This is a genomic window from Acinetobacter sp. 25-47-130, assembly GCF_056779705.1.
Window position 1 is genome coordinate 57,672 of sequence record NZ_JBWYII010000008.1, and the last position, 57,671, is coordinate 115,342.

At 39.0% G+C, this 57,671-nt stretch carries 48 protein-coding genes (2 of these 48 cut by a window edge); 22 read left to right on the forward strand and 26 right to left on the reverse strand.

The window, feature by feature from the left end:
* Window positions 1-1,153: the 3' portion of a polyphosphate kinase 1 gene (gene ppk1 / locus AC1M83_RS10365; RefSeq protein ID WP_035266707.1), read on the forward strand. It extends 926 nt beyond the left edge of the window; only the last 1,153 of its 2,079 coding nucleotides appear in the window; its start codon lies beyond the left edge, outside the window; it ends in the stop codon at window positions 1,151-1,153.
* 50 nt (window positions 1,154-1,203) lie between these two features.
* On the opposite strand, the gene oxyR is transcribed toward ppk1, so the two are convergent.
* The 4 genes from oxyR to rubA form a co-directional block, all read right to left on the reverse strand.
* Window positions 1,204-2,109, reverse strand: coding sequence for a LysR family transcriptional regulator OxyR (gene oxyR / locus AC1M83_RS10370; protein WP_179997701.1), 906 nt, complete (start codon window positions 2,107-2,109; stop codon window positions 1,204-1,206).
* Between the two features lie 16 nt (window positions 2,110-2,125).
* Complete coding sequence (locus tag AC1M83_RS10375; protein ID WP_092766881.1) at window positions 2,126-3,061, reverse strand: alpha/beta fold hydrolase; 936 nt, start codon at window positions 3,059-3,061, stop codon at window positions 2,126-2,128.
* A gap of 61 nt (window positions 3,062-3,122) precedes the next feature.
* Window positions 3,123-4,301 (reverse strand): NAD(P)/FAD-dependent oxidoreductase, encoded by a 1,179-nt coding sequence (locus AC1M83_RS10380; protein WP_481590612.1) that lies wholly within the window; start codon window positions 4,299-4,301, stop codon window positions 3,123-3,125.
* Between the two features lie 79 nt (window positions 4,302-4,380).
* Window positions 4,381-4,545, reverse strand: coding sequence for a rubredoxin RubA (gene rubA / locus AC1M83_RS10385; protein ID WP_000760495.1), 165 nt, complete (start codon window positions 4,543-4,545; stop codon window positions 4,381-4,383).
* Between the two features lie 490 nt (window positions 4,546-5,035).
* Here rubA and AC1M83_RS10390 point away from each other — a divergent pair, with 490 nt between their 5' ends.
* On the forward strand, window positions 5,036-5,572 hold the full coding sequence (locus AC1M83_RS10390) for an adenine phosphoribosyltransferase (RefSeq protein WP_035266671.1): 537 nt from the start codon (window positions 5,036-5,038) through the stop codon (window positions 5,570-5,572).
* 31 nt (window positions 5,573-5,603) lie between these two features.
* Here the strand turns inward: AC1M83_RS10390 and AC1M83_RS10395 are convergent, their stop codons facing one another.
* Entirely contained in the window at window positions 5,604-6,116 is a 513-nt protein-coding gene (locus AC1M83_RS10395; protein ID WP_179997703.1) for a YqiA/YcfP family alpha/beta fold hydrolase, read from the reverse strand.
* 248 nt (window positions 6,117-6,364) lie between these two features.
* Here AC1M83_RS10395 and lysS point away from each other — a divergent pair, with 248 nt between their 5' ends.
* The gene (lysS, locus tag AC1M83_RS10400) at window positions 6,365-7,894 is read left to right on the forward strand and encodes a lysine--tRNA ligase (protein WP_092766879.1); all 1,530 of its coding nucleotides are present in this window, start codon (window positions 6,365-6,367) and stop codon (window positions 7,892-7,894) included.
* A gap of 301 nt (window positions 7,895-8,195) precedes the next feature.
* A complete protein-coding gene (locus AC1M83_RS10405) occupies window positions 8,196-9,659 on the forward strand; it encodes a capsule assembly Wzi family protein (RefSeq protein WP_481590613.1) in 1,464 nt (487 codons plus the stop codon).
* Window positions 9,660-9,707: 48 nt separating this feature from the next.
* On the opposite strand, the gene AC1M83_RS10410 is transcribed toward AC1M83_RS10405, so the two are convergent.
* Both AC1M83_RS10410 and AC1M83_RS10415 read right to left on the reverse strand, forming a co-directional pair.
* Window positions 9,708-10,235, reverse strand: a complete 528-nt coding sequence (locus tag AC1M83_RS10410; protein ID WP_092766877.1) for a hypothetical protein — start codon at window positions 10,233-10,235, stop codon at window positions 9,708-9,710.
* A 108-nt stretch (window positions 10,236-10,343) separates the two neighbouring features.
* Complete coding sequence (locus AC1M83_RS10415; protein WP_481590614.1) at window positions 10,344-10,607, reverse strand: GNAT family N-acetyltransferase; 264 nt, start codon at window positions 10,605-10,607, stop codon at window positions 10,344-10,346.
* A gap of 228 nt (window positions 10,608-10,835) precedes the next feature.
* On the opposite strand from AC1M83_RS10415, the gene cysD reads away from it, so the two are divergent.
* The 4 genes from cysD to AC1M83_RS10435 all read left to right on the forward strand — a co-directional run bounded on the left by cysD (window position 10,836) and on the right by AC1M83_RS10435 (window position 15,328).
* Window positions 10,836-11,750, forward strand: coding sequence for a sulfate adenylyltransferase subunit CysD (cysD, locus tag AC1M83_RS10420; RefSeq protein WP_035266686.1), 915 nt, complete (start codon window positions 10,836-10,838; stop codon window positions 11,748-11,750).
* A 125-nt stretch (window positions 11,751-11,875) separates the two neighbouring features.
* Window positions 11,876-13,492: a sulfate adenylyltransferase subunit CysN gene (gene cysN, locus AC1M83_RS10425; RefSeq protein WP_481590615.1), complete on the forward strand. Its 1,617-nt coding sequence runs from the start codon at window positions 11,876-11,878 to the stop codon at window positions 13,490-13,492.
* A gap of 590 nt (window positions 13,493-14,082) precedes the next feature.
* Complete coding sequence (locus AC1M83_RS10430) at window positions 14,083-14,331, forward strand: DUF2798 domain-containing protein (RefSeq protein WP_481590616.1); 249 nt, start codon at window positions 14,083-14,085, stop codon at window positions 14,329-14,331.
* A gap of 121 nt (window positions 14,332-14,452) precedes the next feature.
* Window positions 14,453-15,328, forward strand: a complete 876-nt coding sequence (locus tag AC1M83_RS10435) for an SDR family oxidoreductase (protein ID WP_481590617.1) — start codon at window positions 14,453-14,455, stop codon at window positions 15,326-15,328.
* A 56-nt stretch (window positions 15,329-15,384) separates the two neighbouring features.
* Here the strand turns inward: AC1M83_RS10435 and AC1M83_RS10440 are convergent, their stop codons facing one another.
* The 3 genes from AC1M83_RS10440 to AC1M83_RS10450 form a co-directional block, all read right to left on the reverse strand.
* On the reverse strand, window positions 15,385-17,805 hold the full coding sequence (locus AC1M83_RS10440) for a glycerophosphodiester phosphodiesterase family protein (protein WP_481590618.1): 2,421 nt from the start codon (window positions 17,803-17,805) through the stop codon (window positions 15,385-15,387).
* A 264-nt stretch (window positions 17,806-18,069) separates the two neighbouring features.
* A complete protein-coding gene (locus tag AC1M83_RS10445; RefSeq protein ID WP_481590619.1) occupies window positions 18,070-20,529 on the reverse strand; it encodes a glycerophosphodiester phosphodiesterase family protein in 2,460 nt (819 codons plus the stop codon).
* A gap of 138 nt (window positions 20,530-20,667) precedes the next feature.
* Window positions 20,668-20,958 carry a hypothetical protein gene (locus tag AC1M83_RS10450; RefSeq protein ID WP_155756968.1) on the reverse strand — a complete coding sequence of 97 codons (291 nt, stop codon included), beginning with the start codon at window positions 20,956-20,958 and terminating at the stop codon, window positions 20,668-20,670.
* A gap of 131 nt (window positions 20,959-21,089) precedes the next feature.
* Here AC1M83_RS10450 and AC1M83_RS10455 point away from each other — a divergent pair, with 131 nt between their 5' ends.
* Window positions 21,090-22,082 carry an NAD(P)H-quinone oxidoreductase gene (locus AC1M83_RS10455; protein WP_481590620.1) on the forward strand — a complete coding sequence of 331 codons (993 nt, stop codon included), beginning with the start codon at window positions 21,090-21,092 and terminating at the stop codon, window positions 22,080-22,082.
* An 82-nt stretch (window positions 22,083-22,164) separates the two neighbouring features.
* Here the strand turns inward: AC1M83_RS10455 and AC1M83_RS10460 are convergent, their stop codons facing one another.
* Complete coding sequence (locus tag AC1M83_RS10460; RefSeq protein ID WP_481590621.1) at window positions 22,165-22,842, reverse strand: YetF domain-containing protein; 678 nt, start codon at window positions 22,840-22,842, stop codon at window positions 22,165-22,167.
* A 309-nt stretch (window positions 22,843-23,151) separates the two neighbouring features.
* On the opposite strand from AC1M83_RS10460, the gene AC1M83_RS10465 reads away from it, so the two are divergent.
* A complete protein-coding gene (locus tag AC1M83_RS10465; protein WP_481590622.1) occupies window positions 23,152-24,813 on the forward strand; it encodes a sensor domain-containing diguanylate cyclase in 1,662 nt (553 codons plus the stop codon).
* 58 nt (window positions 24,814-24,871) lie between these two features.
* Window positions 24,872-25,909, forward strand: coding sequence for a molecular chaperone DnaJ (locus AC1M83_RS10470; protein ID WP_481590623.1), 1,038 nt, complete (start codon window positions 24,872-24,874; stop codon window positions 25,907-25,909).
* A gap of 130 nt (window positions 25,910-26,039) precedes the next feature.
* On the opposite strand, the gene AC1M83_RS10475 is transcribed toward AC1M83_RS10470, so the two are convergent.
* Complete coding sequence (locus AC1M83_RS10475; protein WP_481590624.1) at window positions 26,040-28,316, reverse strand: KAP family P-loop NTPase fold protein; 2,277 nt, start codon at window positions 28,314-28,316, stop codon at window positions 26,040-26,042.
* Window positions 28,317-28,432: 116 nt separating this feature from the next.
* Window positions 28,433-31,327, reverse strand: coding sequence for a valine--tRNA ligase (locus tag AC1M83_RS10480; protein WP_481590625.1), 2,895 nt, complete (start codon window positions 31,325-31,327; stop codon window positions 28,433-28,435).
* 187 nt (window positions 31,328-31,514) lie between these two features.
* Here AC1M83_RS10480 and AC1M83_RS10485 point away from each other — a divergent pair, with 187 nt between their 5' ends.
* Both AC1M83_RS10485 and AC1M83_RS10490 read left to right on the forward strand, forming a co-directional pair.
* Window positions 31,515-32,195, forward strand: a complete 681-nt coding sequence (locus AC1M83_RS10485; RefSeq protein WP_481590626.1) for a hypothetical protein — start codon at window positions 31,515-31,517, stop codon at window positions 32,193-32,195.
* Window positions 32,196-32,213: 18 nt separating this feature from the next.
* Window positions 32,214-33,020 (forward strand): SDR family NAD(P)-dependent oxidoreductase, encoded by an 807-nt coding sequence (locus AC1M83_RS10490; RefSeq protein WP_035266703.1) that lies wholly within the window; start codon window positions 32,214-32,216, stop codon window positions 33,018-33,020.
* A 162-nt stretch (window positions 33,021-33,182) separates the two neighbouring features.
* Here AC1M83_RS10490 and AC1M83_RS10495 read toward each other — a convergent pair whose 3' ends face one another.
* The 8 genes from AC1M83_RS10495 to sdsA all read right to left on the reverse strand — a co-directional run bounded on the left by AC1M83_RS10495 (window position 33,183) and on the right by sdsA (window position 43,814).
* Window positions 33,183-33,623 (reverse strand): YbjQ family protein, encoded by a 441-nt coding sequence (locus AC1M83_RS10495; protein ID WP_481590627.1) that lies wholly within the window; start codon window positions 33,621-33,623, stop codon window positions 33,183-33,185.
* A gap of 9 nt (window positions 33,624-33,632) precedes the next feature.
* Complete coding sequence (locus AC1M83_RS10500; RefSeq protein ID WP_092766864.1) at window positions 33,633-33,983, reverse strand: YbjQ family protein; 351 nt, start codon at window positions 33,981-33,983, stop codon at window positions 33,633-33,635.
* A 98-nt stretch (window positions 33,984-34,081) separates the two neighbouring features.
* On the reverse strand, window positions 34,082-35,533 hold the full coding sequence (adeK, locus tag AC1M83_RS10505; RefSeq protein ID WP_180028035.1) for a multidrug efflux RND transporter AdeIJK outer membrane channel subunit AdeK: 1,452 nt from the start codon (window positions 35,531-35,533) through the stop codon (window positions 34,082-34,084).
* Window positions 35,533-38,709, reverse strand: coding sequence for an efflux RND transporter permease subunit (locus tag AC1M83_RS10510; protein ID WP_481590628.1), 3,177 nt, complete (start codon window positions 38,707-38,709; stop codon window positions 35,533-35,535). Before AC1M83_RS10510 ends, adeK begins: the two co-directional genes overlap by 1 nt.
* Window positions 38,710-38,721: 12 nt before the next feature.
* The gene (locus AC1M83_RS10515) at window positions 38,722-39,963 is read right to left on the reverse strand and encodes an efflux RND transporter periplasmic adaptor subunit (RefSeq protein WP_481590629.1); all 1,242 of its coding nucleotides are present in this window, start codon (window positions 39,961-39,963) and stop codon (window positions 38,722-38,724) included.
* A complete protein-coding gene (locus AC1M83_RS10520; RefSeq protein ID WP_035267854.1) occupies window positions 39,963-40,598 on the reverse strand; it encodes a phosphatase PAP2 family protein in 636 nt (211 codons plus the stop codon). Before AC1M83_RS10520 ends, AC1M83_RS10515 begins: the two co-directional genes overlap by 1 nt.
* Window positions 40,599-40,761: 163 nt before the next feature.
* Entirely contained in the window at window positions 40,762-42,813 is a 2,052-nt protein-coding gene (locus tag AC1M83_RS10525; RefSeq protein ID WP_180027964.1) for a site-specific recombinase, read from the reverse strand.
* Window positions 42,814-42,836: 23 nt separating this feature from the next.
* Window positions 42,837-43,814, reverse strand: a complete 978-nt coding sequence (sdsA, locus tag AC1M83_RS10530) for an All-trans-nonaprenyl-diphosphate synthase (protein WP_035267858.1) — start codon at window positions 43,812-43,814, stop codon at window positions 42,837-42,839.
* Window positions 43,815-44,221: 407 nt separating this feature from the next.
* Here sdsA and rplU point away from each other — a divergent pair, with 407 nt between their 5' ends.
* The 5 genes from rplU to serS all read left to right on the forward strand — a co-directional run bounded on the left by rplU (window position 44,222) and on the right by serS (window position 48,006).
* Complete coding sequence (rplU, locus tag AC1M83_RS10535; protein WP_035267860.1) at window positions 44,222-44,533, forward strand: 50S ribosomal protein L21; 312 nt, start codon at window positions 44,222-44,224, stop codon at window positions 44,531-44,533.
* Window positions 44,534-44,552: 19 nt separating this feature from the next.
* Window positions 44,553-44,810, forward strand: a complete 258-nt coding sequence (rpmA, locus tag AC1M83_RS10540; RefSeq protein WP_035267862.1) for a 50S ribosomal protein L27 — start codon at window positions 44,553-44,555, stop codon at window positions 44,808-44,810.
* Between the two features lie 217 nt (window positions 44,811-45,027).
* Window positions 45,028-45,726 carry an outer membrane lipoprotein periplasmic chaperone LolA gene (lolA, locus tag AC1M83_RS10545; RefSeq protein ID WP_035267863.1) on the forward strand — a complete coding sequence of 233 codons (699 nt, stop codon included), beginning with the start codon at window positions 45,028-45,030 and terminating at the stop codon, window positions 45,724-45,726.
* 110 nt (window positions 45,727-45,836) lie between these two features.
* Window positions 45,837-46,622, forward strand: coding sequence for an RsiV family protein (locus AC1M83_RS10550; RefSeq protein ID WP_481590630.1), 786 nt, complete (start codon window positions 45,837-45,839; stop codon window positions 46,620-46,622).
* 112 nt (window positions 46,623-46,734) lie between these two features.
* Window positions 46,735-48,006: a serine--tRNA ligase gene (gene serS, locus AC1M83_RS10555; RefSeq protein ID WP_035267865.1), complete on the forward strand. Its 1,272-nt coding sequence runs from the start codon at window positions 46,735-46,737 to the stop codon at window positions 48,004-48,006.
* A gap of 52 nt (window positions 48,007-48,058) precedes the next feature.
* Here serS and AC1M83_RS10560 read toward each other — a convergent pair whose 3' ends face one another.
* From AC1M83_RS10560 to AC1M83_RS10580, 5 genes are all read right to left on the reverse strand, one after another.
* Window positions 48,059-49,078 (reverse strand): AraC family transcriptional regulator, encoded by a 1,020-nt coding sequence (locus AC1M83_RS10560; RefSeq protein WP_481590631.1) that lies wholly within the window; start codon window positions 49,076-49,078, stop codon window positions 48,059-48,061.
* Between the two features lie 156 nt (window positions 49,079-49,234).
* Window positions 49,235-50,077, reverse strand: a complete 843-nt coding sequence (locus tag AC1M83_RS10565) for a hypothetical protein (protein WP_257219853.1) — start codon at window positions 50,075-50,077, stop codon at window positions 49,235-49,237.
* Window positions 50,078-50,137: 60 nt separating this feature from the next.
* Entirely contained in the window at window positions 50,138-51,223 is a 1,086-nt protein-coding gene (locus AC1M83_RS10570; RefSeq protein WP_481590632.1) for an LLM class flavin-dependent oxidoreductase, read from the reverse strand.
* A gap of 30 nt (window positions 51,224-51,253) precedes the next feature.
* Window positions 51,254-51,775: a flavin reductase family protein gene (locus tag AC1M83_RS10575; RefSeq protein WP_179997732.1), complete on the reverse strand. Its 522-nt coding sequence runs from the start codon at window positions 51,773-51,775 to the stop codon at window positions 51,254-51,256.
* A gap of 45 nt (window positions 51,776-51,820) precedes the next feature.
* The gene (locus AC1M83_RS10580) at window positions 51,821-53,071 is read right to left on the reverse strand and encodes a dienelactone hydrolase family protein (protein ID WP_035267873.1); all 1,251 of its coding nucleotides are present in this window, start codon (window positions 53,069-53,071) and stop codon (window positions 51,821-51,823) included.
* A gap of 199 nt (window positions 53,072-53,270) precedes the next feature.
* Here AC1M83_RS10580 and cysG point away from each other — a divergent pair, with 199 nt between their 5' ends.
* The 4 genes from cysG to AC1M83_RS10600 form a co-directional block, all read left to right on the forward strand.
* On the forward strand, window positions 53,271-54,656 hold the full coding sequence (cysG, locus tag AC1M83_RS10585; protein ID WP_481590633.1) for a siroheme synthase CysG: 1,386 nt from the start codon (window positions 53,271-53,273) through the stop codon (window positions 54,654-54,656).
* Window positions 54,657-54,684: 28 nt separating this feature from the next.
* Window positions 54,685-55,164, forward strand: a complete 480-nt coding sequence (locus tag AC1M83_RS10590) for a tRNA (cytidine(34)-2'-O)-methyltransferase (protein ID WP_035267879.1) — start codon at window positions 54,685-54,687, stop codon at window positions 55,162-55,164.
* 450 nt (window positions 55,165-55,614) lie between these two features.
* Window positions 55,615-56,949, forward strand: coding sequence for a solute carrier family 23 protein (locus AC1M83_RS10595; RefSeq protein WP_481590641.1), 1,335 nt, complete (start codon window positions 55,615-55,617; stop codon window positions 56,947-56,949).
* Between the two features lie 108 nt (window positions 56,950-57,057).
* Window positions 57,058-57,671: the 5' portion of an isopenicillin N synthase family dioxygenase gene (locus AC1M83_RS10600; RefSeq protein WP_481590634.1), read on the forward strand. The gene runs 361 nt beyond the window's last position; only the first 614 of its 975 coding nucleotides appear in the window; its start codon is at window positions 57,058-57,060; its stop codon lies off the right edge, out of view.

Here is a 57,671-nt window from a genome sequence, read left to right on the forward strand (position 1 = left end):
ACGTTTAGTGTCTAATTTTAAACGTCCGCATTTGAGATATGACTCCCATACGCCGGTCATTCCTAAAGTATTAAAGAAGTCTGAAAATGTTTTTTCTGCAATGAAGAAACAAGACATCCTTTTACATCATCCATTCGAATCATTTGCCCCAGTTATTAATTTATTACGTGAGGCAGCACGAGATCCACAAGTTTTAGCGATTAAGCAAACATTATATCGAAGTGGGCCTGATTCTGAGATTGTTCAAGTTTTGGCTGAAGCTGCACGCAATGGTAAAGAAGTCACAGCTGTCATTGAGCTTCGAGCGCGATTCGATGAAGAGTCAAATATTGCGGTAGCAAATGTTTTGCAAGAGGCTGGTGCTGTGGTGGTTTATGGCATCGTAGGCTATAAAACACATGCAAAAATGATTCTCGTTGTGCGCCGTGAAAATAATAAATTGGTTCGTTATGTGCACTTAGGTACAGGGAATTATCATGCAACCAATGCCCGGATCTATACCGATTACGGATTGATGACAACGGACAAAGAGCTTTGTGAAGATGTGCATCGTATATTCCAAGAGTTGACTGGAATGGGCAAAATGGCAAAATTGAAGAAATTACTTCATGCGCCATTTACGTTGCATACACAGTTAATTAGTTATATTGATGAAGAGATTGCTCACGCCAAAGCGGGTAAGCCAGCTCAGATTATTGTGAAAGTGAATGCGCTGACTGAAGTGCAACTGATTAATAAACTTTATGAAGCATCACAAGCTGGTGTGCAGATTGATTTAATCATACGTTCAATTTGTTGCTTAAGACCGGGTTTACCAGGTCTTTCTGAGAATATCCGTGTGCGCTCTATTGTTGGACGATTCTTAGAGCACACACGTGTGTATTATTTTGGAAATGCAGGGCAACCACGACTGTATTGTTCAAGCGCAGACTGGATGGATCGTAATTTATTTAATCGTGTTGAAGTTTGTTTCCCTGTTGAGGATCCAACTTTGAGAAAGCATATTTATCAACACGGTTTATTAAACTATATGAAAGATAATCAACAAGCTTGGTTGTTAAATGGTGATGGAACTTGGTCACGTGCGCAATGCGATGAAGGTGAGACTCCTCATAATGCGCAACATAAATTGCTTGAACTTTTTAAATCTTAAATGATTTTTATAAAAAAGGAGCCAAATGGCTCCTTTTTTGTGATGGCTTATTAGCAAATATCAGCAGTAATGCGCTGTAGAATTTGTAAAAGGACATCAAATTCGCTTTGCAATGGCGTACTTTTACGCGTCACTAATGACAGAATGCGTGAAGGGGCATTCTCAATTGGTCGGATCACCAATTGATCATTATTTTTCAGCATATGTGTATTTACCGCAATCTGAGGTAGTAATGTAAAGCCCAGATTAGAACTCACCATTTCAACCAAGGTTGGTAATGAGCTCGCTTTAAGACGATGATCATTTTTGCGTTCACCGATAGGGCATACACTTAAAGTATGGTCTCTTAAGCAATGACCTTCTTCAAGTAACATGAGGTGTGTCAAATCAAGATCTTCTAGAGATTTAGCTTGCGACGTTTTGTGGTCAGCTTTATTTGCAACTAAGTACAAACTCTCTTTCGCAACTTCAGCGACTTTTAAGCCACGTGTGTCGAATGGGAGCGCTAACATGATCATGTCTAAATTGCCATGTTCTAGCTTTTCAACCAAATGCTCACTCTGTGCTTCATGAAGATGTAGTTGAATTTTAGGCAGCTCTTTATGAACTTCTTCTAACAATTGCGACAAAATAAATGGTGCAATCGTTGGAATAATTCCTAAATGAAGATCACCAGTAAGTGGTTCGCTCATCTCACGGCTCAGTCGCATGAGATCTTGAGCATCAGCAAGAAGGACACGTGCTCGTGCAACCACTTGCTCACCGAGAGGGGTTAAACGTACATTTTGGCGATCACGTTCAACGAGAACGCCACCCAATAAACGCTCGAGCTCCATAATCCCGCCAGAAAGCGTAGACTGAGTAACGAATGAGCGACGTGCTGCTTCTGTAAAATGCAACGTCTCAGACAGAGTCACGAGATATGACAGCTGTCTTAGGGATGGTAATGCAGCCATAGTGTCCTAGTGTTTATCATTTAAAATGTTTTGCAAACAAACCACTCAGTTGTGGGATGAAATGCGCAGGAATATCATGCCCCATTCCTTCGATTAATTCAAACTTTGCACCTGATATTGCTTTTGATACTGCCTTGCCGTGGCTAAAAGGGAGTAGACGATCCTTTGAGCCATGTACAACCAGTGTTGGCTTTTGAATTTGCTTATCGATAGAAACTAATGAGCCTGTACATAATATTGCTAAAAACTGTTGAAGTACACCCGCTGGATGATAACTACGCTTATATAATTTACGCGCGTTTTGAATAACTTCCAATTGATTGACGTAACCAGGTGAACCAATCGTCTGAATGACTTTAATACTATGATTCACAATGCCATCTTCATCATTCGATGCAGGGCGACCAATAAGACTAAATAATTGTTTTGGAAATGGTGGCGGAAGAAATGGCTGATTATTACTGGTAAATAATAATCCTAGTTTATCTACTTTTTCTGGATATTTTGCTGCCAATATCTGAGCGATCATTCCCCCCATTGATGCACCAATAATATGCGCTTTTTCAAGACCTAATCGTTCAATGAGTAACGCTACATCTTCAGCCATATCATATAAATTGTAAGGAGAGCCTTGATTTCCTAGACCAAAAGCAAATCGACCCATAAGTTTAAATGTATTGAGGCGAGGTCCCTTGTGCTTAATTTTTGTTGAGAGGCCAATATCTCGGTTATCGAAACGAATGACTCTGAAACCTTGGTCTATTAAAGATTTGCAAAAAAAATCTGGCCAAAAAAGCATCTGCGCACCCAGTCCCATGATGAGAATAATCGTAGGATGTTCAGCCTTGCCTCCAACTTCAATATGAAGGTCGATCCCATTGCCTAGACTCACTTTACTTTCTTGCATGAATGGAGCATAAGGTGAAACTTGATATTCTAGTGCGTTATTCATTTTTATTGTGTCCAAACTAAAAGGGTACTTTCATTTGAAAATACCCTAAATCTTTGAATAATTAAACGGCAGCTGGAATTAAATCTGGGACCAGTTTGGTCAATGTTAAACGTTGCTTCGCTGCTGTTGGTCCAAGTAGCACAAATCCACGAAGCGTGGATTCTTGGTCAAGTGCTTTAGCAATCATTCCGTCATCGAGTTCTTCAGTTTCCCAAGTTGCCTCTACACCTTGAGGTACAGGTAATACAGTCAGTGGTGCAGCAGGAGTTTTCACTGCAACTGGCATCGCTGGATAATGAACTTGTGTATTTTCACCAGACAATGTTTTGGCTAAAGCACGTGCTTGTTGCATAATTGGCATGACATACGGAAGCAGTAAACCATTTACTTCTGCACAATCACCTAATGCATAAATATCGGTTTTATTGGTTTCCATTAAAGTGTTAGTCACAATCCCACGGCTGGTATGGATTCCTGCTTCTTGTGCAACTGATGTATTGGGTTGCAGGCCAACAGCGGAAAGAACAACGTCAGCTGTAAAGCTCTGTCCATTTGTAAGCGTTACGGTATAGCTTTCGTCTGAGTTTTTACTTACACGATCTACGGTGGTGCTTAATGCAAACTGAATACCTGTTTCTTCAAGATTTTGCTGGAAAGCATGTGCGACGTGTTCTGGTAGAAGACGACCTAAAGGTTGTGGAGCAAGATCAATCACAGTCGCTTGATGACCTGTGTTCTGTAAATCGTTGGCAAATTCACACCCAATGAGGCCTGCACCTAAAATGACAACACGCTTGTCTTGTTTAAGGTCGAGCTTAGAGCGAAATTCACGATAATCAATCAGTGAGTTAACTACATGAATATCATCAGCGCCATCACCTGAAATGGCTAAACGAATAGGGTTCGCACCTACAGCTAATATTAACTTGCTGTATATAAGGTTTTCAGCTTGTCCATCTTTTGTGTAGGTCAATTGATGTTGATCTGCAGAAATTGAAGTTACAGTCGCATGATGAATAATTTGCATATTCAATTGCGCAGACATTTTCTCAGCATCACCTAAGGCAATTTGTTCTGGCGCTTTTTTACCAACAAGTGCATTAGATAAAGTTGGTTTTGCATAGTTCACCGCATCATCTGAGCAAATCATAACAAGTGCTTGTTCAGCATTCAGTTTGCGAAACTCTCGCGCTAATGTGTAACCTGCCATGCCAGAGCCAACAATGATGATCGGTTGCATAGTACTCTCCAATACTGATAATTTTTTTAGTAAATAAGAAAAAAGACCATATCAAAATGGTCTTTAAAGGAAATCTGAATTAGATTTCAATCATTTCAAAATCTGCTTTTGATACGCCGCAATCTGGGCAAGTCCAATCATCTGGAATATCTTCCCATTTAGTGCCTGCAGCAATGCCATCTTGTGGCCAGCCTTCTGCTTCGTCATAAATCCATCCACAAACGATGCATTGATATTTTTTCATTTGATTCTCCAAAAATACTGACAATTCCATTTATTGGTGTCAGCCAAAATCTTTCTCACACCTAGACTCAAGTGATATGAATTTTTATCGTTCATATTCAAGCAAATTTTTACGCAGTTCGAGGTGGAAAGTAAAGTAAATAACGGAGTTTAGCTGACTAAAAGAGAAGCTGAATGGCAGATTAGGACAAAACGCATGCTAATTATGCTAATGCATGATAAGACTGAGTATTAAATCTTTGAAATATTTGCCAAAATTATATGTATTATGATTTAAAAAAAATGTCAGACTTTTGTCGCGTATTGATTTACCAGCTATTCATATAAAATTTATACTGTTTGTGTTTTATACTTGTCATTTAATTAAAAAATGGTTTATTAAAAATCAATAAGTTATATTGGTTGGTATTTTTTCTTAGCTCATGTTTGCTATATTTTTTGTCAATAATTCGTTAAAATTCACGCATTCTTTTGTCTAATTTTTATCTCCTATGTCTACTTCTTTGTCTACATCATTGTGGTCACACATTCGTACGGTCCAAGATTTTCCAAAACCAGGAATTTGTTTCTTTGATTTAACTCCTTTGTTCATGCAGAGCATTGCACCTTTAACTGATGCTTTAATCGAAAGTATTCCTGCGGAACAATTGGCAGAGGTAGAGAGTTTCGTTGCGGTTGAAGCACGTGGGTTTGTTTTGGCGAGTTTGTTGGCGCAACGTACTGGCAAGGGGTTGTTGTTGGTTCGTAAAGCTGGAAAATTACCACCACCAGTAATTGGTGTGGGCTATAGCCTTGAGTATGGCATGGACCGTTTAGAAATGTCTGCGGATGTACAGGCTCAAAAAGTGATTATTGTTGATGATGTATTGGCCACAGGTGGTACATTAAAAGCAGTTAAGCAATTGATGGATAAATGTCAGCACACTGTTTTAGGGGCGAGTATTTTCCTTGATTTGCCAGACTTACACGCGGATTTAGGAATGAATATTTGGTCTGTTTTGGACGATAAATCAAAACCTCAAATTTAAGTCAAAAAGCCTTGTGATTCACAAGGCTTTTTTAATGTGATTGATGATTTGAGTGGCTGACTAATCCGATCAGGTAATTCAGGCGATCAGGGTTTTCCAGTTGATGACGGCCACCAATAATACTTTCAACGTACATGTATGGCTCTAATAAGTCAGAGGTACTATGCATATCAATCAGTTCATCACCAAGTTCGATATAAGCGATTTGAGATGAGGTTTTGGATTGAAGTTCCTCAATTGTAATCGCTGGATAATCAGGATCAAAAGATGGCATTAGGCTCGGATTTGCAATCACAGCAGGAAGCTGAAATCGATTTGACATCTTTAATGCCCAGTAACCACCTAGACTATGTCCTACTAAAATGTCTGGTTTAATTTTCTCGATCATATCGATATAAAAACGTTCAACAGCAGCGTATTTTAAATTTCGATAATCAACATTAATGCAATATTTATTTTTAGAAAGAATTGCCTGAAACTTGGTAGATTCTCTTGAAGAATCTAATCCATGCATAAACAATACTTTAGGCTCTTGAGTGTTCATAAGTCATCATTAAATCCATTCTATTTTTTATGATTGTTGAAAGTATACTTTTCCACAATTTATAGGATGATTGTAGAGTGCTGTATTCAAAGTACAACTTAGCTTTTGGTCTAAGAAATGTTCAGACCTAGACTTTAGTGGATGAAATTAAGCGTTTTTCAAATGGCTGATTATTTTTCTAATGCTCAAGTACTTTGAATTCTGCTATGCTATGCAACTTCTTTTTTAAATAAAATTACGAGGCAGAGATGACGCAACAAAACGCTCAATCGACTTCTGAACAAGCCATTTCCGAAAACGATTTAATCGCACAGCGTCATGCCAAGTTAAAACAGATTCAAGATAAGGCTCAAGAGCAGGGCACTAGCCCTTGGCCAAACACGTTTAAGCGTGAACATTATGCACAAGACCTTCAGGATCAGTTTGCTGATAAATCAAAAGAAGAAATTGAAGGCAGTGAAAAAGTTTATGTCAAAGTTGCGGGTCGGGTGATGTTGAACCGCGGTTCGTTCATGGTGATCCAAGACATGACCGGCCGTATTCAGCTTTATGTTGCACGTAAAGAATTATCTGCAGAGACTTTAGACACCATTAAAGGTCTTGATCTAGGTGATATTATTGCCGTTGAAGGTTACATTGGACGTTCAGGCAAAGGTGATCTTTATGTGCATATTGAACATTTTGAACTCCTCACTAAATCACTCCGTCCTCTTCCAGATAAGTTCCACGGTCTAACAGATACAGAAGTTAAATACCGTAAACGTTATCTTGATCTGATCGTGAACGAAGAAACGCGTAAGACTTTTGAAATTCGAGCAAAAGTAGTTGCTGGTATTCGTAACTTCTTGACTGAAAAACGTTATATGGAAGTTGAAACGCCAATGATGCATGTGATTCCAGGTGGTGCTTCTGCGCGTCCATTTGAAACGCATCACAATGCCTTAGACATGCCATTATTCTTACGTATTGCACCAGAACTTTACTTAAAGCGTTTGGTTGTAGGTGGTTTTGAACGTGTGTTTGAGATTAACCGTAACTTCCGTAATGAAGGTGTGTCTACACGTCACAACCCAGAATTCACCATGATCGAATTCTACCAAGCTTATGCAGACTACAAAGACTTGATGGAACTGACAGAGCAAATGCTAGAAAAACTAGCAATTGATATCTTAGGTTCGACAGATGTACCTTATGGCGAAGAAGTGTATAGCTTCAAAGGTCCATTCAAGAAAATCTCAATGTTTGATGCAATTCTTGAACATAACCCACAATTTACACCTGAAAATGTAAATGATCGCGAGTTCTTAGCTGAGTTTGTTAAGAATGAACTTAAAGAGCAAGTGAAGCCAGGTTTTGGTCTAGGTAAACTTCAAACGATTGTATTTGAGGAAACTGTTGAAACGAAACTTCGTCAACCGACCTTCATTACTGAATATCCTGCGGAAACCTCTCCATTGGCACGTCGTAACGATGACAACCCGCACATTACTGACCGTTTTGAATTCTTCATTGGTGGTCGTGAGCTTGCAAATGGCTTCTCAGAGTTAAATGACCCAATTGACCAGGCTGAGCGTTTCCAAGCACAGGTAGCTGAAAAAGATGCGGGTGATGATGAAGCAATGCACTATGATGCCGACTTCGTTGAGGCGCTTGAATATGGATTACCTCCTACAGCAGGTGAAGGGATTGGTATTGATCGTCTGGTAATGCTATTTGCCAATGCGCCAAGTATTCGCGATGTGATCTTATTCCCACATATGCGTCACAAAAATGCGTAATAGTGAAATTAAAAAAGCCCTTCTTTGAAGGGCTTTTTTAATTTTTCTTAACATAAAATTAAATTTAAATGTTTTTTAGTGTGAGTGTATTTTGAGGTTTTAATCACAAAATATTTAATTAAGGTGATAAAAAATATAGAAAATTATCATTAAAGCTAATCTGTTTAACCAGCTGTATGTTTATCAAAATATTTATACAATGTTGTTAAATGTATCTAATTAAATACTTAATGTAAAGTTAATGGATTTATAAATTAAAAATTCAAATAATCAATAAGATATAATCCTAAATTGATTTGTGATGAACCCGAATAGACTTATAAAAATCCTATCATCGAGCTTAATATTTTCTAGTCCATTGGTCTTTGCCAATGGCATTCTCCTCAACGATGAAAACCTGAGAGATGATTTAAATTGGCTGAATCAACAAGGTGTGATTCAAATAAGCACCTCGACATGGCCGCTAAGTGGTGATGAAGTCCAACGTGCCCTCACCAATGCTAAAATTAACTCGATTGAACAACAAAAGGTTATCCAGGAAGTCGAAAGAGCGATTCAGCAGCAAAATGAAACATTAAAAGTTGATGCTTTCGCTGAGAGTGATCAAAAGAAAATCCCACAATCTTTTGCCGATCATCAAAAAGCACAATATGCGCTTGGTGCAGAGTTAAATCTTGGGGGGCAAAATTGGGATGCGAAGCTCAAAGTTAGAGGTGAAAAAGATCTTCAGATAGACAATGGGCAAGACGTTAATCTAGAAGGCTCATATCTTGCGGGTAAACTTTGGAATCAATGGCTCATTGCTGGTCAGATTCCAACCTACTGGGGACCTGCACACGATGGTAGTTTGATACGTGGAGATGCAAGTCGACCAGTATATGGTTTCACTCTACAGCGTGCTGAACAGGCTGCTTTTGATCATAAATGGCTCTCATGGATCGGGCCTTGGCAATACCAAGCTTTTGGCGGCCAATTGGATGATTATAAAGCTGTGTCAGGTACCCAGTTAATTGGCTTACGTTTTACAGCTCAGCCTCTACCTTATCTAGAATTGGGATTATCACGAATTTTTCAAATTGCTGGTAAAGGTCAACCAAATTCTGTTAAATCTTATTGGAACGCTTTCATTGGAAAAGATAATGAGTGTGAAAATAATAATTGTAGTGGTGAGGGTAATGCATCAAATCAAATTGCTGGACTCGATGCACGTTTGAATCTAAGCTATTTATCGAACCAACCAATAGGCCTTTATGCTCAATACGTGGGTGAAGATGAAGCTGGTGGTTTACCTGCTAAGAAAATGTATCAAGCCGGCGTGGATTATTCTTCATCTTTAAAAAAAATGCCTTATCAGATTTATGCAGAGTGGGTAGACACCACTACAAATGGTAAGGCTCGAGGGATATCTTATAATCATCATATTTACACAGATGGATATTATCAACATGGCTATCCTCTTGCACATGCGATTGGGGGAGATGGTGAGATGATTTCTTTGGGTGGAAATATTCGTTTTGATGCCATGAATAGACTTTCAGGTCGCGTATTATTTGCAAAAGTAAATCAATCAAATCGAGATACCAATGCTGCATTTTCTGAGGAAGATGATATCCAAGCATTAGATTTAACTTGGACGCATTTTGTGAAGCCGAATTTGCCATTAAAGATTAATGGTTGGATTGCAGATTCAGATCGTCATGGTAATGATGCAGGCGCTTCTGTTGGTATTGAAATACCTTTAGATGTCAAAAAACTGGGACGTTAATATTCTTAGATTAGTATTTGAAAAAGCCACCTAAAAAGGTGGCTTTTTTTACATGAGACTTGTTTGTATCCGAACTTTCATTTCTAAGCTAAGTTGCGCGATATAATCCTTCATCCATGGGTAATTCTGTCCCATTGGATTTACTTTAGTGGCTGTGTCTAAAAAACTAAGCTCAGGCTGAATGAATAATTGCTTTTCTAAGCAGTCTTTAAATTGCTCAGCGTTCGCATATAAATCTGTTTCAACTACAAAAAAATGTTTTGGATAATTGTAAAAGGCGTAGCACAAATTAAAAGCTTTTTGATTGCCTTTTAAATGACCAATACTAATTTCACTTCTATGATCTTGATTGCTATGTGTAACGCCAATCAAGAACTTTAGTTTTTGATCAGTATGTTCAACAGCAAACTGTAAGCCAATTTGATCAGCAGTTAACTCGTGCTGAACAAAAATATTTAAAGCAGAACCATTTTCAGTAAACGGTTCTTGTAACACTAGAATTTGATGATGCTGATAAATATGACCAGCAATTTGAGCTCGCTCTAAATGTTGTTTAAGAGATTCAAGGCTAAGCATGGGAGATAAAAATAACTAATTTAGAGATTTTTTATATTGAATGAATCCCGTTTCGGTTGCAACACGATTATACAAAAGTCTAGCATTATCATTGCTTTTATGGGTTAACTAATACACTCTATCATAATTATTTTTACATTCGTCATAGCTAAATTCTATTAATTTCCTGGCTAAGCCCTGATTTCTATAATTTGCATCAATAAACAAATCTTGGAGATAACAATAAGGGAGTTTAGTCCAAGTGCTTGCGTGAGAAATGAGATGTACAATTCCGACGACGTTTTGATTTTTTATAATGGCATAGCCAAACATATCGGTTTGCGACGCATCAGATAATCGTTTGAAAGTCAGAGCCGCTTGTTGAGGATTCAATTAGGTCTTGTAGAATTGAAGGTAAGCTGACTAAAGGGTTAACCATTCTTGGTATTTTATATTTGAAAGGCCTGTAATTGTTATCATAATTAGATTGTCTCTTTGCTTATATTCTATTTGAGTATATTAATATAAAAAAACGAGATAAAGTTCTGTTGTCTAAATCACTATAATGAATATAAATTTTCAAAAGTGTCATAAGTACACATATTCTAGCTGGTGTTGTCCATGTCATTAAATGAGGAAAGACTTACTCATCTTAAACAGCTTGAAGCTGAGAGTATTCATATCATTCGCGAAGTTGCTGCAGAATTCGAAAATCCAGTCATGCTTTATTCGATTGGTAAGGACTCGGCAGTTATGCTGCATTTAGCGCTTAAAGCATTCTATCCTGCAAAACTCCCTTTTCCACTGTTACATGTAGATACAGGTTGGAAATTTAAGGACATGATTGCTTTCCGCGACAATATGGCTAAGCAACACGGTTTCGATCTTATCGTCCACCAAAATAAAGAAGGTAAGGATGCTGGGATTAACCCATTTGATCATGGTAGTTCGAAATATACTGATATCATGAAAACTCAGGGTTTAAAACAGGCATTAGATAAATACAAGTTCGATGCTGCATTTGGTGGTGCTCGCCGTGATGAAGAAAAATCACGTGCCAAAGAACGTGTGTATTCATTCCGTGATGATAAACATCGTTGGGATCCTAAAAACCAACGTCCAGAACTTTGGAATCTTTACAATGGTAAAGTGAATAAAGGCGAAAGTATCCGTGTGTTCCCATTGTCGAACTGGACTGAGCTTGATATTTGGCAATATATTTACTTAGAAAGTATTCCACTTGTTCCATTGTATTTAGCGGCAGAACGACCTGTTGTTGAGCGTAGTGGTACATTAATTATGGTGGATGATGAGCGTATGCCTTTAAAAGAAGGTGAAGTTCCACAAATGAAATCGGTTCGTTTCCGTACTTTGGGGTGTTACCCATTGACAGGTGCGGTGGAGTCGACTGCTAACACCTTGCCAGAAATTATCCAAGAAATGTTGCTTGCAACGAGTTCTGAGCGCCAAGGTCGAATGATTGACCATGATGAAGCGGGCTCGATGGAAAAGAAAAAGCAAGAAGGTTACTTCTAGAATCTCTCTGCCGCAGCAGTGCTGCTCCTCTCTTTGTAAAAGAGAGGAGTCATCCTCCTTTTTCAAAGGGGGAACGAGGGGGATTCAAATACACCGATTTCAACATATTTGTGGAGCTATGAGCCATGTCTCATCAATCAGATTTGATTAGCCAAGATATCTTGGGTTATTTAAAACAACACGAAAATAAAGACTTATTACGCTTTTTGACTTGCGGTAACGTAGATGATGGTAAATCAACTTTAATTGGTCGTTTACTTTACGATTCAAAATTGATTTATGAAGATCAATTGCAAGCCGTTACACGTGACTCTAAAAAAGTCGGTACAACAGGGGATGCACCTGACTTAGCGCTACTTGTAGATGGTTTACAAGCAGAGCGTGAGCAAGGTATTACGATTGATGTAGCTTACCGTTATTTCTCTACAGAAAAACGTAAGTTTATTATTGCCGACACTCCGGGGCATGAACAATACACACGTAACATGGCTACAGGTGCGTCTACGTGTGATCTTGCGATCATTTTAATTGATGCGCGTTACGGTGTTCAGACACAAACACGTCGTCATACGTATATTGCAAGCTTACTTGGTATTAAGAACATTATTGTTGCGATCAACAAAATGGACTTGGTTGAATTCTCTGAAGCACGATTCAATGAGATTCAAACTGAATATGCAGGCTTTGTTGCACAATTGGGTGACCGTAAACCATCTAACATCATCTTTACGCCGATTTCTGCGTTAAATGGTGATAACGTTGTAAACAAATCTCCAAATACGCCGTGGTACACAGGCGAAACTTTGATGGGTACGCTTGAATCTGTAGAGATTAATCGTACTTCAGCTAAAGCTGACTTCCGCTTCCCTGTACAGTATGTGAACCGTCCTAACCTCGATTTCCGTGGTTTCTGCGGTACGATCGCACTAGGTGATATCAACGTTGGAGATACGATTACTGCGTTGCCATCAGGTAAATCATCTACAGTTAAAGAAATCGTTACTTTTGATGGTAACTTAGAACGTGCAGTTGCTGGTCAAGCAGTGACATTAACGTTAAACGACGAGATTGATATTTCTCGTGGTAACGTACTTGTACGTGCAGACCAAGAAGTACCGGCAATTTCTCGTTCTGTTCAAGCGACTGTTGTATGGATGGCAGATCAACCGCTTGCGATTGGTAAGTTATATAACGTGAAGATTGGTACGCAAACTGTTCCTGCTAAGGTAACAGCAATTAACTTCCGTACAAACGTAAATACGCTTGAAAAAGTTCAAGTTGAAAACTTAGAGCTGAATGCGATTGCGAATGTAACGATTGAATTTGATGCACCAGTCGTATTTGACCGTTATCAAGATAGCCGTTACACAGGTTCATTTATCTTTATTGACCGCTTAAGCAACGTTACAGTTGGTGCAGGTATGGTTGAAGAGGCAGTTGAGTGGACTGCACATAATGAGCCTGTAACATCAGAAGCACGTGCGGCGCGTTTGGGTCAAAAACCTGCTGCGGTAACTGTATCAAATGCTGCAATTGTGAATGCACAAGTATTAGAAAGCTTATTGATCCAACAAGGTGTTGTCGCGATTGCTAAAGCTGGTTTAACTGCTGAGCAAGTTGCATTATTACGTGAAACTGGAGTGGTGGTCATTACTGATACTGCAACAGGTACGGATGCAAGTTTTGAAGTAGAAGCTGCTGAAGAATTGGCTGAGAAGATTGTGGAATTGGTTCGTCTTTAAGATTGACTGATTTAAATAAACCCGCCTGATGGCGGGTTTTTTTATTTAAAATTCAATAACGACCACACTAGCCCTAATGAGCTAAGATAGAATGAACATTAACGATAAATTCGAGATATGATGAAAATAGTAGCGTATTTGCTTTTGATGCTCTTAACGGCATGTGTTAATGCTCCGATACAACAAAAACACCCTAGTAAAGCTTGTTTAGAATACCAACAAATGATGACAGCGCCTATGCCTAGAGAAGCTATGCAAAAACTGCAAAAAAAATGCTTCGAATCTAAAGAATAGAGATTAACGGTAAAATTGGACTAAAAACTTAAAACATTTTCGTAGAGTAGAAAAGCTAAAAAATAAAATCATCGTTTAAAGTTAAATATTTTTTTATTGCTCATGAGTCTTGATTAAGATGGAAACTAATCCATTCTATTTAATATACATTTACTAAGAAAAATTATTAAATCATGCCTCAAGGTTCAAAATTTTAACGATATTGGATTAGTTTTGTGTGCTTGAAACTTGAAAAATATAGGAATAGTGATTGCATTGGTGCTAAATTAAATGAGATGAAATGATTAGGCGCTACAATGAATAAAGCACTCCCAAAATTTCACCCCAAACATCTCAATTGGCTGATGCCGTTAATTTTGTCATGTTTGATGAGTGGTTCAATTTCTTTAATTAATATTGTAATGAATCGTGGAATTTTTGATGGGATCTGGGTGGTCTGGATAAAGACGTGGGCAATGTCTTGGTTAATCGCATTTCCATTGATCTTAATATTTTTACCTGTGGTAAGAAAAATCTTAATGCGTTTTGTAAAAACGATACCATAGCCCTTGAATGAAAGGTTTGATTAGCATTTAAAACAACAATTATAAAATTCTATGATCTTGCAACTGTTAAAAAATCGGGATAATTTTGCAAGTCGATAAAAATTACAACCTAAGGATTGGCATGACATATAACTCAGTATTTAAGGAAAACTTATTTCAGAATCAGGTCATCATTGTGACAGGAGGTGGTTCTGGTATTGGACGTTGTACAGCTCATGAGCTTGCATCATTGGATGCACAAGTGATTATTACAGGGCGTACCCAAGAAAAACTCGATAAAGTTGTTGCTGAAATCATGGAAGATGGTGGCAGAGCCTATGGCATCGCTTGTGATAATCGTGATGAAGCACAAGTGAAAGCCATGATTAGCGAAGTAATTGAAAAATTCGGACGAATTGATGGCTTGGTGAATAATGCAGGTGGACAATTTCCAGCGCATTTAGAAAAAATCTCAGCCAATGGATTTGATGCTGTCATTCGAAACAATCTACACGCTACATTCTATCTTATGCGCGAATCTTACAATCAATGGATGAATAAGCATGGTGGAAGTATTGTCAACATGACTGCTGATATGTGGGGAGGTATGCCGAATATGGGACATTCAGGCGCAGCTCGTGCAGGGGTCGATAATCTGACCAAGACAGCTGCTGTCGAATGGGGGAAATCAGGAGTTCGCGTGAACGCCGTAGCACCTGGATGGATTATGTCATCAGGTATGGATACATATACTGGTGAAATGGCTGAAAAAGTGATTCCAAGTATGGCGGAGAAAGTTCCTTTGCAACGCATGGGAACGGAAGCTGAGGTGTCATCAGCGATCGTCTATTTATTGTCTGAAGCATCTAAATTTATATCGGGTGTCACGATACGGATTGATGGCGCAGCTTCTCAAGGCACACGTATATTTCCATTAAGCCCGGCTGAGAATAATCAAGCCTATGATGGATTTCACCGTTCTTTTTTACCCGAAGTGATCCAAAATTTAAAAAAATAAGAAATGCCCAATTGAAGCTTTAAACTTAACAATTGGGCATGTAAATTTAAAGTTTCTTACTGAATCGTGACTGTGACGGGTTTACCGTACAGGGTGTAGCTATAATTCGGCACAATCGTGTATTGATAGCTCGGCATGACATAGGCTTTGCCTTGTTCACTAAACGTAATCGACTGACCATTTTTACTATATTTGGCAGAACCAGGCAGAACAATCATTGAATTAAAGTTTTGTGCTGAAGCCTTACCTATCTGAGTAACTTTTTCTCCACTAAAAACAACAGGCTGTCCTACTTTCGCAGTAATTTGACCTGGAGTATTGATCTTGACGACTAAATCAGAAGATTCATGAGCATAATCGGTGGTTAAGCCATGTGTTCCTTGTACATACATACGATTAAAATCATCTTTATTGGTACGGAATGTCCAAGGCCAGAAAGTTACGCCACGTAAGCTCGCCATTGACATTAACTCTTTGCTTAATCCTGCAAAAGACGGGTTAAATGTAGAAGAATATTTTTGAGTCGCGTCTAATATTCGACGTGTGTTTACAATATTGCTTTGTGCGTTCGGCGTACTCGTTAAGAAGCCTGTAGAAACACCCGGTAAGGTATTTTTCATCTGTAAGATTTGATCACCATTAAAACTAATAACAATCGATTGATCATAGGCATTATGCTTATCTAAAAGCTCTTTAATCTTCGCTACAATTTCAGGCTTAGCACTTTTAATTTCGATGAAATTGGTCACATGGGGGTATTTTTTGACTGCAGCCAAAACCTCATCCATGGTTGGAACTGGGCGACCATTGGGAATCGTACGTAACTGACGAATTTCAGCTAAGGTAAGATCTTCAGTATTTCTATTATCACCTGTGGTACGAGTTAATGTTCCATCATGCATCAGGAAAACATGACCATCTTTCGATAGATAAACATCATATTCAACTGCGTCAGCACCTACCTCAATAGCTTTAATTGTTCCTTCTAAAGTATTTTCATCCTCTAAAGCTGGAATACCACGATGGCCTGTGATGAGGGGTTTTCTTAACAAGGTATTCGGTGCCATCTGCTTCATAATGTTTTGGAAAACATCTGGCTGTTGAGTATAGATCCCATTAATCCCAGTGCTTAAAATATCAGCTGCTTTGAATGCATCAATGCCATCTTTTTGATCTGGATGAAGTGTGCTTGCCCAAGGTGTTATTAATAAGCGTTGTAGATGAGATACGACTTCTGATTGCACTAAGTGCGGCGGTAAAATGACAATTTTTGATAAAGAAGAGTTGGTATTATGCGCAATTTTCACAATATCTGATTTACTATTGGTTAAACCAGATTGTTTTGAATAGTCGAGTGCTGTACGCAATACAGGGATTTCAACACGAGCTTTACGTAAGAGTTCAGGCTGATCCGACACCAAGGTGATATCAGCGAGATCATAGTTTTCTGTCAACGTTTTCAGATTACGAATTGTTTTTTCTGAATTGATCGTTAATAGCGGAATATGACGTCGTGTTGAATCATTTAAATAATCTTTTAAATGAGTAATTTTCTTTTGATCTTGGTTAAGAAGATTGAGTTGCTCATCCAGTTGATAGGCAACATGAGTTGCTAATGGAGCTGAGTTCAGTGTAGTTGCGCCAGCAGGCTGAGCGAGTGCTGGTGCCATAGAGACTGGCAATTGCTGATCGATTAGATCTGTAACTCGATTAGACTCTGGTAGGGCTTCGAGTTGCTCAGTCACTTTAATTGAATCTACACGCATCAAAGCGCCAGCTGTAGAAATGCCAATACCACCCTGATTTAAATTGTAAGGTAGCGTGCTATCGAGTACGAGTTCATCATTAATATAATGGCGTACGCGTTGGCCATGTACGATGACTGTTGCTTTGTAGGTTTTATTTAACTCAAAATTCTCTTTATGTGCAGATTTCAGTAAAACATTCCATGTGTTGTTAGGTTGACGCATAGAAAGTTCAAGACCACTTGCAGCGGTTGCATCAACACGAAATGCGAATTGGTAATACGGCGTAAAAGCTGGATCAGCATATTGATCAGCGGCACGATAGATGATGCTACCCCAACGCCCGCCATTGTTATTTTCTAAGAAAGCAAAATCCATATCGATACGATAATTACGATGTTGCTGTAGTTCGTTTGGCAACATGATGGTCGTCATTTGTGTATCGTGCGCCGTACCATTGATGAGTAGTGCTCCATCTTTAACTTCAATATTCCCTGGATTGCTACGAAGTTGAGTCCAATTGTTTGGAATAGTAGTTAAAGCATTGAAATTTTCTTCAAAAAGTATTTCGGGTACAGGTACTTCAATGTCTGGTGTTTCTGGTTCAGGAGATGGATTAGGATTTTCCGTTTGATCTGGATTTGATACAGCATTTTTTTGATCATTATCGGAGCAAGCCGTTAAGCTTAATGTTAATAATATTGCTGACGTCAGTGTTGTAAATTTCATCATTAAAAAGTACTCGAAAAGTATGTCCCTAAGCGAGACACAATCTAAGTACATAAAATGACAATTCTATGGATTTGTCATAAAGTAAAAAAAATATTACATATTAAATATTTATGAAATTCATCAGTTTTAAATACTGTCGTGTTTAAGCGGTGAACATCATTAAAAGTCCAGTTGAAATCTTATGAAAAGATGAGGGAAAATGCGATTTTCGAAAAAAACCAACTCAGCGAACTGAATTGGTCTCCAAATATCAATGTGATGTGCTTATTGAATGGTCACAGTCACGGGTTTTGCATAGATGGTATAGGTGAAATTGGGTGCTATGGTGTATTGGTAGCTTGGCATGACATAGGCTGTACCACGTTCACTGAAACTCACAGATTGACCATTTAGAGTATATTTTGCAGAGCCTGATAGTACGAGCATCGTATTGAAGCTTTGGTAACTAGATTGACCCAGTTGCGTTAATTTTTGCCCAGCGATTTGTAAAGGTTGACCAACAGTTGCTGTTATTTGTCGTGGAGTTTTAATTTTGACCACAAAATTAGATGCATCTTGCGCATAATCTGTGGTCAACCCATGTGTACCTTGAATGTACATACGATAGAAATCATTTTTTATTAAACGGAACGTCCAAGGCCAGAAGGTCACCCCACGTAAACTTGCCAGATACATGACGTCCTGATTCAAACCACTATAATTCGGATTGAATGTCGAAGAAAATTGTCGTGTTGTTTCCAAAATTCTTCGAATGTTTAGAAAAGTAGTTTGTTCCTTTGGTGGATATACCAATAAACCCGTTGATACACCTTTTAGAGTGTTCTTCATTTCAAGAATTTGTTGCCCATCAAAACTTATGACAATGGCTTGACCATATGCATCATATTTATCAAGTAAATCTTTAATTTTTAAAATTATTTCGGGTTTTGCACTCTTAATCTCGATAAAATTGGTCACATGTGGGTACTTTTTAACTACTGCAGCCAATACTTCATCCATCGTTGGTATGGCAAGTCGCTGCCCGGTCGTTTTTAGTTTACGAACTTCTTCGAGCGTCATGTTCTCAATATTTTTTGCGATACCCGTTGTGCGTAAAACCGATTTATCATGCATTAAAACGACATAGTCATCTTTCGTCAGATAGACATCATATTCCACGGCATCAGCACCAACTTCTATCGCCTTAAGAATACCTTCAAGCGTATTTTCATCAACTTGAGACGGGACTCCTCGATGACCTGTAATAAGTGGTTTACGAAGTAGGGTGTTGGGCGCCATTGAGCGCATGATGGAATGAAATAATTCAGGCTGATGTGTATAAATGCCATTTACTCCTGTTGTTAATATCTCAGCAGCTTGATAGGCATCAAGCTTAGGACTGGTCTGTCCAGAAGTATTGTGGGTAAAACCTGCCCAAGGTGTGATCAATAAACGTTGTAAGTGTGCAACTACATGAGACTGAACCAAATGGGCTGGTAAAATCACAATTTTAGAAAGTGATGTATTGGTTGCCTGTGCAATTTTCACAACACTATTTTGATCTGAAATTAAATTGTCCTTTTCAGACCAATCCAATACTGTACGGATTTCTGGAATCTCTACACGCGCTTTTCTTAATAGATATGGATCATCAGAGACTAGCGTGACATCACTAAAATCATAATCTGAAGACAAAGATCTTAATTCAGCCAGTGTGTTTTCAGAGTCGATATGCAGAAGAGGAAGTGTTCTTTTGGTTTGATCAGAAAGAAGACTTCTAAGGTGCATCGAGGTCTTATTGTCGAAATCTTTTAAAAATAATTGTTCATCAAGTTGGTAAGCAATATAAGTGGCGGTATGAGCGTTATCAATTGTTAATGAGTCGGCTGGTTGTGCTAAAGCGGGCGCCATTGCAACTGGATATTTGTGATCAATGACATCTGTGATCCGATCTTGAGTAGGGAGAGCATCAAGTTGTTCAATCACCCGTATTGTGTTGACCTTCATCAGCAATCCTGCTGCTGAAAGTCCAATGGCACCTTGGTTTAGGTTGGTGGGTAATTCACCATCAAAAACCAATTGATCATTCAAGTAATGACGAACACGTTGATCATGAACAACGACTGTAGCCTTATAAGGTGTATTTAAAGCAATGTTTGATTCGAATTTGGATGTATTGATGACATTCCATGTGTTATTTGAGCGTCTAAGTGCGAGTTCTAGACCATTATAAGCAGATGCATCTGCACGAATAGCAAACTGGTAGTATGGTGTATATTCAGGTTGAGCAAACACATCTGAAGCTCTATAAATAATACTTCCCCAACGAGTACCGTTATTACGCTCAAGGTATTCAAATTCTAACTCAATTTTATAGTTGCGAAGCTTTTGAAAATCCGAACTTAACATGATCGTGGTGGGTTTGATTAAGTCTTTGCGACCATCAATCAGTAAGGCACCTTCTTTAAATTGAATGCTACCTGGATTTGAAGGCAGGATATTCCAATCAGAAGGTATTGAATAAATTTCAGTAAAATCCAGATTTAAATATGTTTTTGGTTGTGGAACATTGATCGGTGTTTCAGGTTCGAGATCAGGTGGTAGAGATGGTTCTGGATCTTCAGGCTGAATTGGTATGGTTGGCTCAGGAGTATTTGGTAAGGTTGATTTAGCTTGATCTTCCCCAGAGCATCCTGCTAAACCGAGCATGAGCGATAGTGTGACAACTAGAGTCTGCTTTTTCATTTTAAAATTCTCGAGTGTACGATCCATGACGACCTTAAAATCTATGAAATTAAGGTTACAATTCCTTTGTAAATCAAAAAAATACGAAGCTTTGTTTGTATTATTGAGTTATTTTAATATTCGTGTCTGAGGCAAGGTTCAAAATAAAAGATTTAAAACTTGCCATCCACCAATAATGACACGAATGATCCCCAAAGCGACGAACAATATCATTTCAAAAAAACAGAAAACTAAAAAAGTCCAACCTGCTGCACCATCCACTTTGCTCGCATCGTATTCAATGTATAGCAATAACAACACCAGCCCAATTTGGAAGTAGATCATCGCAATTACTGCTGAATCCCATGGAAAACTTAACAAAAAAGTCCAACAGATGATGACCAAGGCAGCAAAACTGCATGGCAAAATAAATTGCAGCAAGTAACGCATATTATTTTCCCCAAAAAATAATGATTCGTTTTCATCCTTATACATAAGTAATACAGGACTTTATCAATGCGATCAACTATGATGAAATTGATTGAAATGAATGAAAAGTATTGTAAATAAAGGATTTGATTATGGCACAAAGCATGCAACACGTGATCATTACTGAACCAGGCGGCGTTGAGAAGTTGGCTTATGAAACGGTTGATATTCCGCAACCTAAAGACAATGAAGTCTTGGTGAAAGTACATGCTTTCGGCATTAACCGTCCTGATATTTTACAACGCCAAGGTTTATATCCAATGCCTAAAGGGGTCACGCCTGTACCTGGGTTAGAGGTATCAGGGGAAGTCGTTGCAGTAGGGGCTGAGGTAAACGCCTATCAGGTGGGGGATCAAGTGTGTGGACTCACCAATGGTGGTGGTTATGCCGAATACTGTGTGGTGCCTGAATCTCAGCTGATTAATATTCCTGCAGGGGTGAGTCATATTCAAGCTGCTGCAATTCCAGAAACATTTTTTACCGTTTGGGCGAATATTTTTCAAATGGGCAAAGCTAAAGCGGGGGAAACGGCTTTAATTCATGGCGGAACCAGTGGGATTGGAACAACGGCATTGATGTTGTGTAACGCATTTGGCTTAAAAACTTTTGCGACTGTTGGCTCAGATGAGAAAGTAAAAGCAATTCAAGATTTGACGCATGCAATTAATTATAAAACGGAAGACTTTGAACAGGTCATTCAGCAAGCGACTGAAGAAAATGGCGTAGATATTGTCTTAGATATGGTTGGAGCGCCTTATTTAGCTCAAAACCTGAATATACTACGTCGTGATGGACGTTTGGTTTATATCGCATTTCTTGGAGGAGCTAAAGCCGACGGCGTAAAATTAGGTCAAATCATGATGAAGCGTTTAACCATTACTGGCTCAACCATGCGTGCACGTACCACAGCAGAAAAATCCAAAATCGCTCAAGATTTAAAGACACATGTTGCGCCGTTATGGGCAAAAGGTGAATGTCTACCGATGATCTATAAAACTTTTAATTTTGATGAGATTCAAGCGGCTCATTTGGCAATGGATGCAGGTGATCACATTGGTAAAATTGTGGTGAAAGTGTTGGATTAATCTCAACCACCTATGTTCGATTGAGTCAGCGCTGAGGATGAATAATCTGCTTCGTCCCAACAGACTTTAGATTATTCATCTGCTAACCAATTCTTAGACTGTTCATTGCTTGCGTCCAATCTTGGCAAGAACAGCGCGGACAATCTTGAAGTGGTTGTTGAAGTTCAGTACAGAATCCACAATGTGTACACGCATATATTACGCTAGCTTTTACGTTGTATATTGATTGAGCTTGATCTGGAAAAATTGGTAAGCCATATTTAACTTGTTCATCGGGATAAAACAAAATACTGAAATTCCCATCGGACTCTAATAGGCCGACTCGAATTTGACCTAAATGCTCAACGGATTGACGACGCATTTCCGAAAAGAACTCATCATGCGACATATTACCTCGCTTGAATGCTTCAAGGACGAGCATGCCATCTTTTACGATGTAACAGGATTTACCTTCGACTAAGTCTTCGAAAGGCTGATATTTCATCATTAACCACGTTGTGGTGCGGTAAAGCAAGATGATCACACTCATGACGACTACGGCTTGAATTAAGGGTAAATCCTCCGTAAACATTGGATCTCCAGCAATTGATCCAAGACAAAGAATAATGGCAACTTCAAAGATGGAGAGTTGTCTAACCCCTCGCTTGCCAGTCAAACGAAGAAAAAGAATGATGAGTAAATACATCACCACACATCGGATTAAAATTTCGAAAACAAATACCCATGTGGTGTCGTAAAAAAAGATAGAAGCAAAATCCATTTGTTCCTCAATTTTCTAGGTGATTCTACTTAAGCTATCAAGCGCCAAAAAAAAGAAATACAGAATTATTGTCGAATTATTATGACTTTATGTAGATGTGGTGCGTGACTTGAATATTAAATCATGTTGTTTAAAAGATAGGGAGTGGAATTACAGTTGTTAATGTTAATCAGGATTTTGAATATATGAGATAAGGTTGGCATTTTTTATTCATTACAATGATCCGAAATGTTTGTTATGTATTTGTAATATTCTGTTATATTCTTATGGTTGCATGTTTCGGTGTTTAACCAAGAGTTAAGGTGTATTTTGGATTCATTCCGTAATCGCGTTCTGTTCATATTTGCTGGATTAACCATTATCCTTGGGATATGCGTATCGCTGTATATTGGAAATATCGCATCTCAGCACTTGGCTAAAGCCAGTGGACAGACCCTACATGTCGCAGCAAAAAATATCAGTAATGCCTTGGCAGCTTCTCTTGCCGAACGCGAGCGCGAAATGGTGCTGCTCAGCCAATCTCCATTCTTTTCAGAAGCAAGTCTAGATGATCCACGTGTTCGTACACGCTTGGAACAAGTCAAAAATGCGTATGTCTATTATGCTTGGATGGGGGTAACAGATTTAAACGGTGATGTTCAAATTGCTGCGGATGGTATTCTTGAAGGTGAAAACGTTTCTTCACGGCCATGGTTTAAGGCAGGTTTACAGGGTACATACTTAGGTGATGTGCATGAAGCTGTGTTATTGGCAAAAAAAATTCAAGCTTTAAATCCTCATGAGCCGATGCGTTTTATTGATTTCGCAACACCAATCTATGATCCAAATACTCAAAAATTAAAAGGAGTGTTAGCTGCACATGCAGATTGGGAATGGGCACGTCATATTCTCAATAAAGCATTATCTCAAACAGCATCTCAGCGTGGCATAGAAGTCTTTATCTTAAACAAACAGGGTGAACTGCTGTATCCATTTAAAAGTATTGGACGAGTCAAGCCACCTCAACTTAAAGTCAACGATGCACTTTATTATATTGATGATTGGAATGAAGGGCAGGATTTCTTAACCGCAAATATTGCGGTGGAGTCCGAGACTAAAAGTGATATTGGTTGGCATGTGGTAATTCGTCAACCTTTGGCGATTGCTTTGGCAGATATGCGTGATTTGCAGTTCAAAATCTTCCTGATTGGTTTATTCGTCTCGCTGTTTATCTTTTATGTGATTTATCAACTTGCCAATAAATTGAGCAGACCCATTGAGGCTTTAGCTAAATCGGCTTATGCGGTCGAACAGGGAGACGTGCATACGGCATTTCATAGTCAAAGCAGCATCCGTGAAATCCAAGGATTATCACATTCTCTACAAAGCATGACGCAAACCTTATTGGAACAGAAACAACAATTGCTTGAGGCAAACCAATCTCTAGAGCGTAAGGTTCAAGAGCGCACTCGAGCACTTGAATTGGCTAATCTTGAGTTGATTCGATTGTCACGACATGACGCATTAACAGGTTTACACAATCGCCGTGCTTTAAACGAACAACTTGAAGACCTGTTTGCTCAACATAAAAGAAATCAAATTGGCTATGCAGCACTTATATTGGATGTCGATTATTTTAAGCAAGTCAACGATCGATATGGTCATGATCAAGGGGATCAAGTGTTACAACAAGTGGCAAAAATCCTTGATCAAGCAACACGTGAGACCGATTTTGTGGCACGTTATGGTGGTGAAGAATTTGTAATTTTATTGCCTGCAACACATCTGATGGGTGCGCAAGTTTTGGCAGAGAAAATTCGTACATTGGTGGAACAAGCTGTTATTTTGGCAGAGAAAACTTTGACCGTCAGTATTGGTGTCAGTGTGACTGATCTCAACGATGCTGATGCTTATGCCATTCTTAAACGAGCAGATCGACATCTTTATCAAGCAAAAGCGAATGGTCGAAATCAAACTGTGATCGATGCTTAAAATAAAGCATCCACAGTTAGTTAAACTCAGTATTCTCTCATTGGACTAAACACCTGACGTGACTTCATTCGAAATTCAATCCAGTTCTTCTGCACAACTTGTTCAAGATCATAAGCTACGGGTTTTGATTAATCAGATTGAGCAGCAAAAATTACAATTATCTGCATGGCAACACGCCCAAGAAGAAATTCGTACCTACACGCAGAAGAAACTTATTCTTGTCTATCGTGATGTTTATCAAGTGCTGTTTCAGCAATTACAAAGTCTATGGAATAGCCTAAGTCAAATTGATTTAAATAAGTCGTCTCAAAAGGCAGTAGAAGAGAAGTGTTTTAACTTGACCCAAATGTTGAGCAAATCAAATATGCTCAATGAAACTCAAATTGAGACAGTTGAAAAATTACATATTTATTTCGAACAGGTGTTTGCTCAACCACGAAATAAGCAAGATAAAAAGAACAACTTCGAATCTAGTCAAGCACCAGATGCTCATGGTGAACAAAATGATTCAACGATTGATGACGATTCATTGTGGGACAAAGCGCAGTATCAACAAGCACGTGAGCAAGCCAAGTTAAAACGTCAGCAAGAAAAACAAGCGCAAGCTGAAAAGATGGTGAATCAATCACTCAAAACTGTGTATCTCAAGATTGCTTCCATCATTCACCCTGATCGTGAGCCCGATGAAGCTAAAAAAGAGGAAAAGACCGAGCTTTTACAACGTGCCAATGAAGCATACGAACAGGAAGATTTATTCTTTTTACTTAAACTTCAGCTTGAGGTTGAGCAAAGTAAGAATGGTTCAAACAGGGGTTTAAGTTCGGAGCAAGTGAAGTTTTATCAGCAGGCTTTAGAAGCACAAAGCCAAGCCTTAAAAAAGCAGATTCAAGAATTGATTGATTCGCTTGTGTGGTCAAATAAAGCCAAAATTGCGGTGCAAAAGTCAAAAGGGCAACTGAATATTGAGCAGTTGTATAAGCAGATGGATGCGGATGTGTCTGCGGTGAAGCAACAGTTAAAAGCGGAAAAGCAACGGCTGAGTTTTATGGGGAAAGAGAGTGGGTTGGAGATGTTGTTGGAGCATCAAGTACTTTAATGCTTTTCTCTCTCCCTTTGGGATGAGAATCCTCAGAATATATTTTGAGTTCGCAAGGGGTGAGAGCTGTTTTTAGCTTCACCTCTCCCTAGCCCTCTCCTAAAATGAGAGGGCGAATGATGATTAAGCATTAAAAATCATCATCTATGCCATTTGCTCTATTTTCCACTCCTTTATTGAACATAGTTATTATTTCTTTTTCGTAATCAGATAGTAAAGATAAATCAGCAGATTTAATCAGCTCTTGTATTTTACTAATTTCAAAAAACTCTTCGACCGTATCTATCTTAATAGAAGAATGTTGAGAGGATGTATAGTCACCATTGGTGTAAGAATGACTAGTTTGAATAAACTTTGATAAAATATTGATCACAGTTGTAATATCCATGGTCATAGAGTTTAACCAATCTTGAACATCTTTTTTATTTCCCCACTTACACCATGAGTACATTAGAGAAAGAAATGAGTTGTACTCTAGTAAAGAGTTTGGTTCATTACATGAGATATTTTTGATATTACGAATAAATTCAGTTGTTATAAAATTAAAATCAGAAGTTTCAAAAAGAGTTTCTTTTCCTTCGGAAATTTTATTTTCTTCAGAGTTTAAAAGTTTTGCTACAGAATTTAAGCCTTTGTTGTGACACATATATTTGATGATGAGTTCCGCCCTTTCAGCCTTGTCCTCTATTCTATTTAAGCAAAAACTAATGAGACGGAAAATATGAGTTTGTGCAGAAAAAATATCCATAAAACCAGATGTTTTCTCGGAAACTTTATCTGCTGTATCTAAAAGGGCATATACATATTCCTGAAATGAGCTTTTAGGAACTTGATCACTATAAGATTCAAACTGTGCGAGAAACTCTTTCAGTGAGCCATTAGTATTCAAATCTAATATTTTTTCTTCTAGTTTTTTTCTGTCAGAACATAATTCTACAAAATCTTCGAAATCAGATGCACTAAATTCATTTTCAGCTAATGAAAGTCTAAAATATTTTTCGAAATGTTTGGGGTGACAAACTCTTAAATCTGTAAACCATTCATTATATGTTTCAGAAGGATAATATGTGTTATTTAGTATCCATTCTGTAGTTGGAAAAAGTTCAATAATTATGCTTCTAAAATGTTTTTTACGATCTGCAGGTACTTTAGCTATTACTTGTTCTATCTGACTATTGAAATTTTCTTTTTCGTAAGTCGAAGGGCTAGATGATGATTTTAATGTTGTAAAAGCTTTGATTGAATTAGCTAATTCTTTAATAGCTTCTGATTCAAAAATACGTAAACATTCAATTGAAATTAAATCAACAGAATTAGCTTCGAAAGTTTTTTTTCCATTAAATAAGGAGAATTGAAAAGAAAGGGATGAAGTAAAACGGTAAACATTTCTTAAGTTATTAAAGTAAAATTTTAAACCTCCGTGATAAATATTGCTCCATCTTTTTTTATCGAAGTTAAGATTTGGATACTGATTTAAAATATTTTCTAAGCGATGAAATAAAATTTTTTCAATTTTACTGTGCTCTAATTTGGGTGTAAAAAATGGAATTTGAATGATTTTCTCTAAATAATCTTTTCCTTGCTGTGCTTTGTCAGTAAGTCTTTCTTCAACTATATCTTTTTGGAATAAAAGTAAAAAAGTTACGTTAGGGAAATCAGTATTTGCTTTGACCAATTGGAAAATCATTCTTAATTCTTGAGTAGTTAGACGATCTAAGTCATCTAATACAATTAGTAATGGCTCTTCGCGTTTTAAAAGTTCATCTTTTAATTCTATACGTATTTCATCAAGAGTTTTTTCTTTATTCTTAGACCTATTTTCATAGAAAGATGCGAGTTGACTTAACTTTTCTGCCCCCCATTTTGAAATACATACTAGTGAAGTGATAAATGAAAGGATTGCTGTAATTACTATTCCTGTTTTTGGGTCATCGATCAATAGACTTGTGCCGATACCTAACCCAGCAATTATTGACACAATTACTGGTAATGCGAGAGAAGAACCATGGAGAACAGATTCTGATGCTGCTAAATAATTCCCATATTTTTTGAAAATATTAGCTAGTTTTTTATCCCTTTCAGATGAACTTAGTTTTCCAATTGATTTTGATATTTCATCAAAAAAAGCTTGTGTAATTCTTTCTTGAGCAGACCATTCCCAAGGTGAAAATTCTATAATAATTGGCGGTTTAGACTGTTTATTTAAATACTTTAAAGCCATGTTCTTGATAGAGGTTTTACCTGTTCCCCAATCACCATAAAGTGCAATAACTAGACTATCTTGACCTTTCCAATTGGATATAGCTTCACTCAAGTTTTTTGAAAAGTCAGCACGCCCCAATAAATCATCTTCAATTTCGGTAATAGCTCGATGGGCTGAATATCCGTATTTATCTTGCATTTGCATAGAGTTTTAAATAATTTTATATGAATTTAAAAATATTCTAGCATCAAATTAATTTTTTATTTGGATATAAAAATCCCCTCATTCGAGGGGATTTTTTGAATCAAACTAACAACACCTTACAGCGCCGCAATTTGCTCCATATTCGCTTTAATCTTCGCTAATTGGTCAGCAAACTCAGCAAGTTTTACTTTCTCGCCTTCAACCACAGCGGCAGGTGCTTTTGCCACAAAACCTTCATTCGAAAGTTTAGTTGCAATTTGGTCATGCTGTTTTTGAACCTTGTCTAAGTCTTTTTGTAGACGACCCAATTCCGCTTTAGGGTCAATTAAGCCCTTCATAGGAACGAATACAGATACGTGACCTACAACACTTGATGAAGACAATGGTGGTTGTTCAGCATCAGCTAGGAACGTAATGCTTTCAACTTTCGCCAATGCTTTAAAGAGTGGTTCAATACGTGCGATTTGTGCTTTTTCTGCATCAGTGGTGTTTTGAAGAAGAACAGGCAACAAACGCGCATTCCCTAGGCCCATTTCACCACGGATGTTACGTACCGCACCAATCAAACCTTGCAGCCATTGCATATCTGCTTCAGCTTGTTCATTCACTAACGCTTGGTCAGCAACAGGGTACTGTGCAAGCATAATCGTTTCGCCAGAAATATTTAACTTCGGCGCAAGGGTTTGCCAAATTTCTTCTGTTAAATACGGCATCAATGGATGAGCCAAACGTAAAGACGCTTCCATCACTGCAAGCAGCACACGGCGTACTTCAGCTTTACGCTCAGTTGATACGTTTTCATCATTTAGAACAGGCTTCGTCAGCTCGACATACCAGTCACAGTATTCATTCCAAATGAACTCGTAAATCGCTTGTGCAGCCAAGTCTAAACGATAGGTCGCAAAGGCTTGTTGAACCGCAGCTTCCGCTTTTTGTAGACGGCTGACAATCCACTGCTCAGGCAATTCCCAAAGGTCTTGACGAACGTCTTGACCAATTACTTGATCTTCGCAGTTCATCATTACGAAACGGGTTGCGTTCCAGATTTTGTTGGCGAAGTTACGGTAACCTTCAACACGCTTCATGTCGAACTTGATGTCACGACCGGTGTTGGCAAGCGCACAGAATGTGAAACGAACCGCATCTGTACCGTAAGACTGAATCCCTTCAGGGAATTCTTTACGGGTCGATTTTTCAATCTTCGCTGCTTGTTTCGGATTCATCAAACCTGTGGTACGTTTTTGTACTAAAGTTTCAAGATCAACACCGTCAATCAAATCTAATGGGTCAAGCACGTTACCTTTAGATTTAGACATCTTCTGACCTTCGCCATCACGTACCAAACCGTGTACATACACAGTTTTGAATGGTACTTGTGGCGTGCCATCTTCATTTTTCATGAAGTGCATCGTAAGCATGATCATACGGGCAACCCAGAAGAAGATGATGTCAAAACCTGTCACCAATACATCAGTCGGGTGGAAAGTATTTAAGAAATAGTTTTCTTTGTCTTTCGCTTCGTCACCTGTCCAACCTAAAGTTGAGAATGTCCAAAGACCAGAAGAGAACCATGTATCCAATACGTCTTCGTCTTGGTTCAATTCAACTTCAGGGGCAATACCGTTTTTCGCACGAACTTCTTCTTCGTTACGACCCACGTAAACATTACCTTCTGCATCGTACCAAGCAGGGATACGGTGACCCCACCACAATTGACGCGAGATACACCAATCTTGAATGTTGTTCATCCACGCCATGTACATGTTGCTGTACTGTTCAGGCACGAACTTGATACGGCCATCTTGAACCGCTTCAATCGCAGGTTTCGCAAGCGGTGCAATCTTCACATACCATTGATCCGTCAATAATGGTTCAACGATCACACCTGAACGGTCACCGCGAGGTGGTTTTAAGGTGTACGGTTGAATTTGATCTAACCAGCCTTCGGCTTCCGCTTGTTCGACTAACTTTTTACGTGCTTCAAAACGCTCTAAACCAATGTAGTCTGCAGGGGCAGGAATGGTTTTAGAAATTTGCTCGCCCGCTTTTGCGATGTATTCAAACTCAGCCAACACTTCAGCATTTTTGTTGAAGATGTTGATGATTGGCAATTCGCAACGTTTACCCACTTCATAGTCATTGAAGTCATGCGCAGGGGTAATTTTTACACAACCTGTACCAAATTCTTTGTCGACATATTCGTCTTTAACGATTGGAACCGCACGACCTGTAATTGGCAGGATAATGTTTTGACCGACAAGGTGCGCATAACGCTCATCATCAAGCGCAACCGCAACCGCTGTATCACCCAACAATGTTTCAGGACGCGTGGTTGCAACCACGATGTGATCTTTACCATCGTGCGTGCGAAGTGACTTATCTTCAAAGAAATATTTGAAGTGCCAAAGTGAACCTTGTTCTTCTTTATCAGACTCAACTTCTAAGTCAGAAAGGGCAGTTTGTAATTTAGGATCCCAGTTGACCAGGCGTTTACCGCGGTAAATCAAACCTTCTTCGTGCAGTTTCACAAACACTTCTTTCACTGCGTTTGACAAACCTTCGTCCATCGTGAAGCGTTCACGTGACCAGTCGACAGAAGAACCGAGGCGACGGATTTGACGGGTAATGTTACCGCCAGATTGTTCTTTCCATTCCCATACTTTTTCGATGAACTTTTCACGGCCCAAGTCATGACGGCTAATGCCTTGCGCACCGAGCTGACGCTCTACCACCATTTGCGTTGCAATACCTGCGTGGTCAGTACCCGGTTGCCAAAGCGTGTTAAAGCCAGACATACGCTTATGACGTGTCAAAGCATCCATGATGGCATTGTTAAAACCATGACCCATGTGCAAGCTACCAGTGACGTTTGGTGGCGGAATCATGATACAGAAAGACTCGCCTTTTTCAGACGGCTTAAAGTAACCGCGTTCTTCCCAAGTTTGGTACCATTTTTTCTCGATCTCGGTCGGATCGTAGGTTGTAGCAATATTTTGCGCTGAATCAGTCATAGTTCGAACAGATCAAAAGTAGATAAAAAATTGCATCTATTGTAGCAAAAAAAATGCATGGAGAGGCACGTTAAGCAAATGCATTCTCGTTTCAAATCCCACACAATCGAACAGTAATTGATTTTGAATAACACTAAAGCCAGCGTCAACTCGCGGAATCGGCCTGACAATAAAGGATAACAATCGCATGACCTATACTATTTCTTTGCGCTTACAACCTGAAACTTATCAGCAATATCAAACCATTCACCAAAAACTCAATGCAGGAGATCGTGAAGCGCAAGCTAAAATTCTTGGAGATAATCTGTCCAAAATTGCTTGTGAGATTATTGATCAAGCCTTTGGCACACTGGTCAAAGATTCTAATGCAAAGGATCAAGACTCAGCAAAAGTATTGAAACAAGTTCAAGATGCAATCTTGAAATACATGCCTTGGTCGGTATCATTTTTTGGTAATGATCGCTTAATGCCTATGGTGAATCATGTACAAAGTTTGATGTATGAACAAGATGGAAAATACTATATTTCATACCCAGTTGAAAAAGTTATTGTGAATGAGCTACTGGGCTGTGCAGAACGTATGCGTGAAGGTCAAAATCAATATGTTGCTCCCGGCTTAAAAGCCTTCACTAAAGTGGTTGATCAAGGCGTTACGAGCTTAATTCGTGAACCTAAAAAAATGCTGAAATTTAATATGGTGGTGGATAAAACCTTAAATGGTGTGATCAGTCTGACCACAGGATTAGGGTATAAGCGATTTGAAAATTTAAGCAAAATTCATGATGCACAAAGTATCGTGAAGTACTTTGACCATTTTTTGGTTTTTCTTGATAATGAAGGACAGCAAAAAGCAAAATTAAATGCTTAAACCATAAGGATAAAGGGAATGGCAAAGTTGGAACAGCTTGATCAGAAAGTGGTGTGGATTACAGGTGCATCATCGGGTCTTGGTAAAGCGTTGGCTGCTGAATGTGCCAGCTTAGGGGCACAGGTTATATTGACGGCTCGTCGTTTTGAAGAGCTGGAAACGGTAAGACAGTCTTTGGCACACCCAGAACGACATATTTCCATTAAAGCGGATATCACAGATGAATCACAAGTTCGTCATGCTTATGAACAAGTTCTCCAACAAAAGGGACGTATTGATTGGTTAATCAATAATGCAGGTCTATCACAACGTGCATTAATTAAAGACACGACCATGCAAACTGAACGTGCGATCATGGAAGTTGACTATTTCTCTCAAGTCTTTTTAACCAAAACGGTTTTACCGACTTTTCAGCAACAAAAGTCAGGACGAATTGCCTTTATCTCAAGTGTAGCTGGGTTATTGGGCACACAATATCGTGCGACTTATTCGGCAGCCAAAGGTGCGATTCATATGTGGGCGAATAGCTTACGTGCTGAAGTTGCGCAAGATGGTGTGGGTGTCTCGGTAATTTTCCCGGGATTCGTGAAAACCAATGTATCCTTTAACGCTTTAAACGGTGAAGGAAAGCCCCAAGGTTATCAAGATGAGGCTATTGAAAATGGTTTAGAAGCAGAGGAATTTGCTAAACAAACCGTACAGGCATTATTGAAAGGGGATGAGTATATTGTCGTGGGTGGGGCAAAAGAAAAATTAGGCGTCTTTATTTCACGGTTATCACCAGCAATACTGTATCGAATGATCCGAAAAATGAAAGTAAAGTAATTTTTAATGATCGTGACCCGCGTATCGATGAGAAAAATTTTATCAACTATGTCTGGTTTTCTATCTCAATGATCATGCGAGCGATAAGGGGTTTGAAGACTCCTCAAATAAAGTATAGGGCTTGAGTGACTACTACATACCTGTAAAGAAAAAGAGAGACTTTTAGTCTCTCTTTTGTATAGCAGTTCCGTAAGCGAATACTTCAACCATTCCACCTTGAAGTCCTAAATCTGTGGTGCTGAGTCTTAACCCTAAGATTTCAGTTGCGCCCATTTTTTCAGCTTCAAGTTTAAGTCTAACAATAGCTTCACGTCTTGCACGTTCAACAATACTTTCATAACTGCGTAAGCGTCCACCAAAGAAATTTTGGATTTGCGCAAGTACAAACTTAAAATAATCATGCGAAATCACAACATTACTGCTGATCATTTGTCCATGGTTTTCAGAAGTTTTAAAACGCTGACTATCTAACTTGATATAAGCTAAGCGTGCTTCTTGTTCATCAAGTTGCTTACGATGCTTTTGTTCATTATAGCGACCAAATCCAAATCCAATACAAAATAGGATGAGAAAGATAACCACCTGAAAAATGATACCATCCATAACGAATCCTTAAGAGGTGAATGGATCAGGAATTTTAGGTGCATTCGGTGTGACATACACAGCTGTGCCATAAACAAATAATTCGGAAGCACCTTGGGTAATATTGGAAGTCGAGAAACGAATTCCGACAATCGCATTCGCCCCTAAGCCACGCGCTTTATCAATCATACGGTTCATTGCTTCTTGACGAGACTCTTCAAGTAATTCCGTGTATGCGGTAAGTTCTCCACCGACGATATTCTTAAGTCCTGCGAGTAAATCACGTCCAACGTGTTTACTTCTGACGGTACTACCATATACCACGTCAAATTGTTGTTGAATTTGATGACCAGGTACAGATTCTAAATTACTTAACAGCATGTGATTGAAGTCGTTATAAAAAGGATAATTAATGACAAAATATCAGTATTTGGGACAATAAAAAAGCCCACCGAAGTGAGCTTTATTCAAACAAAAAATTACTTCTTGTCGTATTTTAAATCTGAGCTTGAAGGCTGATAAATCACTTGATCCGTCGTATTAGTTTTTAAGCCACCACCGAGTGATTTATAGAGCTCGATTTGGTTGTTAAGGTTCGCTTGTTCAAGCAGCAATAAACCTTGCTCAGCACTATACGATGTACGTTGCGCATCTAATACAGTTAAGAAACTGTCAATACCAGCGCGGAAGCGGGCATTTGAGAGTTTGTAGGTTGTATTGGTCGCATCAACTAAACGGCGTTGTGCAGTTAAACGTTCACCGATATTTTGACGCACTGCCAAAGCATCATTCACTTCACGGAACGCAGATTGAATTGATTTTTCATAATCAGACAATGCGATCTGTTGCTGTGTTTCAGAGACTTTAATATTGGCACGACGTGTACCCCAGTCAAAGATTGGTATATCTAGACTAGGACCAACAGACCAAACAAAAGCGCCAGACTTGAATAAATCACTTAAGTCTGTTGATGCATAACCTGCTGAACCTGTGAGGCTAATGGTTGGGAATAAACGCGCTTTTGCAGCACCGATATTCGCACCAGCCGCACTTAGCTGATATTCAGCCGCTTTAACATCTGGACGGTTGTTGAGTAGATCACTTGGCAAACCAGCCGCAAAAGCAGTGGTTGATGTCACACGTGTGATTCTCTCTTTAGGCAATAAATTGTCAGGTAGTGGTTGACCTACAAGGAGGTTTAACGCATTAACCGCTTGTGCAATTTGAGTCTTGTATTCAGCAACATCACCACGTGCCGTCTCAACAGAAACTTGAGCCTGACGAAGCGGAACTTCACTGTCGATTCCCACATCAAAACGTTTTTTGTTGAGATTGTAAGATTCAAGTTGAGCTTTTAGCGTCTGTTCAGCGAGCTTAAGATTCGCTTGCGCATATGAGTAAGCCAACCAAGCTTGAGCTGTTTGGCTAATCAAGGCAATTTGAGTGGCATCACGTGCGCTTGCAGTTGAAAGATAAGTGTCTAGGGCATTGTCTTTCAAGCTTCTAACACGACCCCAAAAATCAATTTCATAAGCCGTTAAACCTAAACCTACATTATAGGTTGTTACTGGGCTTGGCGAATTGACCGTGTCTTGTCGTAAAACACTACCACTTGCACCAATCGTAGGCAATTGATTGTTTTGGCTGATTTGAAATTGTTGACGTGCTAATTCGATATTTAGCGTCGCTTTACGAAGATCACGGTTATTTGCCAAGGCTAAATCCAAAACTTGGATTAAGCGTTGATCTACAAAAAAATCCTTATAACCTTGCTCCGCAATAGATGGACCAGAAGCATTGCCAAGATAACTTCCTGGAATATTGGCTTGAGTGACCGGTTCTGGACCACGCATGCTTTGACATGCTGTCAAAGCAAGCGCAATTGCAGATACCGCAATGCTACGACCTGTAATAGACCATACGTTTTGCATCACGAAATTTGCTCCTGTTTATTTTGTTTTGGTTTTGTTTTAAAGATACTTCGGATCCATACATAGAACACTGGAATAAAGAAGATCCCTAAAAGTGTTGAGCTGATTACACCACCAAGTACACCATAACCCACGGAATGTTGACTTCCTGCACCTGCGCCAGAAGCGAGAGCTAGAGGAAGAACACCAAAACCGAAAGCCAATGTGGTCATAATGATTGGACGCAAACGCATTTTCGCGGCATGCAAGGTTGCTTCGAAGAGTTCTTCACCTTGATCTTGAAGCTCTTTCGCAAATTCTACAATCAAGATCGCATTCTTCGCGGACAAACCAATCACGGCAATAATCGCCACTTGGAAGTAGATGTTATTTGAAAGGTTTGGATCTTTCAAAATAATCATTCCCAAGAATGTTAAGGCAAGTGCACCAACAATACCCAATGGCACAACCATGAGTACAGAGAATGGGATAGACCAACTTTCATATAAGGCTGCCAAGCAGAGGAAGACAATCAATAACGAAAGAGCATAAAGGAATGGTGCTTGTGCGCCAGACTCACGTTCTTCAAGAGATAAACCAGTCCATTCGTAATCGAAGCCTTGTAAGCCCATTGAAGGAAGCTTCGCAATGATTTCTTCAACCGCTGCCATTGCATCACCCGAACTCACACCTGGAGCTGGAGTGCCTGTAATGTTCATGGAAGAAACGCCGTTATAACGCTCTAAACGTGGTGAACCATAAGTCCATTCGCCTGTTGCGAACGCTGAGAATGGAACCATCGTACCTTGGTTATTGCGGACATACCACTTGTCTAAGTCTTCAGGCATCATACGAGAGCTCGCTTCACCTTGGACATACACTTTTTTCACACGACCACGATCGATGAAGTCATTAATGTATGAACCACCCCATGCCATACCCATCGTACTATTGATTTCAGCAATGCTGACTCCCATAGCACCTGCTTGAGCATGATCGACGATGACACGATATTGAGGCGTATCTTCTTGTCCGTTAGGACGAACACCTGTTAAGCGCTGATCTTGAGAAGCTAAGCCGAGTACAGCATTACGTGCTGCTAATAATTGCTCGTGACTTTGACCTGCAGCTGCTTTTAACTGTAGGTTAAAGCCTGCACTCACGCCCAACTCCGGCATTGCTGGAAGTTGAAGAGGCATGATATAGCTGGCATCTTTCACAATCATATTCAGTGCCATACCACGTTGGATAATTGCACCGACCTGAGATTCAGGAGAGGTACGGTCTTTCCAGTCTTTCAACTTAATGAAGGCAAGACCCGCATTTTGACCAATACCCGTGAACGAGAAACCAGCAACACTAAATACAGATTCAACATGTTCTTTCTCGTTGTTGAGGAAGAAGCCTGTCATTTGATCAATTGTTTTGCCAGTGCGTTCAAGCGTTGCATTTGGTGGTAGCTGAACGAGTGTCATCACCACACCTTGGTCTTCATCTGGTAAGAATGAAGAAGGAAGGTTGACAAATAACCAGCCCATCACAGCAATCACAACACCATAGACCAATCCTGCAAATAGCTTGGCATGTGTTAAACGGTTTACGCCGTTTTGATATTTCACCGAAATTTTGTCAAAACCATTGTTAAACCAACGGAAGAAACGGGCAAAAATGTTATTGCTTTGAGGTTTGTTGGCATCATGTTTTTTCAACATGGTCGCACACAATGCAGGGGTAAAGGTTAATGCAACAATCAATGAAAGAATCATTGCTGTAACGAGCGTGATAGAGAACTGACGATAAATTACACCTGTCGTACCCCCCATGAATGCCATAGGTACGAATACTGCAGTTAAGACAGAGGTAATACCAATCAATGCACCAGAGATCTGTCCCATCGACTTTTCAGTCGCTTCCACAGGTTCAAGGTGCTCTTCTGCCATCACACGTTCAACGTTTTCTACGACGACAATCGCATCATCCACCAGAAGACCAATGGCGAGAACCATAGCGAACATGGTTAATGTGTTAATCGAGAATCCGAACATGTTGATCACAGCAAATGTACCCAATACAACCACTGGAACAGCCATTGTTGGAATAATGGTTGCACGCCAGTTTTGTAGGAACAAGAACATGACCAAGAATACGAGGATAATTGCTTCAATTAAGGTTTTCACAACACTTTTAATTGAGAGCTCAATAAATGGTGTTGTATCAAATGCAAGTTTGTCCACCATACCTGTTGGGTAATTTGGACGTAATTCTTTTAAACGATCTTCAATCGCTCGGGCTGTATCTAATGCGTTTGCACCCGTTGCCAAACGAATCGCTACACCACCTGCAGGTTGACCATTAAATTTAGAGTCAAATGCATAATTATCTGCACCTAATTCAATTTTAGCGACATCACCTAAACGAACTTGTGCACCATTTGGTGAGTTCTTAAGGAAAATATTTGAAAATTGTTCAGGTGTTTGTAAAAGACTTTGAGCAGTTACAGTCGCATTTAAAACTTGACCTTGTACAGAAGGTGCACCACCTAACTGACCTACCGCCACTTGCGCATTCTGAGTTCTTAATGCATTTGCAATATCACTCGGTGTAACTTGCAGGTTGGCCATTTTGGATGGGTCCATCCAAATTCGCATAGCATATGAACCACCAAATACTTGCACTTCACCCACACCAGTCACACGGCTAAGTGGTTCAGAGATATTTGAGTTTACATAGTCTTTAATGTCATTTGCATCTAATGCATCTGACTCAGAATAAAACGCAATAACTTGTAAGAAGCTTGCGCCAGACTTAGTAACTTTTAAACCTTGACGTTGTACGTCTTCAGGCAAAAGTGCAGTCGCTGATTGAAGTTTATTTTGAACTTGTACCTGTGCAATATCAGGATCGATACCTTGTTCAAAGTTTAGAGTAATGGAAGCTTGTCCATTACCAGCACTGTTAGATGAGATGTAACGTAACCCATCCAAGCCATTCATTTGTTGTTCAATAATTTGCGTTACTGTGTTTTCTACAGTTTCAGCAGATGCACCCGGATATGTTGCAGAAATCGATACCGTTGGTGGTGCAATCGTTGGGTATTGCGCAATTGGCATCTTGGTGAGGGATAAAATACCCGCCAACATGATGACCAATGCAATCACCCAAGCGAAAATTGGGCGATGGATAAAAAAGTGAGCCATTCAGTCTACTCCTTATGCATTTGAAGTAGCTTTTTGTTCAGATTGAGCTGCTGGCTTTGCTTGTTGACCATCTTTGCCGGCTTGAGGTGCTGCAGCTTGAGGTTGATAAGGTTTAGCTACAACTTGTTGTTCAGGTTTAACTTTCGCCACACCATCTACAATGACCTTGTCACCTGTATTTAGACCTTTGGTCACAATCCAATCTTTACCTTGCACACCTGCAGTCTCAATTGGACGTACTTCAACTGCACCTTTCGCATTCACGATCATCGCAGTCGCTTGACCTGTTGGTGTACGGGTCACAGCCGCTTGAGGCACTAAAATCGCATTAGGAATTACACCTTGCACAATTTGAGCATTAGTGAACATTCCTGGCAATAATAATTGATTCGGATTTGAGAACACAGCACGTAGGGTAACTGTCCCTGTTTCTGGATTTACACTTGCATCAGAGAATGCAAGATTACCTTCAATAGGGTAGATGCTGCCATCTTCAAGTTTTAAACGAACTTTAGTATTGTTGCTGCGGTCGATGCTGCCTTGACTCAACTGTTGACGTAAACGAAGAAGCTCAGCACTTGATTGGTTGATATCGACATAGATTGGATCAAGCTGTTGGATTGTTACCAATGCTTCAGGTTGATTAGCCGTTACCAATGCACCTGCAGTCACACTAGAGCGACCTGATTGCCCTGAAATTGGTGAGCGAACAGTAGAATAACCTAAGTTAATCTGCGCATTTTTCACCGCTGCTTCTGAAGCTGCAACATCTGCTTGTGCCAATTTAACTTGTGCTTGTAGATCATCAAATTCTTGCTTAGACACAGCATTGATACCGACAAGTTGGCGATAACGGTCAGCTTTAACTTGAAGCGCATTGAGATTGGCTTTTTGACGAACTAAGGCTGCTTTTGCACTGTCTAGGTTCGCACGGTTGGTATTTGCGTCAATTTCGTACAGAGGTTGTCCTTCACGCACAAAACTACCTTCAGCAAACAGACGCTTTAAAATCACACCGCTTGCTTGCGGACGTACTTCAGAAATTTGATAGGCTGAAGTTCGACCCGAAAGCTCGACAGTTTGTTCAACACTGTGTGGTTGAGCAACGATGACACCAACTTCAGTTGGCGGCATTTGCTGTTGTGCAGCGGCTTGCTCTGCATCTTTTGGATCTTTGCTACAACCCACAAGTGCAATACTTGTTGCAAGAGCACAAGCAGTGAGGGCAGGGGCCCAAAGCTTTGCCGACATCATTATTCCACCTCGTTAGATTTTTCTCTAAAAATAATTGTTTGCTTTGCTATCCGTTGTGATAGGACTAACCACAGTATAGTCAGCCATATCAACGCAATACTCCAACCTGCAACAACATCTGTCGGGTAATGAGCACCGAGATAAACCCGTGAAAAACCCATGCCAACAAACCATATACAGGCAGCGACAAAAATGATTCTACTTTGATGATGGTTTCGAAAGATCATGATCATCAAACCAGCAATCACTGCTGCATAGAGACTATGTGCGCTTGGAAATGCGGCTCCATAAGTTTCAACGATTTGATAAATTGCATTTGGACGAGGTCGGTCGAAAGCATATTTGAGTAACCAGCCAAGACAGGCACCACCAACGAGACCAAGTGAGATAAATAGACAGTTAGCATATTGTTTTAATCGCCATTGCTGTAAGGTCCAAATCGCCACGCACATCAGCATGATCGGTAAACCGCCAACATGAGACAATAAAACCGCAATTCCATCTATGAGGGGATTGCGGTGTTGACTCATCCATGAAACAGCAGTGAGATCGAGCTGTTGTATCGTTGGAATATAGATTCCTATACTACTTATCGTTATTCCTAAACAACCTATTAAAATCAGTAAGTAAGGCATATAAAATAACCTAAGTTATATTATAGTGGCATACATTTATTGCATGAATGCGTCAAAGTGTACTCGCCAGTACACTTTTTTTCAAGTCAGTGTAAAAGCATAATTTATAGTAATTTCATTACAATGTGCATCTTATTTTTAGCACAAAAAATAACACAAATATCTAATGAGAAGATTTCTTTGGTGAAATTGGATCTTCGACCTCTAAAGGTTGTTTTGGGGGCCAGAAAAAGTCCATTGGTCGTGTAACAAAGTGAGTAAATACTAATTTTGCCAGAGGTTTCCATTGTTCAAAACGAACACGTCGTGCGCGTAATGCCACAATAATAGTGAGACTAAAGCTGACAAATAAGTTGGTCAAACCAATTAATAATACACCAAGGAATGAAACAATAATGAGTCCTATTTCAGGTGTGCCATTGATACTCAATAGGCCCTGCATAAAGTTTGCTGAAGCAAAGGCAATATGGCGAATATCTAAAGGCAGACCAAGAATAAAACCAATTGTCCCCATGCTGCCTAGCATGATTCCGAAAAGGAAATTCCCGGCTAGTGCGCCTAAATTACGTTCAATATAGTTTGCAAACTTTTCCAGTCTGTCAGCACCTAGCCAGTTTTTTAAGCGATGATGTGCTTTTAAGCGAGGTCCGACTTTACGATACACTGCCATGTTGTCGAAGTAACCTGCGATCAAACCAGATAAAAATAGACATACACCTGCAATAGCTGCATGTGGGACTGCTAGGGATGTAAAAGGATTTAAACTATGAAGTAAATATGTTGCTTTACTGTGATTGAGTAATTGTTCACCCAAAATCAACGGCCACATCATGGTGATCAATGCTGCAACCGGGATTGCAATGGAAATATTGCCGAGAATAGCGACAAACTGCGTACGGATAATATTGATAATCAGTGCAGCAAGTTCTGCGATTTGTGCAGTTCGAGACCCTTTCTTTTGTTGAACTGTCGCGGCTAGGGCAGCTGCAGTCATAGCAGGTTGTTTGGTTGCAACCGTAAAATGGAGTACATGGATCAACATGAAACCTAATGCATAGTTCATGCTATACGCGAAGGCTTGCATGATAGGTGCCATGGCGATGCGCGCAGTGAGAATCTTCAAGGTCGCCATGATAGCGATAATGACGCCTGCACCTGCGGCTGATTTGTACATACTGAAGAAACCAGCTTTATTGGTACTTACATAATGTTCGCCTGTTTTACTGGCATTTTCAGTGACTTGTAATGCGATTAATTCACTGTTTGTTTTTAAAAGCTCTCGAACACTTCGCTCCTCATAGTGAGCCGCAACTAAATCTTGACATAACTCAGCTAGTGCTAAGTATTGAACTTTTCCAGTTTCTGTCAATAAGTTCAGTAATAGTTCAATACGATCTAAACATTGTTCAAGCAAAGACAATAAATAAGTGAGACTTAAACTCACCCCAATTCTTTTCGTAGCACGACGAATCTTCAAAACGACATCGCGGCACTGCTCGATCATCACCAAAGCCTGGTTGGCGTCGGGTACGACCATTTCAGTAAGATCATCAGCTTCACTATAATGTTTTTTGTATAGCTCAATAAATTCAATGATTTCACGATTCTGCACCAAAAAAGGTGACTCATATTCAGTCAGTTCTGGTTGTGCATTAATGAACTCAGGATAAAGTCCAATACCGCTGATACGGTAAGATAAAACTGTAATGGCTTTAATCATGTCGCGTTTGATGCCAAATTTTGCATCTAAGCTGCCATTACTTTGATTGACAATCTGAAAAAACTGAATCCATTGCTGATCTTCAATATTTTCTAGCCAATATTTATCGCTACGTAAATGAAAGACACGGAAGACTAAATCTTTTAGATCAGTTTCATCGGTCAAAAGGGGAAGAACATGCGCTCCCATTCGTTGACCCAACTGATTCCAAAAACCATCTAGAGAAAGAATCCCACTGTCCGCATAAATAGTGGTTTGTTTATAGCGATTGATCAGATGAACGATATAGGCTTGAAAAGTGGTGGCAGCAGTCGGCGTAATTAATAACGCTTGTATCAACGCCTGAAATTTTTGATTAATTTCTTCTAGGTTATAACTGTCTGATGGACGGATGCGATTAACGAGTTCAATGAGTATGTTTTCGTCTGGAGCAGCTTGATGATGGTCAAGTTGCTCCTGCATTTGTTTAAAAAGATCATTAAAGTTTATATGCATACGCAAATTTTTTTAGTTGAAGTTTATTGGATTCGATCTAATGCTAATTGCGCCAAATTATCAAGCGCTTGACGATAAATACTTTCAGGCAGTTGTAACAATGCCTCACGAGCTGCTGTAGTTTCTTCAACAGCACGTTCGCGACAGTAATCTAGTGCACCAGAGTTTTGAACAATCTGAATCACTTGATCCAAATGTTCAGTACCACCTGTAGTGATGCTACGACGGATAATATCGTGCTCTGCTCCAGAAGTTTTTTGTAGAGCAGCAATCAGTGGCAGTGTTGGCTTACCTTCCATTAAGTCATCGCCAATATTTTTACCAAGTGTTTCTGCGTCAGAGGTGTAATCGAGTATGTCATCTATGATTTGAAATGCATTCCCGAAATGACCTGCGTATTTTCTGAGTGCTTCACGATATTGATGTTGATTGGCAAGAATCGCAGCGCCTTCAGTCGCCAATTCAAACAAACGAGATGTTTTGCCGTGAATAATATCTAAATAAGTCGCTTCAGTGGTTTCAGGTTGATGTTGAGATTGCAGTTGAAGTACTTCTCCTTCAGCAATTTCACATGTTCCTGTTGAGAAGTCTTTTAATAACACCATATTGTTCAAATCTACGAGCAAATCGAAAGCTCTAGAAATCAGGAAGTCTCCAACGAGGACAGCGGTTTGGTTATTCCATGTTGCATTCGCTGTAGGACGACCACGGCGTAACCCAGACTCATCTACGACATCATCATGTACCAGTGTAGCGGTATGCAGCATTTCAATAATTGCAGCTAACTTTTGGGCATGCTCTAGGTTAGTTTCACCGCAAGCGCGAGCAGCCAATAAACACATAATAGGACGCATGCGTTTACCACCTGCCTCAACCACATGTTTGCTGACTGACATCACCAAAGCAACTTTAGAGCTGATTCCTTCATTAATAAGTTGGTCCATCGCAGCAAAGTCTGTAGCAACAGGTGCGAGAATGTCTTGCTTAAAATCGATGGCCATAACAATGAAGTCCTTATACAAACAGTAGATGTTACTCAGCTAGTGTAACAATTTAAGTGAAAGTTTTGGTCGCTTTGCCACATGAATATGCATGATTTTCTTAATGTTGTTCAGTTTCTATTCATGTTTGTGATTTAATCTTCATAATACCAATAAAACTTGATACGTTATTTGATATTCGAAGTAGTTCATTTTGTGAATAAATATAGTTTAATCAATCAGCAAATTGTTATTTTCATGTAAGAAATAGATATTTCGGGATGAAAGTTAACTTTTAGACAAAAGACCTTGTTGTTTATTTCATTATCACTTAAAATCCTTGCCCTTGAATAACCCCCAGTGGCGTTCGTTTTAAGATCGATATATTCCTTTATCGGCACGACGACACGGGTCTGTTGGAGTACATTATGTACGCAGTAATCCAAAGCGGTGGTAAACAACACCGTGTTGTTGAGGGTGAAACCCTTAAAGTTGAATTATTGAAAGCTGAAACTGGTTCTACTATTACGTTTGATGACGTATTAATGTTAGTGAACGGTGATAGCATTCAAATTGGTGCTCCAGTTGTTGCTGGTGCTAAAGTAACTGCTGAAGTAGTTAGCCATGGTCGTCACGACAAAATCCGCATCATCAAAATGCGTCGTCGTAAACACTATCGTAAACAACAAGGTCACCGTCAATGGTTCACTGAGTTGAAAATTACAGCTATTTCAGGCTAATTACGAGGAGTAAATAGACATGGCAACTAAAAAAGCCGGTGGTTCGACACGTAACGGTCGTGACTCAAATCCTAAAATGTTAGGTGTTAAAATGTTCGGTGGTCAAGCTGTGACTGCTGGTAACATTATCGTTCGTCAACGTGGTACAGAGTTCCACGCTGGTGCTAACGTTGGTATGGGTCGTGACCATACTTTATTTGCTACCGCTGATGGCGTGATCAAATTCGAAGTTAAAGGTCAATTTGGCCGTCGTTATGTATCTGTTGAAACTGTATAAGTTTTATCAGGCATAACCAAAAAACCCACTCTTGAGTGGGTTTTTTTATATCTGAAAGAAAGTTTTTGAACTGAAGTGAATCTTCATAATGATGAAGTATTTTCAACAATTTAGCTAAATAATAATACAAAAGTTCTTATTTTCTCAATTATTAGCGATCAAATTTGGTTTAAGATGACTCCATATCAAATGATGATCAATAACAAAAGGTGGGATCATGACAATGCTTCGTAAAACGATTGGTGCAATTACAATGAGTGCTGCAATGATGGCACCAGTCGCAAGCACTCAAGTTTTCGCAGCGCCAGTGGCTGCTTCGGAGCAACAAGCGACCGCAAACTTGGTTCGTCAATTAAACGGAATAAAAAGTTTAACGGCAAATTTTGAACAAACAACGAAAGCAACTAAATCTAGTAAAGCACCACAAAAACAAGGTTTGAGTGCTCAACATATGAATCAGACTTTTACTGGGGTGATGAAAGTTGCTCGTCCAGGTAAGTTCTATTGGGAAACTACAGCACCAGCAAAACAAACAATTGTGACTTCTGGAAAGATGATTTGGATCTATGACCCAGATCTACAGCAGGCAATTCGTCAAAATATGGATGAGCAAGTTGCCAATACACCAGCATTATTATTGTCTGGTAATACCAACCAAATTATGCAGTCATATCGTGTAACACAGCCAAATAAAGCTAAAACTTATTACACGTTATATCCTAAGCAGAAAGATGGTGCCTTTCAGAGTCTGACCATTAGTTTCGGTGCAAATAAAGCGCCAAGCTTAATGATTTTAGAAGATTCATTAGGACAAACTACACACGTTAAATTTAGTAATGTGAAAGTGAATGCAGGTATTCCGGATTCAACATTTAACTTTACACCGCCTAAAGGCACAGACATTATCGACCAATAATATAAAAGCAGCGTTTATCGCTGCTTTTTTTAACTACAAATTTCAACTGAATTCATGTCATCTAGAATTTATAGTCTCTGTGTTAAACACTCATTTTTATTGGAGGCTATATGCTAAAACACATGAATCGGTTTGGAAAATTGAGTGTTATTTGTGCATCAATGATCATGTTAGGCGCTTGTCAGCCTAAATCTGATGCAGAAATTAAAAAAAGCAATGAGACTGCTGCGCAAGCAAAACAATCAGAATCTTGGTATATCGAATCGGAGAACGTCGAATTAAAGCCTAAACAGAAGCAAGTATGCGATGAGGCAGGGTGTACAGAATATTCATTCCAAACGGTTGAAACTAATCATCCGTGGATTAATACGTATTTTAAAAATCGGATAGAAAAAGCAGACCCTATACCATTCCAATCGGCTACTAAGAGCTCAGAGACTAAAACTGTTGATCCGCTGAAGTTGAGTCAAAGTCAGACTGTGGTACGTTATTTAAGTCAACATCAGAATATAGCGAGTTTTGAATATCTGAGCTATGTATATCCTGCTGGTGCAGCACATGGGATGTACCATAAAGAATATGTTCATTTCGATTTAAAAACTAAAAAAAGAATAGCACTACAAGATTTAATTGTGAAAGGTCAAAATAAAAAGCTATTAGAAACACTTTATAGTGCTAATAGTATGTGGCTTACAGATCACAATATTGAACAAGATAAACTCGAATTAAGCGACAATTTCTATTACGGAGTTGATGGTATCGTCTTTGTTTATCCGCTGTATGAGCTCGCGTCCTATGCTGAAGGAATGTCTGAACTCACTTTACCTTATGTGAGTGTGAATGGTTTGATACAGTCAGAATATCTTCCAAATCTACCCAAACTCACTGCTGAGTAATTGACTCTATTTTAATTTGATTCAATAAGCTTCAGCTGTCAGCGCTTCGACTGTATTTTTTTTAACGAAGCGCTTACACTATAGGCAGTTTTTTTCCCTGAAAAGATTAACCATGATCGACCCGAAATTACTTAGAAATAATATAGAGGCTGTAAATTTAGCCTTAGCTAAACGTGGCGTGCAACTCAACGTAGAAGAATGGGCATCTTTAGAGGCTCGTCGTAAAGAAATTCAGTCTAAGACTGAAGCTTTACAAGCAGAACGTAATTCGGGTGCTAAACAAGTTGGTCAAATCAAAAAAGCAGGTGGTGATGCCTCTGAAATCATGGCTCGTATGAGCGCGATCGGAGATGAAATTAAAGCCGCTGAGCTTGCGTTAACAGAACTACAAGCTGAAATTGAAGCAAAATCACTTTCTATTCCAAACCTACCTCATGAGTCGGTGCCAGAGGGCAAAGATGAGAATGACAACGTTGAAATTTTAAAATGGGGTACGCCTCGTGAATTCAACTTTGAAATTAAAGATCACACTGATCTTGGTGAGTGGATGGGTGGACTCGAGTTCGAAACAGCGACTAAGTTAACAGGTACTCGTTTCAGTGTGCTCAAGGGTCCGCTTGCACGTTTACAACGTGCACTAACGCAGTTCATGTTAGATACTCATACATTGAAAAATGGCTATACAGAAGCTTATGTACCGTATTTAGTGAATGCTGATTCATTACGTGGAACTGGTCAGTTGCCTAAATTTGAAGAAGATTTGTTCAAGCTTCAAGGTGACAAAGAATATTACTTGATCCCAACTGCTGAAGTGCCTGTGACCAATTTTGTGCGTGATGAGATTATTGATCCTGAGCGTCTACCATTGAAATATGCTGCTCATACACCTTGTTTCCGTAGTGAAGCTGGTTCTTATGGCCGTGATACACGTGGTTTGATTCGTCAGCACCAATTTGACAAAGTAGAAATGGTTCAAATTGTTAAACCTGAAGACTCTATGCAAGCATTGGAAGAGTTGACAGGGCATGCTGAGGGTATTTTACAGGCGCTTGGATTGCCATATCGTAAAATCATCTTATGCGGTGGTGATATGGGCTTTGGTGCAACGAAGACTTATGACTTAGAAGTTTGGGTACCAAGCCAAAATACCTATCGTGAAATTTCATCGTGTTCAAACATGGGGGATTTCCAGGCTCGTCGTATGAAAGCTCGTTACCGTGCTGATCAAAAGAAAACAGAGTTTGTTCATACTTTGAATGGTTCAGGTTTAGCAGTTGGTCGTACTTTGCTCGCGGTGATGGAAAACTATCAACGTGAAGATGGTTCGATTGAGATTCCTGAAGTCTTACGTCCTTATATGGGTGGACAAAATTTTATCGATTAATCGATAAAACACAAAAAAGCTAACTCAATTGAGTTAGCTTTTTTTTAGTGTTTTAATGAATGAGTTGAGCACTGCCTGTTTGCCTTTCAATAATTTTTTTTAAGGTCTCACTCGGTTTTTCCCCAAATGCATCTTTATACTCAAGTGAAAAACGACCTAAATGTGTAACACCCCATTTATAAGCAATTTCAGTAATATTAATTTTATGCGTAGACTGTGAAATTTCATTATAAATACATTTAAGTCGGTAATGGCGTATATAAGCATTTGGACTGCATTTTAAATATTTTTTGAAAATTGTATTCAGCTTTTTTTTGCTTAATCCAGATGCATATTCTAAATCTGAAATTTCAATTTTTTGATGTATATTTTTTTGTATGAATTCTAATAAGCGAGTAAAGAAGTCAGGATAATCTAAAGTATTTTTATAAATTAAATCACTATAGTTATTGGGTTGAGATAATAATAATGACTTCACGATAATATATTCAAAATCTGAGCGCATTTCTTGAAAAAATGAAGTATTGGTAAAATTGTTTGTGAAATTTTTAATACTGTCAATTAAATCCCACCATGCTTTAATTTTCGGGTTGTTTTGATCCATCACATTTTGAAATACCAAAGGTTCGGTAACTGGCTGAGAGATTAAATCTGAAAGTATTTTTTCAACAAAAGTCTTTGAAAAAGAAATGAATGTTTGCACACAGTCTTTGTCAATAATTAGTTCAAATTTATCTTCAGGTGAAACAATGGATGCTTGATCATAACAGGCGTAAAAAGTTTGACCATCTTTTTTAAATAGTGGTCGCCCATTTTTAGGGCGCGTTATACAAAAGTGGTTCATATTTTCATGCGTATGCGTTTTGAAAATTACATCTTTACCATATGTTAAATCCCCAATAATCATACGACCGATTTGCGATCCATTAAAACTAAAATCCAATGGTTCATATTGATTAAAATCGACTAAATCATGTGGGCCAATGATTAAATCAAGACAATGGTTGGCATCATGAATATTCTGCGTATGTGATTGAATCGTAGAAATAGACCTGTGTTGCTGGCTATACATAAATACCTCTATCCTTAGCTTGCTTATCATTACTTATGCAAAAATCAATCCATGATTTTGCTTTTTTTGTTTTATCTCAAATAAATAAATTAATCTAAAATAGTAGAATATAAAAATACTCTTTTGGTACTAAATTAGATTAATTTGATATGTTATTTAAAAGTGGTAAGCGACACGTAACATAGGGCTACTCGCGGTCGCTCCTGAACCAGCAACACCAGATGCATCATTACCATATTTATTTTTCCAGTATTGATAAGCAATCCCAGCTTTCAATTTTGGTTGATTGGCAGATTTATCTTTAAGTAAAGAATACATTAAAGACATGTCTACAAAGATTTCACTGGCGGTAGGCTCACCAAAAGGATCTTTCCCTTTGGTACTCATCCAAACACCTATGCCTTGATAATTCCAATTCGATTGCATAATAGGAAAATCCCAAAGCACTTGAAGTGCTAAGTAAGGATCATAGGTATATTTTTTACTCAGTACATTAGCATCATTGCTCTCGTAATAGCCTAGCAAACTGAGATTAAGATAGCCTGGTGTATTTAATGTAACACTTGGACCAGCAACATACATTTGTCGATTTGAACCATAATCATCATTCTTTGTATTCCAGTCAAAACCTACTGTAAAACCATATGTCTTGAACCAACTAGAATCATTCAGTTTGTGTTGCGTGATACTTGGGATATCTAAGGTATGACGATAAATTGCATATGCCTCTTGAGCTCCTCGACCAGAAGCTTTGTTTGCATTTGGTTCAGCTGAGGATTGATGCATATTGAGTTGAAAAAAATTGGTGCCATATTTATAGCCGCTTAGGTGTACAAGACTAAAAATATATTTGTCAAAATCACCGTCTTTAAATGGTTCTGAGAAATCTTGACCATAACTGACAGCCAGTGAAGTATCACTCCAATTTGCCGCTTGAACTGCAGTGCCTAATGCAAAGCAGATTGATCCAGTGAATAACCCCTTTAAAATATAATTCACAGCTAAATTCCCTCTTAAAATAAATAAGCCGACAGTGAAACTGTCGGCTTAAGTGGTGGATTAACGAATATTATGCTTTTCCAAAATTGGTAAAACATGATCACGGAAATACGGAAATTCGCGGCTATAATCGAGGAATGAAAGTGTCGTTCCTCTAAAACCAGCTTCATTTAAATCTAAAATACCTTGCGCAACTTGTTCAGGTGTACCGACTAATGGAAAGCCACCATGGCCTACACTCATTGCATCACGTATCGATTGTTGAACCTCTTTTGGGAAACTTTGAGCATGTGCAAACATTAAGCTCATCAGATTGTCAACGGCAACAGTATCAGCATTGTTTAATTGACGATCCCATTCTGCTTTGGCTTCCTCTTGTGTAGGTCTGCAAATGACATGGGAAAAGGTCATCACATTGACTTCTCGGTTTACGTCGCGACCTGCTTGTTTAAGCTCATCAATTTCAATCTTGCTTCTGCCCAAATCTGAAGCTGGTGTAAAAAGAAAGTCCGCATTATTAACGGCAAATTCACGTCCATTTTTTGAACCAGCAGCATTGAAGATAGGCGGATGTACAAGTGGTTTTGGTTTTCCATAAGTTCCTTTGGTTTTGAAAAACTTACTTTCAAAATCAAATTTTTCTTCACTGGTCCATACTTTTTTAATCAGGTCATACCAGTCTTGCGCATAACCATAACGAGTTTCGTGATCATCAGGTAAATGTAGACCGAGTGCTTCATATTCAGGTTTATTCCAGCCTGCAACAATGTTGAGTCCAATACGACCTTGACTAATCTCAGATAGCGTTGCAATCTGCTTGGCAACTACAACTGGATGATTGGGGACGGTCTGAATTGTCGCAAAAACTGTAATGTCTTTGGTTAAAGCCAATAATGCGGCCGCCCAAGTCATGGTCTCTAAAATTGTTCCCTGAAAGTCTGTTTCACCGCCATAGCCTGTAAAGCGAGCAATCGGTAACATGAAGTCGATACCAGCTTCATCTAGCATTTTTCCAAGTTCGAGATTCTTTTCCCAGCTCGCACTCCATCGATCTTCAAGAGTTGAAATGGTCATTCCACCTGAGCAGTTAGAAGCAAATGAGCCGAGTAGAAAGCGATTATCATTGAAAAAGTGATGTTGATTCATTTTAAAAAATCCTTAAATTTCGTGAATTCGCTATACACCAGCAAATGCTTGATGAAGATTTGCTTGTTTATATTGCCCGTTATGGAACACCAATGGATTTCCAAGCTGATTACGGCAGGCTTCAATTTGCCCCACAATAATGTAGTGATCCCCAGCTTCATGAAGCTCATACTGACGACAAACAAAAGTGGTTAAGGATTTATTTAGAATGGGGATGCCCATATACTCATCAACGTCATCTAAGCCTTCGAATTTGTCATCAGAAGATTTTGAGAAATGCTTAGACTCTTGATACTGATCTTCACTCAAGATATTGATGGCAAAATATTCTGCCTGTTTGAAATCTTCGAAATGTGTCGCAGATTTTGCGATGTTCCATAAAATTAAAGGTGGATCAAGCGATACAGAAGTAAATGAGTTCGCTGTCATTCCAATTTTTTTATGATTTGAATCTAATGCAGTTACTACTGTAATCCCAGTTGCATACTGACCTAAGAGTTGGCGTAACGAGCGTTGCTCCAACTGTATTACAGGTGTCATTTCATTTAACATGATCATAATCCTTCATCTTAATTCTGATTGTCAGAATGAGTTCCTTTATTCGCCAATCGGTTTATTTTCACTGGATGGCCAAGTTGGCATCAGTTCATTTGAGGGTAAAGTTTCATCTAAAAGTTTCTTGGCAGTTTCAACACCTGCAACAGGTAGTCCAGTTGGATCTAATACGCCAATTTGCACCAGTAAACTTGCCTGATCCCAATAGATATGCTCATGACATAGTTTCGGTCCACGGAACTTGATAATGCCGAGCATTGGAATCTCTACATATTTTCCCGTCGGTTTAATTCCAGGAATTAACCAATCAATTTCCTCATCATGAGTAAAACTCATAATGAATTCATCAACGACTTGAGTTGCGCCTACAGTTCGTGAAATAGGCGTCAGTTTCATATCTTTTGGATTGTTATGAACAAAATGGTATTGATAGAAGCGAGCTAATTGTTTGTAGCCGACGCCACCTGTCAATGTTGGAATGTGATTGACATAAGGCTCTGCCACCATTGTTGCCATCGTGTCTGGAACATTTCGAGTGTCAAATTCAAATCGAACATGCTCTTCCCATAGCGCAGCAAGGTCGTAATTTGGTCCTATTGCTTTGCGTAAAGCTGTAATGGTTCTTTCATGTGCCATGAGTGCACTAGGCTTGTGATAATGCATACTCTGTGGGCGAGCAAAGGCATGATCAACATCTGGATAAATATATGTTTCGACTTTTGAGTTATTTTGCAGAGCAAGTAGGATTTGATCACGAGTGTTAGAATCACAGAACTGATCTTGTTCAGCAAAATGAAGAACCAGTTTGGATTGAATGTTGACTGCTTCTTCTAGGTTTTGCTCGATTCCTACACCGTAGTAAGAAACAGAACACTTTAAATCTGGAATGCGGCAAGCTGCGAGATATGCCAATTTACCGCCTAGGCAGTATCCGACCAATCCAGTACCTGCATCTTGATCAACTGTTTCAAGGGATTTGAGTGTTTCAATTGTAGATTTGATATCCTCAATACCCAGATCTTGATTAAATTGAGTATATAAGTCATATGCTTTTTGAAAGTCTTCTTCGGTATAACCGAGTTCTACATTAGGTTGAATACGCCAAAATAAATCAGGAACAATAACGGTATAACCTTCTTCAGCCAAAAAGTCTGCCTTTTGACGCATAACTTCATTAACACCGAAAATTTCCTGACATAACACAAGACCAGGACCTTTACCTGCTTCAGGTACTGAAAGATATGCTTTAAACGAACCTGCTGATGAATGTACATCAATATATGAACCAGCCATCTCGATAATCTCCTTTACTGTTGAACTTATCATCGGCATCAGCAGGATTTTTGACTATCCAAATAGAGTTCAAGTTTTATCCGTTTTAGGTCCCTTCATCGATATGCATCTGTTAAAAAAGCTACCACTTGCTTACTTTTAAGCAGCTTGAGTCGTGGAGAAGGTGCTAAAATAGAGTGGGCATATGAGGATCGATTCAGTGGATATTTTTCCAATTTCATTAAAATTGCAGCAGCAACCTTGTTTGATTGTCGGTGGAGGGCATATTGCATATCGCAAAGCACTGTTACTGCAAAAATCAGGAGCAAAAATTTCGGTTATTTCACCTGAGATTGAGGCGCAACTTTTAGAGATTGTCGAGAAAAGCTCTGGTCAATACATTCAAGCTCATTTTGAAGATCACGATTTAAAATTAAACGATTACCGTTTAGTGATTGCTGCCACAGATCAGCCTTTAGTGAATCAACAAGTTTTTGAAGAATGTGAAAACTTAAATGTATTGGTGAATAGTGTTGATGATCCACCACATTGCCGATTTATGGTCCCTGCAATTGTTGATCGCTCTCCACTTGTTATTTCAATTGCGAGTAATGGGACATCCCCAGTATTGTCCAGACAGATTAGAACTCAACTTGAGACTGTAATCCCGCATGGAGTCGGAACATTAGCTAAAATCTCTGGTGAATGGCGACAACGTGTAAAACAAAAAATTGAAAATCCTGATGAACGCCGTATCTTTTGGGAAGAGCTGTATGCTGGACCTTTCAAAGAGCGTGTATTTAATAATAATCTGGCTGAAGCAGAAAAAATTATTCATCAGTCTTTAATAGAATGGAACAAGCCCAAAGGTGAAGTTTATTTAGTTGGGGCTGGTCCAGGTGATCCCGAGCTTCTCACACTCAAAGCTTTAAGGTTGATGCAACAAGCAGATGTTGTGATTTATGACCGTTTAGTTTCTGGTGCTATTATGGAGTTATGCCGCCGGGATGCTGAAAAAATCTATGTGGGTAAAGCAAGGTCAAATCATGCTGTTCCACAAGAAGGTATTAATGCTTTACTGGTGAAATATGCGAATGAAGGCAAACGTGTCTGCCGTTTAAAAGGAGGAGATCCTTTTATTTTTGGGCGAGGTGGTGAGGAAATTCAAGAACTCTATGAGGCAGGAATTTCATTTCAGGTCGTTCCCGGAATTACCGCAGCATCAGGATGTTCAGCCTATGCGGGTATCCCTTTAACTCATCGTGATTACGCACAAAGTGTTCGCTTCTTGACTGGACATTTGAAGGAAGGTTCTCCTGAACTTCCGTGGAATGAACTCGTGTATGAACACCAAACATTGGTACTGTACATGGGGCTTGTTGGATTAGAAAAAATCTGTGAAAAGCTTATTCAACATGGTCAACGAGCAGACATGCCTGTTGCTTTAATTTCTAAAGGTACGACACCAGAACAAAAAGTTGTTGTGGGGGCTTTGGCAGATATCGCTTCGAAAGTGTTAGAAAATCAAATTCAGGCGCCAACTTTGACCATTATTGGTGAGGTGGTGAAATTAAGAGAACAGTTGAAATGGCAAGACGAACTGTAAAAGTCTGCTATAAAGTTGAGAAATTATTGTGATTCATGTTGTTTTATACGAACCAGAAATTCCTGCAAATACAGGAAACATTATCCGTTTATGTGCTAATACAGGAGCACAATTACATTTGGTCAAACCGCTAGGTTTTGAGCTGGATGATAAGAAGTTAAAGCGTGCTGGATTAGATTACCATGAATGGGCTCGCATGCAGATTTGGGATAATATCGAAGCTTGTCTGGAAAATCTAGCGAGTCAAGGTGTCGATCAAGATTCGATTTATCCTTTAACGACCAAAGGTACCGAAACACCACATACCTCGAATCTGAATAGACCCGTTGCTTTACTCATGGGGCCTGAAACGCGCGGACTACCTGAACATGTTCGTATGATGTTCCCAAAGCAACATTGGATTCGTTTGCCCATGGCGCCAAATTCTAGAAGCTTAAATTTATCTAATGCTACGGCAGTGATTGTTTATGAAGCATGGCGACAACAAGGATTTAAAGATTTAACTTAAGTCAGTAAGGTCATCGAAAGGTGACCTTTTTTAATGCATAAAAGTTTAGTAAAACTTGGCTAATATGATGAAATATTCATTAAGAATAAAATTAAAATAATGATTTTAAATACGATTTGATTGTATATTTCGGGAATCCAATTTTTTTGAGTAAAAGTCTAAAAAATATACAAAACGGTCAAATTTTTTCATTTGTTAATGAAATTAATATTTATATAAAACAATGTGTTAAGTTTGATTTTTGTTGATCTTAAACTAGCTGTCATCCAAACGAGATATTAGAAATTCGACCAATTGGTATATTTGTTGCTTAGTTAAAGTGAATATATGGTTCCGATAAATTTGATAGACGAACTGTGATTTGTACTTAAACGAAATGAATTTATCATTGTACAGTCAATGTCTAAAGATGTTCGACATTGGCTCACATTACCAATGGGGTGGTATGTGATGAAAGAGAATTGGTTTTCCAAATTTACTCCTTTTCAAGGGGATATTGAAAAAACTCCCGTTGCCATGAACGAGTACTTGCCTGCAGGACAAAGTATTGTACTTGGACTTCAACATACATTTGCCATGTTTGGTGCAACAGTGTTGGCACCGCTGCTCATGGGGTTTGATCCTAGTCTAACGATCCTGTTATCTGGTATTGGCACGATATTATTTTTCCTTATCACAGGTGGGAGAGTGCCAAGCTATCTTGGGGGGAGTTTTGCTTTTATTGGTGCTGTGATTGCTGTAACAGGCTATACCGGTTCAGGGTTAAATCCAAATATTGGGATTGCCTTAGGTGCAATAGTGGTATGTGGCATTTTCTATGCCTTGATGGGTTTGCTTGTAATGAAAACGGGTTCTCAATGGATGGAGAATCTTTTACCACCAGTTGTTGCTGGTGCAATCATTATGATAGTTGGATTAAATTTAGCACCTGGGGCGATTAAAGCTGTATCAGGTAATGAGTTTGATACATGGATGGCTTTGTTGACCGCAATGTGTATTGGCGGTGTCGCAGTATTTACAAGAGGAATGTTGAGACGATTATTGCTATTGGTGGGTTTGATAGTTTCGTATCTTGTATATTTTGTTTTAGCTAACATGATGGGAATGGGTAAACCAATCGATTTTAGCTCGGTTTCAAATGCGGCATGGTTTGGTTTACCAACTTTATATCAACCTGAATTTCAAATGAATGCAATTCTGCTGATTTTACCTATCGCATTTATTCTTATTGCTGAAAATCTTGCGCATTTCAAAGTTGTAAGTGAAATGACTGGCAAAAATATTACACCCTATATGGGGAGAGCATTTTTGGCAGATGGAGTATGTACCTCTATGTCTGGTGCTGTAGGAGGAACAGGATTAACTACATATGCAGAGAATATTGGGGTCATGGCGGCAACGCGTATTTACTCTACAGTGGTTTTTGTAATTGCGGGTATTGTCGCCATTATTCTGGGATTATCACCAAAATTTGGAGCACTCATTAGCACATTACCTGTCGCAATTTTGACAGGGACTTCAATGATTGTTTTCGGCTTAATTGTAATCGCTGGTGCGAAAATCTGGATCGAAAATAAAGTCGATTTTACTCAAAACGGCAACATTATTGTGGCATCAGTGACTGTGATTATGGGCGCAGGGAACTATTCGATTATGGTTAGTGGACTTGATCTCGGCGGCATTACAACGGCGACATTTGCGGGAATTATTCTAAATCTGATTTTTAATCGAGCTAAGCAAAAGCAGAATCAAATAGTAGCAGACGTTGTACCAGAAAAAACTTAAGTTTGAGACTTAGCTTTTAAGACAAATTTTAGTCAATCCTAAATTGTCGAAAGTTTCAGCAAGATAATGAAAATGTAAAAGATGTATACTTGATACAAGGGGATAAAAATGGGAATACCAGTAATTGATTTAGCAGGCGTAAATATAAACAAACCAGAAAGTGAGGCGACTAAACGTGCAGTTGCTGAACTGAGAAAAGCTGCGATGCATTCAGGTTTTTTCTATGTGAAGAATCATACAGTTCCTTTAGAAATGATGACGCGACAGTTTGCATTAGCAAAAGAATTATTGGCGCTTCCAGAAGATGTTAAGCAAAAATATGATGTACGTAATTTTTTTGGATTCCGTGGATTTGATAAACTAAATGGTCAGCAATTAGACCCTTACGGCAAGCCAGATTATAAAGAAGGGTTTTATTGTGGTCGTAATTATCCTCAAGATCATCCTTTTGCAATCGCTAAATATCAAAACTATGGTCCAAATCAGTGGCCTGAAGAATTACCTCAATGTGAATTGATTTGTCAGGAGTACATCGATGAAATGTATAAACTGGCAAATTTTCTGATGCAACTTTTGGCATTAACGTTAAATCTGCCATCGAACTATTTTGATGCTTCTAGTAAAGATCCTATGGGAACATTACGTATGTTGCGTTATCCACCTACACCTAGAGATGATGATGAAACATATGGCGTTGGCGCGCATACAGATTGGGGGTCAGT

Bases quoted from the DNA above. Each gene is read 5' to 3' on its own strand.
- oxyR (WP_179997701.1), bottom strand. From the start codon at position 2,109: ATGGCTGCATTACCATCCCTAAGACAGCTGTCATATCTCGTGACTCTG.
- AC1M83_RS10375 (WP_092766881.1), bottom strand. From the start codon at position 3,061: ATGAATAACGCACTAGAATATCAAGTTTCACCTTATGCTCCATTCATG.
- AC1M83_RS10380 (WP_481590612.1), bottom strand. From the start codon at position 4,301: ATGCAACCGATCATCATTGTTGGCTCTGGCATGGCAGGTTACACATTA.
- rubA (WP_000760495.1), bottom strand. From the start codon at position 4,545: ATGAAAAAATATCAATGCATCGTTTGTGGATGGATTTATGACGAAGCA.
- AC1M83_RS10390 (WP_035266671.1), top strand. From the start codon at position 5,036: ATGTCTACTTCTTTGTCTACATCATTGTGGTCACACATTCGTACGGTC.
- AC1M83_RS10395 (WP_179997703.1), bottom strand. From the start codon at position 6,116: ATGAACACTCAAGAGCCTAAAGTATTGTTTATGCATGGATTAGATTCT.
- lysS (WP_092766879.1), top strand. From the start codon at position 6,365: ATGACGCAACAAAACGCTCAATCGACTTCTGAACAAGCCATTTCCGAA.
- AC1M83_RS10405 (WP_481590613.1), top strand. From the start codon at position 8,196: ATGAACCCGAATAGACTTATAAAAATCCTATCATCGAGCTTAATATTT.
- AC1M83_RS10410 (WP_092766877.1), bottom strand. From the start codon at position 10,235: ATGCTTAGCCTTGAATCTCTTAAACAACATTTAGAGCGAGCTCAAATT.
- cysD (WP_035266686.1), top strand. From the start codon at position 10,836: ATGTCATTAAATGAGGAAAGACTTACTCATCTTAAACAGCTTGAAGCT.
- cysN (WP_481590615.1), top strand. From the start codon at position 11,876: ATGTCTCATCAATCAGATTTGATTAGCCAAGATATCTTGGGTTATTTA.
- AC1M83_RS10430 (WP_481590616.1), top strand. From the start codon at position 14,083: ATGAATAAAGCACTCCCAAAATTTCACCCCAAACATCTCAATTGGCTG.
- AC1M83_RS10435 (WP_481590617.1), top strand. From the start codon at position 14,453: ATGACATATAACTCAGTATTTAAGGAAAACTTATTTCAGAATCAGGTC.
- AC1M83_RS10440 (WP_481590618.1), bottom strand. From the start codon at position 17,805: ATGATGAAATTTACAACACTGACGTCAGCAATATTATTAACATTAAGC.
- AC1M83_RS10445 (WP_481590619.1), bottom strand. From the start codon at position 20,529: ATGAAAAAGCAGACTCTAGTTGTCACACTATCGCTCATGCTCGGTTTA.
- AC1M83_RS10450 (WP_155756968.1), bottom strand. From the start codon at position 20,958: ATGCGTTACTTGCTGCAATTTATTTTGCCATGCAGTTTTGCTGCCTTG.
- AC1M83_RS10455 (WP_481590620.1), top strand. From the start codon at position 21,090: ATGGCACAAAGCATGCAACACGTGATCATTACTGAACCAGGCGGCGTT.
- AC1M83_RS10460 (WP_481590621.1), bottom strand. From the start codon at position 22,842: ATGGATTTTGCTTCTATCTTTTTTTACGACACCACATGGGTATTTGTT.
- AC1M83_RS10475 (WP_481590624.1), bottom strand. From the start codon at position 28,316: ATGCAAATGCAAGATAAATACGGATATTCAGCCCATCGAGCTATTACC.
- AC1M83_RS10480 (WP_481590625.1), bottom strand. From the start codon at position 31,327: ATGACTGATTCAGCGCAAAATATTGCTACAACCTACGATCCGACCGAG.
- AC1M83_RS10485 (WP_481590626.1), top strand. From the start codon at position 31,515: ATGACCTATACTATTTCTTTGCGCTTACAACCTGAAACTTATCAGCAA.
- AC1M83_RS10490 (WP_035266703.1), top strand. From the start codon at position 32,214: ATGGCAAAGTTGGAACAGCTTGATCAGAAAGTGGTGTGGATTACAGGT.
- AC1M83_RS10495 (WP_481590627.1), bottom strand. From the start codon at position 33,623: ATGGATGGTATCATTTTTCAGGTGGTTATCTTTCTCATCCTATTTTGT.
- AC1M83_RS10500 (WP_092766864.1), bottom strand. From the start codon at position 33,983: ATGCTGTTAAGTAATTTAGAATCTGTACCTGGTCATCAAATTCAACAA.
- adeK (WP_180028035.1), bottom strand. From the start codon at position 35,533: ATGCAAAACGTATGGTCTATTACAGGTCGTAGCATTGCGGTATCTGCA.
- AC1M83_RS10510 (WP_481590628.1), bottom strand. From the start codon at position 38,709: ATGGCTCACTTTTTTATCCATCGCCCAATTTTCGCTTGGGTGATTGCA.
- AC1M83_RS10515 (WP_481590629.1), bottom strand. From the start codon at position 39,963: ATGATGTCGGCAAAGCTTTGGGCCCCTGCCCTCACTGCTTGTGCTCTT.
- AC1M83_RS10520 (WP_035267854.1), bottom strand. From the start codon at position 40,598: ATGCCTTACTTACTGATTTTAATAGGTTGTTTAGGAATAACGATAAGT.
- AC1M83_RS10525 (WP_180027964.1), bottom strand. From the start codon at position 42,813: ATGCATATAAACTTTAATGATCTTTTTAAACAAATGCAGGAGCAACTT.
- sdsA (WP_035267858.1), bottom strand. From the start codon at position 43,814: ATGGCCATCGATTTTAAGCAAGACATTCTCGCACCTGTTGCTACAGAC.
- rplU (WP_035267860.1), top strand. From the start codon at position 44,222: ATGTACGCAGTAATCCAAAGCGGTGGTAAACAACACCGTGTTGTTGAG.
- rpmA (WP_035267862.1), top strand. From the start codon at position 44,553: ATGGCAACTAAAAAAGCCGGTGGTTCGACACGTAACGGTCGTGACTCA.
- lolA (WP_035267863.1), top strand. From the start codon at position 45,028: ATGACAATGCTTCGTAAAACGATTGGTGCAATTACAATGAGTGCTGCA.
- AC1M83_RS10550 (WP_481590630.1), top strand. From the start codon at position 45,837: ATGCTAAAACACATGAATCGGTTTGGAAAATTGAGTGTTATTTGTGCA.
- serS (WP_035267865.1), top strand. From the start codon at position 46,735: ATGATCGACCCGAAATTACTTAGAAATAATATAGAGGCTGTAAATTTA.
- AC1M83_RS10560 (WP_481590631.1), bottom strand. From the start codon at position 49,078: ATGTATAGCCAGCAACACAGGTCTATTTCTACGATTCAATCACATACG.
- AC1M83_RS10570 (WP_481590632.1), bottom strand. From the start codon at position 51,223: ATGAATCAACATCACTTTTTCAATGATAATCGCTTTCTACTCGGCTCA.
- AC1M83_RS10575 (WP_179997732.1), bottom strand. From the start codon at position 51,775: ATGTTAAATGAAATGACACCTGTAATACAGTTGGAGCAACGCTCGTTA.
- AC1M83_RS10580 (WP_035267873.1), bottom strand. From the start codon at position 53,071: ATGGCTGGTTCATATATTGATGTACATTCATCAGCAGGTTCGTTTAAA.
- AC1M83_RS10595 (WP_481590641.1), top strand. From the start codon at position 55,615: ATGAAAGAGAATTGGTTTTCCAAATTTACTCCTTTTCAAGGGGATATT.